General features: G+C 69.4%; 58 protein-coding genes and 2 tRNA genes (1 of these 60 running past the window's edge). 33 read left to right on the plus strand and 27 right to left on the minus strand.

Annotation, left to right across the window (positions count from 1 at the left end; translation table 11 throughout):
• Positions 1–431 carry the start of a nicotinate phosphoribosyltransferase gene (pncB, locus tag N177_RS06100; RefSeq protein ID WP_023431390.1) on the minus strand. The gene continues 874 nt to the left of window position 1, outside the view, so 431 of the gene's 1,305 nt are visible here — the first part of the coding sequence; its start codon is at positions 429–431; its stop codon lies off the left edge, out of view.
• Between the two features lie 104 nt (positions 432–535).
• Here pncB and N177_RS06105 point away from each other — a divergent pair, with 104 nt between their 5' ends.
• Complete coding sequence (locus tag N177_RS06105) at positions 536–901, plus strand: DUF2269 family protein (RefSeq protein WP_023431391.1); 366 nt, start codon at positions 536–538, stop codon at positions 899–901.
• Positions 902–972: 71 nt separating this feature from the next.
• Entirely contained in the window at positions 973–1,695 is a 723-nt protein-coding gene (locus N177_RS06110; protein WP_023431392.1) for a haloacid dehalogenase type II, read from the plus strand.
• A 15-nt stretch (positions 1,696–1,710) separates the two neighbouring features.
• Here N177_RS06110 and N177_RS06115 read toward each other — a convergent pair whose 3' ends face one another.
• Entirely contained in the window at positions 1,711–2,421 is a 711-nt protein-coding gene (locus tag N177_RS06115; RefSeq protein ID WP_023431393.1) for a GntR family transcriptional regulator, read from the minus strand.
• Positions 2,422–2,530: 109 nt separating this feature from the next.
• Here N177_RS06115 and N177_RS06120 point away from each other — a divergent pair, with 109 nt between their 5' ends.
• Genes N177_RS06120 through N177_RS06150 form a run of 7 tightly spaced genes read left to right on the plus strand, consistent with a single transcriptional unit; the run spans position 2,531 to position 11,012 of the window.
• Complete coding sequence (locus tag N177_RS06120) at positions 2,531–4,594, plus strand: hydantoinase/oxoprolinase family protein (protein WP_023431394.1); 2,064 nt, start codon at positions 2,531–2,533, stop codon at positions 4,592–4,594.
• Positions 4,591–6,306: a hydantoinase B/oxoprolinase family protein gene (locus N177_RS06125; protein ID WP_023431395.1), complete on the plus strand. Its 1,716-nt coding sequence runs from the start codon at positions 4,591–4,593 to the stop codon at positions 6,304–6,306. Before N177_RS06120 ends, N177_RS06125 begins: the two co-directional genes overlap by 4 nt.
• 35 nt (positions 6,307–6,341) lie before the next feature.
• Positions 6,342–7,337 carry a TRAP transporter substrate-binding protein DctP gene (gene dctP, locus N177_RS06130; protein ID WP_023431396.1) on the plus strand — a complete coding sequence of 332 codons (996 nt, stop codon included), beginning with the start codon at positions 6,342–6,344 and terminating at the stop codon, positions 7,335–7,337.
• Between the two features lie 59 nt (positions 7,338–7,396).
• Positions 7,397–7,921: a TRAP transporter small permease subunit gene (locus N177_RS06135; protein WP_023431397.1), complete on the plus strand. Its 525-nt coding sequence runs from the start codon at positions 7,397–7,399 to the stop codon at positions 7,919–7,921.
• A 10-nt stretch (positions 7,922–7,931) separates the two neighbouring features.
• The gene (locus N177_RS06140; protein WP_023431398.1) at positions 7,932–9,245 is read left to right on the plus strand and encodes a TRAP transporter large permease; all 1,314 of its coding nucleotides are present in this window, start codon (positions 7,932–7,934) and stop codon (positions 9,243–9,245) included.
• A 28-nt stretch (positions 9,246–9,273) separates the two neighbouring features.
• Positions 9,274–9,792, plus strand: coding sequence for a GAF domain-containing protein (locus tag N177_RS06145; RefSeq protein WP_023431399.1), 519 nt, complete (start codon positions 9,274–9,276; stop codon positions 9,790–9,792).
• Positions 9,789–11,012, plus strand: a complete 1,224-nt coding sequence (locus N177_RS06150) for a metal-dependent hydrolase family protein (protein ID WP_023431400.1) — start codon at positions 9,789–9,791, stop codon at positions 11,010–11,012. The genes N177_RS06145 and N177_RS06150 overlap by 4 nt, the downstream gene beginning before the upstream one ends.
• A gap of 4 nt (positions 11,013–11,016) precedes the next feature.
• Here the strand turns inward: N177_RS06150 and N177_RS20495 are convergent, their stop codons facing one another.
• Together N177_RS20495 and N177_RS06160 are read right to left on the minus strand one after the other, a co-directional pair.
• Complete coding sequence (locus N177_RS20495) at positions 11,017–11,391, minus strand: excalibur calcium-binding domain-containing protein (protein WP_023431401.1); 375 nt, start codon at positions 11,389–11,391, stop codon at positions 11,017–11,019.
• A gap of 247 nt (positions 11,392–11,638) precedes the next feature.
• On the minus strand, positions 11,639–11,968 hold the full coding sequence (locus tag N177_RS06160; RefSeq protein ID WP_023431402.1) for a sigma-70 family RNA polymerase sigma factor: 330 nt from the start codon (positions 11,966–11,968) through the stop codon (positions 11,639–11,641).
• Positions 11,969–12,093: 125 nt separating this feature from the next.
• On the opposite strand from N177_RS06160, the gene N177_RS22440 reads away from it, so the two are divergent.
• Positions 12,094–12,201: a small membrane protein YohP gene (locus tag N177_RS22440; protein WP_482796766.1), complete on the plus strand. Its 108-nt coding sequence runs from the start codon at positions 12,094–12,096 to the stop codon at positions 12,199–12,201.
• Between the two features lie 145 nt (positions 12,202–12,346).
• Here the strand turns inward: N177_RS22440 and N177_RS06165 are convergent.
• Positions 12,347–12,422, minus strand: a tRNA-Ala gene (locus N177_RS06165).
• A gap of 137 nt (positions 12,423–12,559) precedes the next feature.
• Between N177_RS06165 and N177_RS06170 the strand changes: the two genes are divergently transcribed.
• The 3 genes from N177_RS06170 to folD are packed head-to-tail and all read left to right on the plus strand — an operon-like array spanning position 12,560 to position 14,073.
• Positions 12,560–12,850: a YggT family protein gene (locus tag N177_RS06170; protein WP_023431403.1), complete on the plus strand. Its 291-nt coding sequence runs from the start codon at positions 12,560–12,562 to the stop codon at positions 12,848–12,850.
• 42 nt (positions 12,851–12,892) lie between these two features.
• The gene (locus tag N177_RS06175) at positions 12,893–13,189 is read left to right on the plus strand and encodes a DUF167 family protein (protein WP_023431404.1); all 297 of its coding nucleotides are present in this window, start codon (positions 12,893–12,895) and stop codon (positions 13,187–13,189) included.
• On the plus strand, positions 13,186–14,073 hold the full coding sequence (gene folD / locus N177_RS06180; RefSeq protein ID WP_023431405.1) for a bifunctional methylenetetrahydrofolate dehydrogenase/methenyltetrahydrofolate cyclohydrolase FolD: 888 nt from the start codon (positions 13,186–13,188) through the stop codon (positions 14,071–14,073). The genes N177_RS06175 and folD overlap by 4 nt, the downstream gene beginning before the upstream one ends.
• A gap of 31 nt (positions 14,074–14,104) precedes the next feature.
• On the opposite strand, the gene N177_RS06185 is transcribed toward folD, so the two are convergent.
• From N177_RS06185 to aroA, 11 genes are all read right to left on the minus strand, one after another.
• Positions 14,105–15,406 (minus strand): bifunctional folylpolyglutamate synthase/dihydrofolate synthase, encoded by a 1,302-nt coding sequence (locus N177_RS06185; RefSeq protein ID WP_023431406.1) that lies wholly within the window; start codon positions 15,404–15,406, stop codon positions 14,105–14,107.
• Positions 15,407–15,563: 157 nt separating this feature from the next.
• The gene (gene accD, locus N177_RS06190; RefSeq protein WP_023431407.1) at positions 15,564–16,496 is read right to left on the minus strand and encodes an acetyl-CoA carboxylase, carboxyltransferase subunit beta; all 933 of its coding nucleotides are present in this window, start codon (positions 16,494–16,496) and stop codon (positions 15,564–15,566) included.
• Between the two features lie 23 nt (positions 16,497–16,519).
• Positions 16,520–17,371 carry a tryptophan synthase subunit alpha gene (gene trpA / locus N177_RS06195; RefSeq protein ID WP_023431408.1) on the minus strand — a complete coding sequence of 284 codons (852 nt, stop codon included), beginning with the start codon at positions 17,369–17,371 and terminating at the stop codon, positions 16,520–16,522.
• The gene (gene trpB, locus N177_RS06200; protein WP_023431409.1) at positions 17,368–18,591 is read right to left on the minus strand and encodes a tryptophan synthase subunit beta; all 1,224 of its coding nucleotides are present in this window, start codon (positions 18,589–18,591) and stop codon (positions 17,368–17,370) included. Before trpB ends, trpA begins: the two co-directional genes overlap by 4 nt.
• A complete protein-coding gene (locus N177_RS06205; protein WP_023431410.1) occupies positions 18,588–19,265 on the minus strand; it encodes a phosphoribosylanthranilate isomerase in 678 nt (225 codons plus the stop codon). Before N177_RS06205 ends, trpB begins: the two co-directional genes overlap by 4 nt.
• A 165-nt stretch (positions 19,266–19,430) precedes the next feature.
• Complete coding sequence (locus N177_RS06210) at positions 19,431–19,778, minus strand: lipopolysaccharide assembly protein LapA domain-containing protein (RefSeq protein ID WP_023431411.1); 348 nt, start codon at positions 19,776–19,778, stop codon at positions 19,431–19,433.
• 33 nt (positions 19,779–19,811) lie between these two features.
• Complete coding sequence (gene ihfB, locus N177_RS06215; protein WP_023431412.1) at positions 19,812–20,102, minus strand: integration host factor subunit beta; 291 nt, start codon at positions 20,100–20,102, stop codon at positions 19,812–19,814.
• A 19-nt stretch (positions 20,103–20,121) separates the two neighbouring features.
• A complete protein-coding gene (gene sppA / locus N177_RS06220; protein ID WP_023431413.1) occupies positions 20,122–21,087 on the minus strand; it encodes a signal peptide peptidase SppA in 966 nt (321 codons plus the stop codon).
• A gap of 65 nt (positions 21,088–21,152) precedes the next feature.
• Entirely contained in the window at positions 21,153–22,877 is a 1,725-nt protein-coding gene (rpsA, locus tag N177_RS06225; RefSeq protein WP_023431414.1) for a 30S ribosomal protein S1, read from the minus strand.
• A gap of 250 nt (positions 22,878–23,127) precedes the next feature.
• Positions 23,128–23,748, minus strand: a complete 621-nt coding sequence (locus tag N177_RS06230) for a (d)CMP kinase (protein WP_023431416.1) — start codon at positions 23,746–23,748, stop codon at positions 23,128–23,130.
• Entirely contained in the window at positions 23,745–25,097 is a 1,353-nt protein-coding gene (aroA, locus tag N177_RS06235) for a 3-phosphoshikimate 1-carboxyvinyltransferase (protein WP_023431417.1), read from the minus strand. Before aroA ends, N177_RS06230 begins: the two co-directional genes overlap by 4 nt.
• Before the next feature lie 246 nt (positions 25,098–25,343).
• On the opposite strand from aroA, the gene N177_RS06240 reads away from it, so the two are divergent.
• Both N177_RS06240 and N177_RS06245 read left to right on the plus strand, forming a co-directional pair.
• Positions 25,344–25,760, plus strand: a complete 417-nt coding sequence (locus tag N177_RS06240) for a TIGR02300 family protein (protein ID WP_023431418.1) — start codon at positions 25,344–25,346, stop codon at positions 25,758–25,760.
• A gap of 125 nt (positions 25,761–25,885) precedes the next feature.
• A tRNA-Ala gene (locus N177_RS06245) sits at positions 25,886–25,961 on the plus strand.
• 208 nt (positions 25,962–26,169) lie between these two features.
• On the opposite strand, the gene N177_RS06250 is transcribed toward N177_RS06245, so the two are convergent.
• The 5 genes from N177_RS06250 to hrcA all read right to left on the minus strand — a co-directional run bounded on the left by N177_RS06250 (position 26,170) and on the right by hrcA (position 28,922).
• Positions 26,170–26,619, minus strand: a complete 450-nt coding sequence (locus N177_RS06250) for a PRC-barrel domain-containing protein (RefSeq protein WP_023431419.1) — start codon at positions 26,617–26,619, stop codon at positions 26,170–26,172.
• A gap of 41 nt (positions 26,620–26,660) precedes the next feature.
• Positions 26,661–26,804 carry a hypothetical protein gene (locus tag N177_RS21605; RefSeq protein ID WP_023431420.1) on the minus strand — a complete coding sequence of 48 codons (144 nt, stop codon included), beginning with the start codon at positions 26,802–26,804 and terminating at the stop codon, positions 26,661–26,663.
• Positions 26,805–26,844: 40 nt separating this feature from the next.
• Positions 26,845–26,994 carry a hypothetical protein gene (locus N177_RS21610; protein WP_023431421.1) on the minus strand — a complete coding sequence of 50 codons (150 nt, stop codon included), beginning with the start codon at positions 26,992–26,994 and terminating at the stop codon, positions 26,845–26,847.
• 98 nt (positions 26,995–27,092) lie between these two features.
• Positions 27,093–27,740: a nucleotide exchange factor GrpE gene (gene grpE / locus N177_RS06255; protein ID WP_023431422.1), complete on the minus strand. Its 648-nt coding sequence runs from the start codon at positions 27,738–27,740 to the stop codon at positions 27,093–27,095.
• 90 nt (positions 27,741–27,830) lie between these two features.
• Entirely contained in the window at positions 27,831–28,922 is a 1,092-nt protein-coding gene (hrcA, locus tag N177_RS06260; RefSeq protein WP_040485239.1) for a heat-inducible transcriptional repressor HrcA, read from the minus strand.
• Between the two features lie 154 nt (positions 28,923–29,076).
• On the opposite strand from hrcA, the gene rph reads away from it, so the two are divergent.
• From rph to hemW, 3 genes are read left to right on the plus strand one after another with little or no spacing between them, the layout of a single operon-like run.
• Positions 29,077–29,790 (plus strand): ribonuclease PH, encoded by a 714-nt coding sequence (gene rph / locus N177_RS06265; RefSeq protein ID WP_040485240.1) that lies wholly within the window; start codon positions 29,077–29,079, stop codon positions 29,788–29,790.
• A complete protein-coding gene (locus tag N177_RS06270; protein ID WP_023431425.1) occupies positions 29,790–30,434 on the plus strand; it encodes a non-canonical purine NTP pyrophosphatase in 645 nt (214 codons plus the stop codon). Before rph ends, N177_RS06270 begins: the two co-directional genes overlap by 1 nt.
• Complete coding sequence (gene hemW / locus N177_RS06275) at positions 30,424–31,578, plus strand: radical SAM family heme chaperone HemW (RefSeq protein WP_023431426.1); 1,155 nt, start codon at positions 30,424–30,426, stop codon at positions 31,576–31,578. Before N177_RS06270 ends, hemW begins: the two co-directional genes overlap by 11 nt.
• On the opposite strand, the gene N177_RS06280 is transcribed toward hemW, so the two are convergent.
• Complete coding sequence (locus tag N177_RS06280) at positions 31,579–32,733, minus strand: penicillin-binding protein activator (protein ID WP_051402264.1); 1,155 nt, start codon at positions 32,731–32,733, stop codon at positions 31,579–31,581.
• 162 nt (positions 32,734–32,895) lie between these two features.
• On the opposite strand from N177_RS06280, the gene rsmI reads away from it, so the two are divergent.
• The 3 genes from rsmI to gshB are packed head-to-tail and all read left to right on the plus strand — an operon-like array spanning position 32,896 to position 35,133.
• Entirely contained in the window at positions 32,896–33,813 is a 918-nt protein-coding gene (gene rsmI / locus N177_RS20500) for a 16S rRNA (cytidine(1402)-2'-O)-methyltransferase (protein WP_023431428.1), read from the plus strand.
• On the plus strand, positions 33,810–34,172 hold the full coding sequence (locus N177_RS06285) for a YraN family protein (RefSeq protein WP_023431429.1): 363 nt from the start codon (positions 33,810–33,812) through the stop codon (positions 34,170–34,172). Before rsmI ends, N177_RS06285 begins: the two co-directional genes overlap by 4 nt.
• 13 nt (positions 34,173–34,185) lie before the next feature.
• Positions 34,186–35,133, plus strand: a complete 948-nt coding sequence (gshB, locus tag N177_RS06290) for a glutathione synthase (RefSeq protein ID WP_023431430.1) — start codon at positions 34,186–34,188, stop codon at positions 35,131–35,133.
• Positions 35,134–35,223: 90 nt separating this feature from the next.
• Here gshB and N177_RS20505 read toward each other — a convergent pair whose 3' ends face one another.
• The gene (locus N177_RS20505; RefSeq protein ID WP_023431431.1) at positions 35,224–35,739 is read right to left on the minus strand and encodes a hypothetical protein; all 516 of its coding nucleotides are present in this window, start codon (positions 35,737–35,739) and stop codon (positions 35,224–35,226) included.
• Positions 35,740–35,925: 186 nt separating this feature from the next.
• Here N177_RS20505 and N177_RS06300 point away from each other — a divergent pair, with 186 nt between their 5' ends.
• The 4 genes from N177_RS06300 (at position 35,926) to N177_RS06315 (ending at position 41,382) form a co-directional block, all read left to right on the plus strand.
• Positions 35,926–37,458, plus strand: a complete 1,533-nt coding sequence (locus tag N177_RS06300; protein WP_023431432.1) for a YifB family Mg chelatase-like AAA ATPase — start codon at positions 35,926–35,928, stop codon at positions 37,456–37,458.
• A gap of 142 nt (positions 37,459–37,600) precedes the next feature.
• Complete coding sequence (locus tag N177_RS06305; protein ID WP_160170913.1) at positions 37,601–39,685, plus strand: ATP-binding protein; 2,085 nt, start codon at positions 37,601–37,603, stop codon at positions 39,683–39,685.
• Positions 39,686–39,830: 145 nt separating this feature from the next.
• Positions 39,831–40,727 carry a l-ornithine N(alpha)-acyltransferase gene (olsB, locus tag N177_RS06310; protein WP_244444239.1) on the plus strand — a complete coding sequence of 299 codons (897 nt, stop codon included), beginning with the start codon at positions 39,831–39,833 and terminating at the stop codon, positions 40,725–40,727.
• A 112-nt stretch (positions 40,728–40,839) separates the two neighbouring features.
• On the plus strand, positions 40,840–41,382 hold the full coding sequence (locus N177_RS06315; protein ID WP_040485297.1) for a GNAT family N-acetyltransferase: 543 nt from the start codon (positions 40,840–40,842) through the stop codon (positions 41,380–41,382).
• 6 nt (positions 41,383–41,388) lie between these two features.
• On the opposite strand, the gene N177_RS06320 is transcribed toward N177_RS06315, so the two are convergent.
• On the minus strand, positions 41,389–41,775 hold the full coding sequence (locus tag N177_RS06320) for a DUF2794 domain-containing protein (protein ID WP_023431436.1): 387 nt from the start codon (positions 41,773–41,775) through the stop codon (positions 41,389–41,391).
• 412 nt (positions 41,776–42,187) lie between these two features.
• On the opposite strand from N177_RS06320, the gene htpG reads away from it, so the two are divergent.
• On the plus strand, positions 42,188–44,080 hold the full coding sequence (gene htpG, locus N177_RS06325) for a molecular chaperone HtpG (protein WP_023431437.1): 1,893 nt from the start codon (positions 42,188–42,190) through the stop codon (positions 44,078–44,080).
• A 13-nt stretch (positions 44,081–44,093) separates the two neighbouring features.
• Here the strand turns inward: htpG and N177_RS06330 are convergent, their stop codons facing one another.
• The 3 genes from N177_RS06330 to acnA all read right to left on the minus strand — a co-directional run bounded on the left by N177_RS06330 (position 44,094) and on the right by acnA (position 48,670).
• Positions 44,094–44,912 (minus strand): hypothetical protein, encoded by an 819-nt coding sequence (locus tag N177_RS06330; protein ID WP_023431438.1) that lies wholly within the window; start codon positions 44,910–44,912, stop codon positions 44,094–44,096.
• 145 nt (positions 44,913–45,057) lie between these two features.
• Entirely contained in the window at positions 45,058–45,753 is a 696-nt protein-coding gene (locus tag N177_RS06335) for a DUF1223 domain-containing protein (protein ID WP_023431439.1), read from the minus strand.
• 232 nt (positions 45,754–45,985) lie between these two features.
• Positions 45,986–48,670 (minus strand): aconitate hydratase AcnA, encoded by a 2,685-nt coding sequence (gene acnA, locus N177_RS06340; protein WP_023431441.1) that lies wholly within the window; start codon positions 48,668–48,670, stop codon positions 45,986–45,988.
• Positions 48,671–49,156: 486 nt separating this feature from the next.
• Between acnA and ccmA the strand changes: the two genes are divergently transcribed.
• From ccmA to N177_RS06370, 7 genes are all read left to right on the plus strand, one after another.
• On the plus strand, positions 49,157–49,759 hold the full coding sequence (ccmA, locus tag N177_RS06345; protein WP_040485241.1) for a heme ABC exporter ATP-binding protein CcmA: 603 nt from the start codon (positions 49,157–49,159) through the stop codon (positions 49,757–49,759).
• Positions 49,756–50,427, plus strand: coding sequence for a heme exporter protein CcmB (gene ccmB, locus N177_RS06350; protein WP_023431443.1), 672 nt, complete (start codon positions 49,756–49,758; stop codon positions 50,425–50,427). Before ccmA ends, ccmB begins: the two co-directional genes overlap by 4 nt.
• Before the next feature lie 72 nt (positions 50,428–50,499).
• A complete protein-coding gene (locus tag N177_RS06355) occupies positions 50,500–51,279 on the plus strand; it encodes a heme ABC transporter permease (RefSeq protein ID WP_040485242.1) in 780 nt (259 codons plus the stop codon).
• Positions 51,276–51,422 carry a heme exporter protein CcmD gene (ccmD, locus tag N177_RS20945; RefSeq protein ID WP_023431445.1) on the plus strand — a complete coding sequence of 49 codons (147 nt, stop codon included), beginning with the start codon at positions 51,276–51,278 and terminating at the stop codon, positions 51,420–51,422. The genes N177_RS06355 and ccmD overlap by 4 nt, the downstream gene beginning before the upstream one ends.
• A 4-nt stretch (positions 51,423–51,426) precedes the next feature.
• Positions 51,427–52,032 (plus strand): DsbE family thiol:disulfide interchange protein, encoded by a 606-nt coding sequence (locus N177_RS06360; protein WP_023431446.1) that lies wholly within the window; start codon positions 51,427–51,429, stop codon positions 52,030–52,032.
• A 43-nt stretch (positions 52,033–52,075) separates the two neighbouring features.
• Complete coding sequence (locus tag N177_RS06365) at positions 52,076–53,221, plus strand: benzoate/H(+) symporter BenE family transporter (protein ID WP_040485298.1); 1,146 nt, start codon at positions 52,076–52,078, stop codon at positions 53,219–53,221.
• A 47-nt stretch (positions 53,222–53,268) separates the two neighbouring features.
• Positions 53,269–53,829, plus strand: coding sequence for an NUDIX hydrolase (locus N177_RS06370; RefSeq protein WP_023431448.1), 561 nt, complete (start codon positions 53,269–53,271; stop codon positions 53,827–53,829).
• Positions 53,830–54,118 lie beyond the last annotated feature (289 nt).

A 54,118-nucleotide genomic window follows, 5' to 3' on the forward strand; every position in this document is an offset into this window, starting at 1 on the left:
GCGGGGATCTCCCACATCGTCGTCTGCAGCCACGGTCCGTGGAAGTGCAGTTCGTACTGCCCCTCCACACGCCGCAGCTCGTATTCCGGCAGCTGGAAGCGGCCGAGCCATTCGAGGAACTCGGGCTGGAAGATCTGAGACCGGCCATAGAACGTGTTGCCGGCGAGCCAGATCATCTCCTTCTTCGTCAGCTTCAGCGTCCGGGCATGGTCGAGCTGCTCGCGAAGCTCGCCCTCGTCGATCACATCGGCGATGGCGACATGCCGCGACCTGTTGATCAGCGAGAACCTCACCTCGACGTCGGGATAGAGGCTCCAGATCATCTGGAGCATCAGGAGCTTGTAGAAGTCCGTGTCGAGAAGGCTTCGGACGATCGGGTCGAGCTTCCAGTTGTGGTCGTAGACACGCCTCGCAATATCGATCGTCGGCATGGCGCCCTTCGTTTCCCCGTGAGCACGTCGCTCCCGCCAGCGTTTCAATCGCTGCCGGCCGCGAGCGTCACCGAAATGACCACAAAACAGGCGGGAGCGGTACCGTGGAATCGGGCATCCCGCAAACGGCTTCTGCTGCGGCAGGGCAACTCGCCGCTGCCGCGCAGGAACGGGACCGGCGGCCGCGCGTCTCCATGAACGGGCGCGCGCCTTGGCCGTCGGCCGCCGCGCGCATACCCATCCCGGCGTCGGGGCGGTCAGCCGTCACGGCTCGGGGCGCCTCCCGTGGGGAGGATGATGGAAATCGGGATCGTCGGCGCGACCTCGCCCGCGAGGCCGCCCGGGCCGGGCAGCCCCTGCCGGCCGAGTACCACCGCCTGTTCCGCTGGTGGTTCATCCTCGGCTGGCCCGCCTTCGCCGCGATGCTGGTCGTGTTCCACCTGATGATCCAGAAGCCGCAGCTGTGGTGACGCCGGGGTGAAGACAGGCGCGCTCACCTCCTGTATACAGTGCGTAGACAGCATAGCGGGGAGACGCGACCATGCGCCTGAGCGACTTCAAGGCCCTCACCTTCGACTGTTACGGCACGCTGATCGACTGGGAGACCGGCATCTTCACCGGGCTGCAGCCGCTCCTCGCCAAGGTCGGCCGCGAGCTCTCCCGCGACGAGGTCCTGGAGGCGCACGCCTTCCATGAATCCTCGACCCAGGCGCAGACACCGGCGAAGCGCTATCCCGATCTCCTCGCCGTCGTCTACAAGCGTCTGGCCGAGGAGTGGGGGGTTCCGGTCAGCTGGGGCGAGGCCGAGGCCTACGGCGCCTCCGTCTCGGCATGGCCTGCCTTCCCCGACACGGCGGAGGCCCTGCGGTATCTGAAGCAGCACTTCAAGCTCGTGATCCTGTCGAATGTCGACAACAGGAGCTTCTGGGCGAGCCAGCAGAAGCTCGGCGTCGAGTTCGACGCGATCTACACCGCCGAGGACGCCGGCTCCTACAAGCCGAGCGACCGCAATTTCGAGTACATGCTGAAGAACCTCGCGCGGGTGGGGATCGCCAAGGGCGACATTCTGCACACCGCCGAGAGCCTGTTCCACGACCACGTGCCGGCCACCCGCCACGGCCTCGCCAGGTGCTGGATCTACCGCCGCCACGACAAGGAAGGCTTCGGCGCCACGATGAACCCGGGCGACATGCCAAAGGTCGACTTCCGCTTCACCTCGATGGCCGAGCTCGCCGAGGCCCACCGGAAGGAAGTCGGCGCCTGAGCCTTTCCGGCCGGATCACGCTCTCAGGGATATTCCCTGCGTCAGCCTGGTCGACATCAGCGTGTCGACCAGCCGGTTGCGGAAGAGATCCACGTGTCCGCCGGCGGCGCGCTCCGCCGCATCCGCGTCGCCCTGGCAGATCGCGTCGAACATCGCCCGGTGGTCGCGCATCGTCTTCTGAAGGTGGCTCTCGAGCCGCTCGTCGGCCTGAGAGGTCTCGCTGAAGCAGAGGCCCGCGAGCCGCAGCGTCTCCGCGAGCACATGCGCATAGCCGCTGCACAGCCGGGCGCTGTGGGCGGCGTGGCCGATCGCCAGGTGGAAGTCGTGGTTCGCCTCGTTCGTGCGGCCGCTGTCGAAGGCTGCAGCGCCCGCCTCGAACTCCAGAAGGTGCACCTCGATCGCCTGAATGTCGTCCTTCGTGCGCCGGATCGCGGCGAGCCGGGTGACCGCGCGCTGCAGGACGTCGAGGCCCTCGAAATAATCCCTGAGGTCGCCGAGATCGAGCATCGCCACGCGCGCGCCGCGGCCACGCTGCATCGACACGAGCCCCTCCGAGGAGAGCCGGATCAGCGCCTCGCGCACCGGCGTGCGCGAGACGCCGAACTGGCGTGACAGGCTGCCCTCGTCGAGTTCGCTGCCGGGCGCGAACTCGAGCCGCAATATGCCGCGGCGCAGCGCCTCGTAGATCCCTTCCGGAGCCGCCGCCTCCGCGCCGCCACCTGCCATCCCGGATCCTCCTCTGACGGCTCCCATCAGCACTCGCTCTTGATCTTATGTATACATGCTGCATACACTCACTGCCGCACACATGGAAGCTTAACCCGGCTGGAGGCTCATGGACACGACCGACTGGCTCATCGGCGTCGACGTCGGCGGCACGTTCACCGATCTCTATGCCTTCGAGCGGACGAGCGGCGCACTAGCCCTGCACAAGCGGCCGAGCACGCCGGACAATCCGGCCGAGGCCATTCTCTCCGGCCTGCGGGAGCTCGCGGAGAAGGCAGGCTTCGAGGCCGGCACGGTCGGCGTCCTCGCCCACGGCACCACGGTCGCGACGAACGCGCTCATCCAGCGGACGGGGGCGAAGGTCGCCGTCCTGACGACGAAGAACTTTCGCGATCTCCTGGAAATCGGTCGTCAGGTGCGCCCGCGCCTCTACGACCTCAAGGCCGACCACCCCCATCCTCTTGCGCAAAGACAAGACCGGCTGGAGATCGACGAACGCATCGGTGCCGCGGGCGAGGTCGTCACCCCGCTTGACGAAGGTTCCGTCGACGCGGCGTTGAAGGCGTTGCGCGACGGCGGCGCGAAGGCCTGCGCGGTCTGCTTCCTGTTCTCCTACCTCAATCCCGAGCACGAGCGGGCCGTCGGCCGCCGGCTCGCCGAGGAGATGCCGGAGCTCTCCGTCTCGCTGTCGTCGGACGTGCAGCCGGAGTTTCGCGAGTACGAGCGCTTCTCCACGACGCTCCTCAACGCGTATCTGCAGCCGCTCCTCAACCGCTACATGCGGCACCTGAAGTCCGAGCTCGAGACGCTCGCGCCGCGCGCCAGGATCGGCATCAACCAGTCGAGCGGCGGCCTGATGTCGCCCGAGCGGGCGCGCGAGTTTCCCGTTCGCACCGCCCTCTCGGGCCCGGCCGCAGGGGCTATGGGCGCCGTCCACTCCGCGCGCAAGTCGGGCCGGCCGAACGTCATCACCCTCGACATGGGCGGCACGAGCGCCGACGTCACCCTGATCCGCGACCACGAGGTGTCGACGGCGTTCGACCGCGAGGTGGCGGGCTTTCCGGTCCGCCTGCCGATGGTCGACATCCACACGGTGGGCGCCGGCGGCGGCTCGATCGCCTGGTTCGACCGCGACGGGCTCATGAAGGTCGGCCCCAAGAGCGCCGGCGCCGTCCCAGGCCCGGCCTGTTACGGCCACGGCGGCGCCGAGCCGACCGTCACCGACGCGAATGTCGTGCTGGGGCGCCTGTCCGGGCGCGGCCTCCTCGGCGGCGCGATGGCGCTCGACACGCAGGCCTCGCACGCCGTCATGAAGCCGGTCGCGGAGCGGCTCGGCTTCACAGCGGAGAAAACGGCTCAGGGTCTCCTCGACATCGTGACGGCGAACATGGTGCGGGCGATCCGCGCCATCTCCGTCGAGCGCGGCCATGACCCACGCGACTTCGTGCTCATGCCGTTCGGCGGCGCGGGGCCACTTCACGCCTATGGCTGCGCGAAGGCGCTCGGCATCCGCGAGATCCTGGTGCCCCACTCGCCGGGCATCCTCTGCGCCGAAGGGCTTCTGGTCGCCGACCTGTCGGAGAACCTCGTCCGCAGCCAGCGCTTTCCGGCCATTCCCGAGAACCACGAGGCGGCGCAGCGCCTCGTCGACGAGATGGTCGGAGAGGCGGGAGACTGGTGGCGACGCGAGGAGATCGCCGAAGAGCGCCGATCGCTGAAGCTCGTCGTCGAGATGCGCTACCAGAGCCAGAATTACGAGCTGCAGGTGGCCGTGCCCGTCGAAGGCCTGTCGGCGCGACTGCCGGCGATGGAGCGGCTGACGGAGCTCTTCTTCGAGGCGCACGACCGTGCCTACGGTTTCCACAATCCCGACGATCCCGTCGACGTCGTCGCCGTCCGGCTGACCGCCATCGGGCGATTGCCGACACCGGGTGCGCCGACGCCCGGGCCTCGCGCGACGACGACGCCGGAGCCCGTCGAGCGCCGGAACGTGTGGTTCGCGGACGAGGCGCCGCACTACACACCTGTCTACGAGCGCGATACGCTCTCCCCCGGCGCCGTGATCGAGGGACCGGCGGTGATCGACCAGTTCGACGCCACCACCCTCGTCTTTCCCGGCGACGTCGCGCGGGTCGACGACGCGCTCAACCTGATGATCGAGGTCGAGACATGACGACATCCACGACGATCGACCCGATCACGCTCGAGGTGATGGCGAGCGCCATGCGCTCCGTCGTCGACGAGACCTTCATCGCGCTGATGAAGAGCGCCTATTCGACGAACATCAAGGAGCGGCACGACCACTCGACGGCGATCTGCGACCGCGACGGGCGCCTGATCGTGCAGGCGGAGATGTCGCTGCCGATCCACATCGCCTCGATGACCGGCCTCATGACGTCAGTCCTGTCCAAGGTGAAGCTCGAGGAGATCGAGGAAGGCGACATCTTCGTCGCGAACGATCCCCACGTCGCCGGCGGCACGCACCTGCCCGACATCAATTTCGCAGCGCCCGTCTTCGTCGACGGCGAGATCCTCTGCTTCGTCTGCAACATCGCCCACCACGCCGATATCGGCGGCATGGTGCCGGGCTCGATGGCGGGCGGCATGTCGGAGATCTACCAGGAGGGCCTGCGCATCCCCGTCGTGCGGCTGTTCCGGCGGGGCGAACTGCAGCGCGACCTCTTCGACATCCTGCTGCTGAACGCGCGGATCCCGGAGGAGCGGCGGGGTGACTACTACGCGCAGATCGCCTCGGCGCAGCTCGGCGTGCGGCGCGTGAAGGAGATCGCCGGGCGCTACTCCGCCGCGACGATCCGCAGGGCCTTCGACGATCTCGTCACCCGCACGAGGGCGCGCATGCGCCTTGCGATCTCGGAGATCCCCGACGGTACCTACACGTTCGAGGACGTGATGGACGACGACGGCCTGGGGACGGAGAACATTCCGATCCGCCTGAAGGTCGAGGTGACCGGCGACCGCGCCGTCTTCGACTGGCGTGGCTCGGCGCCGCAGGTGCGCGGCAACATCAACGTGCCGGTCAACGCGACACAGGCCGCGGTCGCCTACTCGCTGAAGGCGCTTCTCGATCCCGACATCCCGAACAACCAGGGCGTGATCGACTGCTGCGAGCTCCTGACCGAGCCCGGCACGATCGTCGACTGCCGGGCGCCCGCCCCGGTCGCGGCGCGCGCCAACACCTCGCAGCGGCTGATCGACATCATCATCGGCGCGCTCGCGCCCGCCCTGCCGCACGCGGCGGTCGGCGCCTCGAACGGCGCGAACACGACCGCCGTCTTTTCGGGCACCGATCCGCGCAACGGCAAGCCCTATCTCTACCTCGAGACGCTCGGCGGCGGCTTCGGCGGCCGAAACGATCGCGACGGCAAGGACGGGGTGCAGGTGCACATCACGAACACCTCGAACCTGCCGATCGAGGCGATCGAGACGGAATACCCGCTGCGGGTCGTCGGCTACGAGATCATCGAGGATTCGGGCGGCGCAGGCACCTTCCGCGGCGGCGCGGGCCTGCGGCGCATCGTGCAGCCGGTCGGCCATCGCTGCACCTTCAACGGCGCCGGCGAGCGCTTCACGAACGCACCCTGGGGCGTGTTCGGCGGCGGCCGGGGCCGGCCGGGCCGCTTCGTCCTCAGGAGCGACGGCGAGGAGACGCGCCTGCCGGTGAAGCCTTCCGGCATCGAGATCGGGCCGGACGATCAGGTCGTCGTGGAGACGCCCGGCTCCGGAGGCTATGGTGATCCCCACGGGCGCGAAGCGGAGGCGGTCGCCGACGATCTCGCGTCGGGCAAGTACAGCGCGGACTTCGCGAGGAAGCACTACCCGCAGGCATCGACCGGCGCGACAGACCCCGCCGCGGCGGCGGAATAAGCAAGAACGTACCTACCAGAGCAAGGGAACCACCGATGAAGTCAAAGATCCTATCGACGCTCACGGCGCTCGGCGTCGTGCTGGCCGCAGGTGGCGCCAGCGCCCAGTCGGTGAACTGGGACCTCGTGAACGAGTACGAGCCGAACTCGGTGCACGCCCAGACGGCCGACAAGTTCATCGAGGAGCTGTCCGCCCGCTCGAACGGCGAGATCAACGTCACGGCGCATCACGGCGCCTCGCTCGGCTACAAGTCGCTCGACCAGTTCGACGCCGTCGGCGACGGCGCGGTTCAGGTCGCGAGCTCCTATGTCGGCGCCTGGGCCGGCATCAGCCCGATCTTCCTTCTGCCCTCGCTGCCCTTCCTGGCCCCGACCGTCGAGGACACCCGGGCGCTCTACGAGGCGGCGACGCCCTATTACGAGGCCGTGCTCGAGGACAACAACCAGGTCTTCCTCTTCGCGACGCCGTGGCCGCCCTCCGGCATCTGGGCGAACAAGCCCGTCGACAGCAAGGACGCGCTCTCGGGCCTCAGGATCCGCACCTACGACGCCAACGGCACGGTGACGATGCGCGAGGCGGGCGCCAACCCGATCCAGCTCTCCTGGGCCGATGTCGTGCCCCAGCTCGCGACGAACGGCATCGACGCCGTCCTCACCTCCGCCGACGGCGGCGCCGCCGCGCAGCTCTGGGAGCACCAGTCGCACTTCACCGAGGTGAACTACGCGATGCCGCTCCAGATCGTCCACATCAACAGGGACGTCTACGAGGGGCTGACCGACGAGCAGAAGGAGGCCGTGGAGGCCGCGGCCGATGCGGCCGAGGAGTTCGGTTGGGGCCTGCTGGCGGAGCGCGTGCAGGAGAACTACGCTGAGATGGAAGGCCACGGCATGACGGTCGTGACCGACGTGTCGAGCGACTTCATCGACTTCCTCTCGCAGTCCGGCACGAAGGCGATCGACGACTGGAAGTCGAAGTTCGGCGACGAGGCCGAAACGCTCCTCTCCGACTATGAGAGCCGCCGCAACCAGTGATCCGTGGATGACGGCGGCCGGCCCGACGGCCGGTCGCCGCCAGCCCTTCCGGAGGTGCGATGCGCGCGTTTCAAACGGCGGTCTACGCCATTTCGCGGATCTCGGCGGTGTGCGCCTGCCTCATCCTCATCGGGATGGTCGGCCACATTCTCTCCGAGATCGTGTTGAGGACGCTGTTCTCGACATCGACCTACGTGCTTGACGAGTTCGTCGGGTACGGCGTCGCCGCGACGACCTTCCTCGCGCTCGGATATTCGCTCGAAAACGGAAGCCTCATCCGGGTGAACCTGGTTCTCGGACGGCTTTCGGGCCGTCCCCGGCGAATTCTCGAAGCGCTGAGTGCGGTCGGCGCACTGTTCATCATCAGCATGCTGATCTGGTTCTTCTGGCTCAGCGTCTCGCGCAACTGGACGCGCGGCCGGGTGTCGAGCTCGATCGCCGAGGTGCCGATGTGGATTCCCGAGGGGCTCGTGCTCGTGGGGCTCGCCGTGTTCTGGCTGCAGCTCCTCGCCTATCTCCTGCGCCAGGTCGCCGACACGCCCCCGCCCGTCGCCCCCCACTCAGACGAAGTCCCCCCGGAATAGCGGAGAGAACATGGAAGCCGTCGTCTCCGCCCTCGTCGTCCTTCTCCTCATCCTGTTCTATCTCGGCCTCGGCGTGTGGGTGTTCGCCGGGCTCTTCCTCGTCTCGGTGACGGGCCTTGCGCTGCTCCTCGACATGCCGCTCCAGCGCATCGGCACGATCGCGGCCTCGATCTCCTACCGCTACGCCTCGACATGGGAGCTCGCGGCCATCCCGATGTTCATCTGGATGGGCGAGATCATCTTCCGCACCGACATATCGGACCGGCTGTTCCGCGGGCTCGCCCCGTTCGTCGACCGGATCCCGGGGAGGCTCCTGCACACGAACGTCCTCGGCTGCACGCTCTTCGCGGCGGTTTCCGGCTCGAGCGCGGCGACCGCCGCGACGATCGGCAAGATCACGACGAGCGAGCTCGACCGCCGTGGCTACGACAGGAAGCTCGCGCTCGGTTCGCTCGCCGGCGCCGGCAGCCTCGGGCTCCTCATCCCGCCGTCGATCGTCATGATCGTCTACGGGATCCTGGCCGAGGTCTCGATCAGCCGGCTCTTCGCCGCGGGCATCCTGCCGGGCCTCCTGATCGCCGGGCTCTATTCCGGCTACATCATGATCCGCGCCATCCTGCGCCCCGAACTCGCCCCCTTGAGCGGCGACGAGAGCTCGGGCTGGGGAGACCGCTTCCGCGCGCTCGGCAACCTCCTGCCGATCATCATCCTGATGGTGCTCGTGCTCGGGTCGATCTATTCGGGCATCGCGACGCCCTCGGAAGCAGCCGCCGTGGGCGTCTTCGCGGCGCTCGTCATCGCGCTCGCGATGGGCCAGCTGACGCCGAAGCTCTTCATGGAGACGCTCGCCGGCGCGGTGCGGACGAGCTGCATGGTCTGCATCATCCTCATCTCCGCCGCCTTCCTCGCGACGGCGATGGGCTACCTCCACGTGCCGCGCAACGTCGCGAGCGCGATCGCGGCGATGGATCTCTCGCCGATCGGCCTGATCCTCGTCCTGTCACTGTTCTACATCCTGCTGGGGCTCTTCCTCGACGGCATCTCGATCGTCGTGATGAGCCTGCCGATCACGCTGCCGCTCGCCATGCAGGCCGGCTTCGATCCGATCTGGTTCGGCATCTACCTCGTCATCATGACGGAGATGGGCCAGATCACCCCGCCCGTGGGCTTCAACCTGTTCGTGCTGCAGGGCCTCACGGGCGACCCGATCGGCCGGGTCGCGGTCGCCTCGCTGCCCTTCTTCTTCCTGATGTGCATCGGCGTCCTCATCCTCACGGTCTTTCCCCAGATAGCCCTGGTCCTGCCGACGCTCCTCTACGGCTGACCCGAACTCCCCCAGGAGAACTCAAGACGTGCCTCGACATACCTACGACCCCGGCGGCATCGCGGCCGTCATGGCCGAGGCGTCGGCCGAGCCCGGCCAGCCCGACACGCTCTTCCGGGCCGTCGACGACCTCACGCGCGAGACGGTGGGCCACATCCTCTTCACCGTGCTCGCGAACCTCCCCAAGAGCGGGGAGGTGGAGCGCATGCACTCGAGCCGCCCCCGCGAGTACCCGCTCCTCGGGCGCAAGCGGATGGGGCCAACCCCCTGGGGCGACCGGGTGCTGAAGGACGGCAGGACCTGGTTCGGCCGAAACGCCGACGACATTCGCTGGGCCTTCCCGGACCACGAGCTCATCCTCTCGCTCGGCTGCGAAAGCTGTCTCAACGCGCCGGTGCGCTACGACGGCCGCGTGCTCGGCGTCATCAGCGTGCTGGGCCCCGAAGGGGCTTACGAGGAGGAGGATCTCGGTCTCCTCGCCCTCCTCACCCCCTACCTCGTTCCGCCTCTTCTCTCCGCCCAGACCACCCCCCGGAGCATCTCATGACGGCCATCCTGTTCGAGAACGCGAACCTCCTCGACGTCGAGGCGGGCGAGATCCTGCCCGACCGGCAGGTTCTGGTGCGCGAGGGACGCATTGCGGAGATCTCCGAGGGCCGGATCGCGGGCGGCGAGAGGACGATCGACCTCAGGGGCAAGACGCTGATGCCGGGCCTGATCGACGCCCATGTCCACGTCACCGCCATCAGCGCGAACTTCGCCGAGCTCGCCCGCACCTCGCCCTTCTACGTCTCGGCCAAGGCGGGCGAGATCATGAACGGGATGCTCAGGCGCGGCTTCACGAGCGTGCGCGACGTCGGCGGCGCCGACCACGGCCTCGCCCGCGCGGTGGAGGAAGGGCTCCTGAAGGCGCCGCGGCTCTTCTACTGCGGCAAGGCGCTGTCGCCCACGGGCGGCCACGGCGACGTGCGGGGACCGGGCGTCGAGGGCTACGAGACGCCCTACGCGCAGCCGGGCCTCGGCTGGATCGTCGACGGGGTGCCGGAGGTGCGGCGTGCGGCGCGCGGCGAGATCCGCCGCGGCGCCCACCACATCAAGATCATGGGCGGCGGCGGCATCTCCTCGCCGACCGACCGCATCTCGTCCGACCAGTTCTCGGAGGAGGAGATCGCCGCGGTCGTGGAGGAGGCGAACATGGCGAATCTCTACGTCGCCGTGCACGCCTATGCCGCCCGCTCGATCGAGCGCTGCGTCCGGCTCGGCGTCCGCTCGATCGAGCACGGCAACCTCGCCACCGACGAGACGATACGGCTGATGAAGAAGCACGACGCCTATCTCGTGCCGACGCTCGCGATCTTCCGCGCGCTGGTCGAGGAGGGGGTGAAGGCCGGCCTGCCGGAAGAGCTCGTCGGCAAGACCTACGAGGTGCTGGACGCCGGCATCAACGCGGTGGAGATGGCCTACAAGGCGGGGGTGCCGATGGCCTACGGCACCGATTTGCTCGGCGTCATGCACCGGCGGCAGCTGACCGAATTCTCGCTGCGCAAGGACGTGATTCCGCCGGTCGACCTCGTCCGCGCCGCGACGATCAACGGCGCGAGGCTCCTGCGCCGGGAGACCGAGCTCGGCCTCGTGTCGGCCGGCTACCTCGCGGACCTGATCGTCGTCGACGGCAACCCGCTCGACGACATCGGCGTCATGGAGGACCCGGAGCGCTCGCCGAAGCTCGTCATGAAGGCCGGCGAGGTTCTGGTCGACAACCTCTGAGGGGTCAGAGGCTCTCCTCGACCGGCGAGGAGAGCCCATACTCGCAGGCGACGCCGTTGCCGTTGCGGTCGTGCCTGTCCCAGTAGCCCGGCTCGCCGCGGAGCGCCGGGGCGAGCCGCACCATGCGCGCGCGTTCGCAGCTCGGCGCCGCGACGATGTGGCGGACAGTCACTCCGGGTGGCCAGGGGCTGGAGGCGAAGCCCACGCCCACCGCGACCAGCAATGCCGCGGCGCAGCCGCTCGCGATCAGGAGACGGCGGCGGCGGCGCTGCCTGGCCCGTCCCTGCAGAACCCGCGCGACGCGGGCGGCCTGTCGCCGGATCCGCTCGGTGTCGGCCTGCGCGCCGGCCGCAATCCCCTCGTGCTCGATGGATGACATGACACACTCTCCTTCCGAGGAAGAGTGTAGGCTCTGTCGTGCTGAGCTCTGATTGCAGCCTTTCCTCGAATGCGAGAAGGCGCATCAATCGAATGTTAGGGAACGGCGGGCAGCGCTCGAAGATGTGTGCCTGCGGCGGCGGAGCCGGCAAACCCGGCCCCGCCAGCCGGTCCGTCAGAAGCCGTCGTCTCCGAGATCGTCGAAGAAGCCGCCCTCGTCCGCCGCCTCTTCCTCGGCGAGGCCTTCATCAGCCGGGGCTGCCTCGGCCTCTCCAGCGAACATGCTCCTGCTCGGGATCGGCATGGGCCGGCGCACCCATCATGGCCCGCTCGTCGCGGGTCGCGCGCGACGCCGCCGCCCGGCGGCCGTCGACGAAGACGTTGTGCAGGATCGAGAAGAGCCACGTCCTGAGATTGCGGCGCTCGTCGTAACTCGACCGCCTCTCGTAGGCGCGCACCAGCGCGTCGTGGACGAGGTCCTCGGCGTCCTCGTCGTTCCGCGTCAGGGCGCGCGCGTAGCGCCGCAGGCTCGGCAGCTCGCCCAGGACATCCGGTCGTGGAGGCGTGTCGCGTCTCATGCCCCATATACGGAACAGACGCGGGATCTATTCCACCCGCCGCTTCATTCGAGAGCCGCGGGCGGGAACGCCCGACCTGTCTCCCCGTTGTCGAACCGCCGGGCGAAACGGCAGCCATCCATCATATGGGCAGGGAGAGAGCGGACATGTTGAAGTTCATCGGTGGAACGGTCGGAGTGATCTTCCTGATCGGGCTCCTGGTCGTCATCGGCCTGTTGGCGCTGATCTTCTGAGCGGCGGGCGCCTTGGGCGGCCGTCACGCCGCCGGCGCCTGCCCCACTGATCCCTCCCCGCCGGGAGGCGACCACCTCTCATGTCGGGTCGTGTGCGGCCTGCCGCAACGATGGCGATGAGCGAACGGCTATCGCGGGAGAGGAATGGTGGAGCCGAGGGGGATCGAACCCCTGACCTTCGCATTGCGAACGCGACGCTCTCCCAGCTGAGCTACGGCCCCATCCCTGAGTGAGACGCGATGTAGGATGGCGGGGGGCTCCCTGTCAAGCGGCAGCGCGAGGCGGATCGGCTTGCGGGCGGCGCGCAGGAAGGTTAGGAGGTCGTCACGTACCGCCCCTCTGCCGTCGGAACCCTGAAATGCGCGCCCTTCTCGACGTCATTCTCCTCGCCCTGCAGCTCTACGTCTACATCCTCATCGCGGCGGCGATCTTCTCGTGGCTGATCGCCTTCAACATCGTCAACATGCGCAACCAGTTCGTCGGCACGATCGGCGAGGCGCTGTGGCGGCTGACGGAGCCGGCGTTGCGCCCCGTCCGGCGGATGCTGCCCAATCTCGGTGGCATCGACATCTCGCCGATCATCCTGCTCCTGATCATCTTCTTCATCCAGCGCGTGATCCTTCTCTACGTCTATCCCGCCGTCTACTAGAGCCCCCACTTGAGCGGCTGGTGGCGGGAGACGAAAGACGGCGTGACCATCACGGTGCGGCTGACGCCCAGGGGCGGCGCCGACCGGATCGACGGGCTGCGTCCGGTCGAGGGGGGAACGGCGCTCGCGGCGCGGGTGCGCGCGGCGCCGGAAAAGGGGCTGGCGAACCAGGCGCTCGAAGAGCTGATCGCCGGGCTGCTGGGGGTCTCGAAGACGGACGTGACGGTGGCCGCCGGCCGGACGTCGCGGCTGAAGACGGTTCAGGTGGCCCGCCCGCCGGGCGTGCTGAAAGACAGGCTAGACGCCATAACGAGAGAAGAAGAGGGAGACGAGGCATGACGGCAAGCGTGATCGACGGCAAGGCCACGGCGGCGACAATCCGCCAGGAGGTGGCCCGCGCGGTCGAGAGGCTGAAGGCGGAGGCGGGGCTGACGCCGGGCCTCGCCGTGGTGCTGGTGGGAGAGGATCCCGCGAGCTCGATCTATGTCCGCAACAAGAACAAACAGACCGTCGAGGCCGGCATGGCCTCCTTCGAGCACAAGCTCGACGAAGGGACGAGCGAGGCCGACCTCCTCGCCCTGATCGACCGGCTGAACGCAGACCCCGCCGTGAACGGCATCCTCGTCCAGCTGCCGCTGCCGAAGCAGATCGATTCCGCGAAGGTGCTGGCGGCGATCGATCCGGCGAAGGACGTCGACGGCTTCCACGTCGTCAACGCGGGGCGGCTGGCGACGGGGCAGGACGCGCTCGTGCCGTGCACGCCGCTCGGCTGCGTGATCCTCGCCAAGCAGACACTCGGCGACCTGTCCGGCCTCGAGGCCGTCGTCGTCGGCCGCTCGAACATCGTCGGCAAGCCGGTGGCGCAGCTTCTCCTGCAGGAGAACTGCACCGTCACGATCGCCCATTCCCGGACGAAGGACCTGGCCGCGACCTGCCGGCGCGCCGACATCCTGATCGCCGCCGTCGGCCGGCCCGAGATGATCAAGGGCGACTGGGTGAAGCCCGGCGCGACCGTCATCGACGTCGGCATCAACCGGATCGAGGGCGAGGGCGGCAAGGGCAAGATCGTCGGCGACGTCGCCTATGACGAGGCGGCCGCCGTGGCCGGCCACATCACGCCCGTTCCGGGCGGCGTCGGGCCGATGACGATCGCCTGCCTGTTGCGCAACACGGTGACGGCCGCCGCCCGCCAGAACGGCCTTAGCTCGCCCTTCGCGGGCTGATCGCAGGACGGGCGGCCGCCGGCCGCCCTTTCTACTCCAGCACCGCTTCCTGCAGCCGCAGGACGTGGCCCGCGAGGTAGAGCGAGCCGCAGATCAGGATTCGGCAGGGCCCGTCCGACCGCGGCAGGTTCCGGAGCGCCTCCTCGACGCCCGGCTCGATCCGCGTCGTGAGACCGGCGCTCGCGGAGTGCGCGGCGAGCTCTCTCGGCGGGAATGAGGCCTCGGCGTCGGGGATCGGCACCATGATCGCCTCGCGCGCGAGGCCGGCGAAGGGCGCGAAAAAACCCGTCGGCTCCTTTGAGGTCAGCATGCCGACGACGAGCACGAGCGGCCGCGGCGATTTCTCCTCGAGCTCGGCCATCGCCGCGGCGAGCGCCTCGCCGGCGGCCGGGTTGTGGCCGCCGTCGAGCCAGATCTCAGCGCCCGGCGGCGCCGCCTCGGCGATCGGGCCGGCGGTGATCGATTGCAGGCGCGCGGGCCACTCGACATCTCCCAGGCCCTGCGCGATCGCCGCCTCGTCGACCTTCCACGGCACGTGGCGCAGCGTGGCGATGGCCGCGCCGGCGTTCTCGATCTGGTGGCGGCCGGACAGGCGCGGCAGGGGCAGGTCCATGAGACCGTGATCGTCCTGGTAGACGAGGCGCCGCCGCTCCTCCGTCGCCGTCCAGTCCTGTCCGGAAATCGAGACCGGCGCGAGCCGCTCCGCGGCCGTGCGGTCGAGAAGCTCCCGGACCTCCGGCAGCTGGGCGGAGATGATGCAGGGCCGGCCGCGCTTGATGATGCCGGCCTTCTCGCCCGCGATCTTCAGGATCGTGTCGCCGAGATAGCTCGCGTGATCGAGAGAGATCGGCGTGATGATCGTGGCGAGCGGGCGCCTGACGACGTTCGTCGCGTCGAGCCGGCCGCCGAGACCCGTCTCCAGCAGGAGGTAGTCCGCTTCGTGGCGGGAGAAGATCAGGAAGGCGGCCGCCGTCGTGATCTCGAAGATCGTGATCGGCTCGCCCGCGTTCACGCGCTCGCACTCCTCGAGCGCGGCCGCGAACTCGTCCTCGCCGACGAGCCCCTTCGGGCCGAGCCGCACGCGCTCGTGGAAGCGCACGAGGTGGGGCGAGGTGTAGACCTGCACGCGCGCGCCGGCCGCCTCGAGCATCGCCCTCAGATAGGCGAGCGTCGAGCCCTTGCCGTTCGTGCCGGCGGCGTGGATGACCGGAGCGAGCTTGTCCTGCGGGTTGCCGAGACGCTCCAGGATCTTCCACATCCGGTCGAGCGACAGGTCGATGATCCGGGGGTGGAGCTTCGAGAGGCGGTCGAGGATGATGTCCGAGTGGGCCATGTTCTTGCGTGTTCTGCTGTCGGCGGGGGTGCGCAGGTCGGTCGAGGGGCACCCGCCGCGTGTGCGCGGCGGGCCGGCCATGCCGGGCGGTGCCGCGTCGGCGTCGGCGCTTCACACCGGTGCGCAGCCCCTCGTAGGGAGGCTGCGCAGGCGGCCATTACTGCGCCGCCTGTGAAACCGCCTCGCTCTCCATGTCGGGGGCCGGCTCGGCCTCGGCCGGCGGCGCCTCGGCGAAGGCCGGCGCGCCCATCAGCATGCGGCAGATGCGGCTGATCGTGCGGCGCAGCTCGTGCCGGTGCACCACCATGTCGATCATGCCGTGCTGCAGGAGGTATTCGCTGCGCTGGAAGCCCTCCGGCAGCTTCTCCCGGATCGTCTGCTCGATGACCCGCGGGCCGGCGAAGCCGATCAGGGCGCCGGGCTCCGCGATATGGACATCGCCCAGCATCGCGTAGGACGCCGTCACACCGCCCGTCGTGGGATGGGTGAGCACCACGATGTAGGGCAGGCCCGCCTCGCGGTGGCGCTGCACGGCGACGGTCGCACGCGGCATCTGCATGAGCGAGAGGATCCCCTCCTGCATGCGGGCACCGCCGGAGGCCGCGAACATCACGAAGGGCGTGTGGTCCCTCAGCGCGGTCTCGAGCCCGGCGACGACCGCCTCGCCGGCCGCCATGCCGAGCGAGCCGCCCATGAACTCGAAGTTCTGCACGGCAGCCGTCACGGGAAGCTCGCAGAGGCTGCCCTTGGCGACGCGAACCGCATCGCGGGCGTTCGTCTTCGCGCGCGCGTCCTTCAGGCGATCGGTGTAGCGGCGCTCGTCGCGGAACTTCAGCGGATCGGCGGGCACCTCGGGCGTCTCGACCGTCTCGTAGACGCCGTCGTCGAAGAAGCTCTTCAGGCGCGCCTCGACGGGCATGCGCATGTGGTAGCCGGAATTCGGCACCACATAGCCGTTCGCCTCGAGGTCGCGATGGAAGACCATCTCCCCCGTCTCGGGGCACTTCACCCAGAGATTGTCGGGCGTTTCGCGCTTCTGCCCCCAGATACCCTGGATCTTCGGACGGACGACGCTTTGAATCCAGCTCAAGCTTCAGCTCCTCTAGAGACCGTTCACGCGGGCTGACGGGCCGCGTCCCTGACACCGGCGGCAAGCGCTCCGACGAGGTCTCCGACGGCCGACACGGTGCCGTCGGTCGCGCGGCCCTCCCCGTCGAGCGAGGTCCGGACCGCCTCGACGAGCGCCGTGCCGACGACGACCCCGTCGGCGGCCTCGGCCACCGTCTTCGCCTGCTCGGGTGTCCTCACCCCGAACCCGACCGCCACCGGCAGGTCCGTCTTCGCCTTGATGCGGGCGACGGAGGCTGCGACGCGGTCGGTGTCGAGCGCCTTCGAGCCGGTCACACCGGCGACGGAGACGTAGTAGACGAATCCGGCCGAATTCCGGAGCACGTGGGGAAGGCGCTCGTCGTCCGTCGTGGGCGTCGCGAGACGGATGAAGGCGATACCGGCATCGAGCGCCGGCAGGCAGAGCTCGTCGTCCGCCTCCGGCGGCAGGTCGACGACGATCAGCCCGTCGACGCCGACGGCGGCCGCATCCGACAGGAAGCGCTCGTTCCCGTAGGAATAGATGGGGTTGTAGTATCCCATGAGGACGATCGGCGTCTCGCGGTCCTCCTCGCGGAAGCGCTCGACGATCTCGAGCGTCCTCACCATCGTCTGGTGCGCCTTCAAGGCCCTCAGGCCCGCCGCTTGGATCGCCGGCCCGTCGGCCATCGGATCGGTGAACGGCATGCCGATCTCGATCACGTCGGCCCCCGCCTTCGGGAGCGCCTTCACGATCTGAAGCGAGGTCTCGGCGTCGGGATCCCCCGCCATCACGAAGGTCACGAGCGCCGCCCGGCCCTCGTCCTTCACCGCCTGGAAGCGCCTGGCGATACGCGCGCCCGGTTCCGGAGCCGTCACAGGTCCCACCCCATCATCTTGCCGACGGTGAAGACGTCCTTGTCGCCGCGGCCGCACATGTTCATCACGATGATCTCGTCTTCCGGCATCTCCGGCGCGAGCTTCATCACCTGCGCGAGAGCATGAGCGGGCTCGAGCGCCGGGATGATGCCCTCGAGCCTCGTGCAGAGCTGGAAGGCCTCCATCGCCTCGTCGTCGGTGATCGGGACGTAGGTCACGCGGCCCGTCTCGCGCAGATAGGAGTGCTCGGGCCCGACGCCCGGATAGTCGAGGCCGGCCGAGATGGAGTGGCCCTCGAGGATCTGGCCGTCGTCGTCCTGCAGCAGGTAGGTGCGGTTGCCGTGCAGCACCCCCGGACGACCCGCCGTCAGCGACGCGCAGTGCTCGTGCATGTCGCCCTCTATGCCGTGGCCGCCTGCCTCCACACCCCAGATGCGGACGTCCTTGTCGTCGAGGAAGGGGTGGAACAGGCCGATCGCGTTCGAGCCGCCGCCGACCGCGGCCACGAGCGCGTCGGGAAGCCGCCCCTCGGCCGCCTGGACCTGCTCGCGCACCTCGTTGCCGATCACCGACTGGAAGTCGCGCACCATCTCGGGGTAGGGGTGCGGGCCCGCGGCCGTGCCGATCAGGTAGTAGGTCGACTCGACGTTCGTCACCCAGTCCCGCAGCGCCTCGTTCATCGCGTCCTTCAGCGTGCCGGCGCCGGCCGTGACGGGCACGACCTCGGCGCCCAGGAGCTTCATGCGGAAGACGTTCGGCTTCTGACGCTCGACGTCGGTCGCACCCATGTAGACGACGCAGGGCAGGCCGAAGCGCGCGCAGACGGTCGCGGTGGCGACGCCGTGCTGGCCGGCGCCCGTCTCGGCGATGATGCGGGTCTTGCCCATGCGGCGGGCGAGCAGGATCTGGCCGAGCGTGTTGTTGATCTTGTGCGAGCCGGTGTGGTTCAGCTCGTCACGCTTGAAGTAGACCTTGGCGCCGCCGAGATGCTCCGTCAGCCGCTCGGCGAGGTAGAGCGGACTCGGGCGACCGGCATAGTGCTTCGACAGGCTGTCGAGCTCCCGCTCGAACTCCGGATCCTTCTGCGCCGCCCGGTAGGCTTCCTCCAGCGACAGGATCAGCGGCATGAGCGTCTCGGCGACGAAGCGGCCCCCGAAGATGCCGAAATGCCCCCTCTCGTCTGGTCCGGCGCGGAACGTGTTCGGCTGGGCGATCGTCATTCTTCAAACTCCTTCGCCGGTGCGCCTGCGGCCTCGGCCGCGCGCACGGCTGCCACGAATTCCCTGATGCGGACGGGATCCTTCCGGCCGGGCGCGCTCTCCACGCCGGAGGACACGTCCACGCCATCGGGGCCGGCGATGGCGATGGCCTCGCCGACATTGCCGGCATCGAGCCCCCCCGACAGCATGAGCGGCGGGTGCGCGCCCAGGCGGTCGAGCAGGCTCCAGTCGAAGCTCCGGCCGAGGCCGCCCGGCCGCTCCGCGTCCTTCGGCGGCTTCGCGTCGACCAGAATCCGGTCGATCACCCCATGATAGCCGCGAATGGCATCGACGTCGCCGGCATCGCCGATCCCGAACGCCTTGATGAGCGGCAGCTTGTGGCGACGCCGCAGCTCGACGCAGCGCTCCGGCGTCTCCTGGCCGTGGAGCTGGAGGAAATCCGGCGCCAGCCCCTCGACCACCGCGTCGACGAGATCGTCGGGAGCGTCCACGAGCAGCGCCACGATGCCGATGCGCTCCCGCGCAGTCGCGGCGAGGCCGGCGGCGGACGCGACGCCGATGTTGCGCGGGCTTCGCGAGAAGAAAACGAACCCGGCGAGATCCGCTCCCGCATCGCAGGCCGCCCGCAGTCCGGCCGCCTCCGTCATCCCGCAGATCTTGATGTCGACATGCATCGAAAATGCTCGTTCGCGGCCGGGGGTTCAGCCGGTCGTTGCGCAGGCTCCGCGTCCCGGCCGTGCCGCCTCGGCCGCGCCTCCCGCATGGGTAACGGATGAGGTAAGTGCCACGGTTCCGGGCCGGCTGTCCATGCCGCGGACGCCGGGGCCGCCTGGCGGCCGTCAGCGGCCGGCCGTCGGTGCCGGCAGGCCCGGGCCCGCCGGCGATGTCGCCGTCTGGGCCTCGATCTCGCTCGCCCGGGCCTTCCATCGCCGCGCCTCGGCACGGCGGGTGCGCGCCTCGCTGCGCCATCGTCCCTGGCTGACCCACGCGGCTATACCGCCGACCAGCACACCGAGAAGCAGTGTCCCGAAGAGCAGGAGATAGAGCGGCAGGTCGAGCGCGAGGGAGGGATCCTCGGGAGAGAAGGGATCGAGCGACACGAGGACGGGGTGACGGTTCGAGACGGCGAACACGATCAGGATCACCGCCAGCGGCACCAGAACGACAAGCTGGAGGATTCGGCCCATCCGCGTCTCAACCTTTCCTGTTGGTCCGCGGCATCAGTTCGGCGCGCCGCCGTTCAGGCGCTCGCGCATCTCCTTGCCGCTCTTGAAAAATGGCACGAACTTCTCGGAGACGGAAACCTTGTCACCGGTGCGCGGGTTCCGGCCGGTTCGGGCCGGACGGTTCTTCACCGAGAACGCCCCGAAGCCGCGGAGCTCCACCCGGTCGCCCCGGGCGAGCGCCGAGCATATCTCATCCAGGATCGTGTTCACGATCAACTCGACGTCGCGCTGGTAGAGATGCGGATTGGCTTGTGCAATCTTCTGCACCAGCTCCGACTTGATCATGACGCCCCCGAAATCATCCTTATTCTTCAATAAGTTGAGGGTGCCAAAGGGCGATCACCCCGTCAAGGCCGAGATCGGAGCCAAAGCCGCGGGCGATCTGCCGCGCAAGGCCTTCGAGCCCGAGCAGCCGGGCCACCCCCGCAAGGCCGGCCAGGCCGAGGCTTCCGAAGCCGCGGTCGACCTCCCAGTCGCGGACCCGCATGGTGCGCAAGATCCCGTGCTCCCTCTCGAGCCAGCCCCGGGCCACGCTCTCGTCTCCCACCTCGTCGACGAGCCCGAGCTCGGCCGCCTGACCGCCGGTGAAGATGCGCCCGTCGCCGATCGCCCGCGCGGCCGCGTCGTCGAGGCCCCGCCGCTCCATCACCAGTGTCAGGAACCACTCGTAGGAATCCATGATCGCGGCGCGCAGCGCCTCGCGTGCCTCGTCGGAGGTCGGTTCGAACGGGTTGGGCTCGGCCTTCAGCGGGCCGCTCTTCACCGTCTGCATGTCGACCCCGATCGAATCGAGAAGACCGGTGACGTTCGGCCACTGCGCCAGCACGCCGATCGAGCCCGTCAGGCTCGTGCGATGCGCGACGACATGGTCGCCGGCAAGCGCGGCGATGTAGCCTCCGGAGGCTGCCGTCGTGCCCATCAGCGTGACGACGGGCTTCTTGTGGGCGATCTCGCGCACGGCGTTGAAGAGCTCTTCGGATGCCGTCGTCGATCCGCCGGGGCTGTTGACGTAGAGGATCACCGCGCGCACCGAGTCGGCGTCCGCCATGCGGCGGAGCATCTTCTCACGGTCGCGATCGTTGACGATCAGCCCTTCGACGGAGACGCGGGCGATGTGCGGAGTGCCGGCAGGAACGGCGCCCGGCCCGGCGAAGGTGATGCCGAGGCCGACCAGAACCAGAGCGGCCAGCACGAAGGCGGTGACGCGCCACACCGAGAGGCTGCGGCGAAGGCGCCGCCGGTCGACGAGATATTCCGCGTCAAGCGGCATGCGGAACGCCTCCGATGAGAGAAAACGACGCCGGCGACCATAGCAGCCGCCGGCGAAGTGTCACGTCACTCCTTGTCGGAGCCGTCGTTCTGCTGCTGCTTCAGGGCCGCGCCGAGAATATCGCCGAGCGAGGCGCCGGAGTCGGTCGAGCCGAACTGCGCGACGGCCTCCTTCTCCTCGGCGATCTCGAGGGCCTTGATCGAGACGGACACCTTGCGCGCCTTGCGGTCGAACTGCGTGACGCGGGCATCGACCTTCTCGCCGGGGGCGAAGCGCTCGGGACGCTGCTCGGAGCGGTCGCGGGCGAGGTCGGCACGGCGGATGAAGGAGGTCAGGTCGGTGCCGACGAGCTTGACCTCAAGGCCACCCTCGCGGACATCCGTGACCTCGCAGGTGACGATCGCGCCCTTGCGGACGTCGCCGGCCTCCTCGGCCAGGAACGGGTCACCGCCCAGCTGCTTGATGCCGAGCGAGATGCGCTCCTTCTCGACGTCGACGTCGAGAACCTGCGCCTTGACCATGTCGCCGCGGTTGAACTCGTCGATGACCTGCTCGCCGGGCCGGTTCCAGTCGAGGTCGGAGAGGTGGACCATGCCGTCCACATCGCCCTCGAGGCCGATGAACAGGCCGAACTCGGTCTTGTTCTTGACCTCGCCCTCGACGACGGTGCCGACCGGGAAGCGCTCGGCGAACTCGTCCCACGGATTGGCGAGCGTCTGCTTCAGGCCGAGCGAGATGCGGCGCTTGACGGGGTCGACCTCGAGAATCATCACCTCGACCTCCTGGGAGGTGGAGACGATCTTTCCGGGGTGGACGTTCTTCTTCGTCCAGCTCATCTCGGAGACGTGGATCAGGCCCTCGACGCCCGGCTCGAGCTCGACGAACGCGCCGTAGTCGGTGATGTTCGTGACGCGGCCGGTGAAGCGGGTGCCGACCGGGTACTTGACCTCGACGCCCTCCCACGGATCAGCCTCGAGCTGCTTCATGCCGAGCGAGATGCGCTGCGTCTCGTGGTTGATCTTGATGATGCGGACCTTGACGGTCTGGCCAACCTGCAGGACCTCGGTGGGATGGTTGATGCGGCGCCACGCGATGTCGGTGACGTGCAGCAGGCCATCGATGCCGCCGAGATCGACGAACGCGCCGTAATCGGTGATGTTCTTGACCACGCCCTCGATCGTCTGGCCTTCCTCGAGGCTCTGCACGAGCTCCGAACGCTGCTCGGCGCGCGTCTCCTCGAGCACCGTGCGGCGCGAGACGACGATGTTGCCGCGGCGGCGGTCCATCTTGAGGATCTGGAAGGGCTGCGGCGTGTGCATCAGAGGCGTCACGTCGCGCACCGGGCGGATGTCGACCTGGGAGCGCGGCAGGAAGGCCACGGCGCCGTCGAGGTCGACGGTGAAGCCACCCTTGACCTGGTTGAAGATCTGGCCCTCGACCTTCTCGTTGGCCTCGAACGCCTTCTCGAGCTTCTCCCAGCTCTCCTCGCGGCGGGCCTTGTCGCGGCTGATGACGGCGTCGCCCAGCGCGTTCTCCACGCGCTCGAGATAGACCTCGACGATGTCGCCGACATTGATGCCGCCCTCGCGGCCATGACCACCGAACTCGCGCAGAGGCACGCGGCCCTCGGTCTTCAGGCCGACATCGATGACGGCCATGTCCTTCTCGATGCCGATGACGGTGCCCTTGACGACACTGCCTTCCTCGAGCGTGGAGGTGGTGAAGCTCTCTTCGAGCAGCGCGGCAAAGTCTTCGCGCGACGGATTGGTCTGGGTATCGGTTACGGCCACGTTGGCTCCTGGCAATCGTTCGGTCTTGCTGCGCCCCTCCCGCAACGGCATTCAATGCGCGGGGACGGGCTGGTTTCACATGCGCCCGGCTGGCGGAGACGCGCGTCCGAACCCGCGCATCACGACACGACCGTGCGTTCGCTGTCTGCCGTTCCGGGAGCTGCGCGCCCCGCGACCCGCCTGAGGCGGGCACACCAGAAGCTGGTGTCGGGATAGCGCAAAGAGGGCACGCCTCGCAGCGCACCCCGCATCACCTGTGGGCGCTGATCAAGTCCACAGCGGCCCGAAACGCGGTTTCTATATCCAACTCCGTCGTGTCGAGCAAGTGCGCGTCCTGCGCGGGGACGAGCGGTGCGACCGCGCGCTGGGCATCCCGCGCGTCCCGGCGCCTTATGTCGTCGAGCACCTCTTCGTAGCTGACGTCGGCCGAGGAGGCATGCAGCTCCTGCCAGCGCCGGGTCGCCCGGACCTCCGGGCTGGCGGTCACGAAGATCTTCACGTCCGCGTCGGGGCAGACGACAGAGCCTATGTCCCGGCCGTCGATGACGGCGCCGGGCGGGCGCTGCGCGAATTCGCGCTGCACGTCGAGGAGGGCGGCCCGCACCCTCTCGTCGGCGGCGACGCGAGACGCCGCCTCTCCCATCGCGCTCGACCGCAGGAGCGAGGGGTCGAGCGTCGCGGGATCGAGATCGCGCGCCGCCGCCTCGCGCGTCGCAGGATCGTCGAGGTCGCCCCCATCGGCGATGATCCTGTAGGCGACGGCGCGATAGAGAAGCCCCGTGTCGAGGTGGCGCAGCCCGAAATGCTGGGCCAGTCGCCGTCCGAGCGTGCCCTTTCCGGACGCAGCAGGCCCATCAAGCGCGACGATCATGCCGCCGAACCCTGTCCGATCCCGCCGCCGAGCCCCCGTATCATCTCGACGAAGCCGGGGAAGCTCGTGGCGATCATCCGCCCGTCATCGACCGTCACCGGCCGCTCAGCCGCGAGACCCATCACGAGGAAGCTCATGGCGATACGGTGATCCATCTCGGTGGCGACCAGTCCGCCGCCGGCAACCCGGCCACGCCCCGTAACGATGAGGTCGTCGCCCTCGATCCTGTGCTCGACGCCGTTCGCCGCGAGCCCCGCCGAGACGGCGGCCAGCCGGTCGGATTCCTTCACGCGCAACTCGCTCAAGCCCCGCATCACGGTCTCTCCTTCGGCGAAGGCCGCGGCGACGGCGAGGACCGGGTACTCGTCGATCATGGACGGGGCCCTTGCGGCAGGAACCTCGATTCCGCGCAACCGTCCATGCCGGACGACGAGGTCCGTCACCGTCTCACCGCCGGCCTCCCTGGTGTTCTCCTCGCCTATCTCGGCGCCCATCTCCCGAAGGGTGTGAACGAGCCCGAAGCGCGTCGGGTTCGTCATCACGTTGCGAATGACGATCTGCGACCCCGGCACGAGAAGCGCGGCAACGAGCGGGAAGGCCGCCGAAGAGGGATCGGCGGGCACGTCGACCGGCCGTCCACGCAGCTCCGGGCGGCCCGTCAGCACGATGCGCCGGCCCTGCCCGTGCTCGGCCACGTCGACCTCGGCACCGAAATGCCGCGCCATCCGCTCCGTATGATCGCGGGTCGGGCTCGGCTCGATGACGGTCGTCGTGCCCGGCGAGTTGAGCCCCGCGAGCAGGACGGCCGACTTCACCTGGGCGGACGGCACGGGGAGCTCGTATTCGATCGGGATCGGATCCTGCGTGCCGCGAAGCACGAGCGGCAGCTTCCCGTCATTGCTGGAGACGAGCTCGGCGCCCATCCTCAGGAGCGGATCGATCACCCGCCGCATGGGCCGGCGGCGAAGGGAGGCGTCCCCGTCGAAGGTTGCGGTGATGCCGTGACCGGCGACCACCCCCATCGCCAGGCGGACGCCCGTGCCGGCGTTGCCGAAATCGAGCGGCGCTTCGGGCTCGAGCAGGGCGCCGAGGCCGACCCCGTCGACCCGCCAGCGTCCCTCGCCGTCGCGCACGACCCGGGCGCCGAGCGCGCGCATGGCCTCGGCGGTGGCGAGCACGTCCTCCCCCTCGAGGAGACCCTGGATCTCGGTCTGCCCGCCGGCCAGCGCACCGAAGATCAGCGCGCGGTGCGAGATCGACTTGTCGCCGGGGACCACCGCCTCACCGGAAAGTGCCGAGGACGGATCGGCGGTCAGGGCATGTTGAACGGGAGCGTCGGAGCGCCGCATCAGGGAACCTCGCGATAACGGAGTGACTTTCCGCTGGTGACGCGCGGGCTCTTGACGCGTGGCCCCGATCGCGCGTTCCACCGAGGGTGGTCTAGCACGGGTCCGCCGTCTCTTGTAGAGCAGCCCCGTCGCCTCCCGGCTTTTCACTTTGACACGTGTAGGGGGAGCGTCTATGGGAAGCGCCGCTTTTTTTACAGGCGCAGCCCGACATTCCGAAGGCCGAGCCCCCCGATAAGGCTACGAGCGATGGCAAAACCCGAACTTGGAACCAAGAGAACCTGTGCCGAGTGCGGCACGAAGTTCTACGATCTCGGGCGAATGCCCCCGATCTGCCCGAAATGCGGCGCCGAATACAGCGTGGCGGCCGCCGTCACGCCGACGCGCGCGAAGCCGCAGAAGGCCGCTCCGAAGCCCGCTCCCGTCGAGGACGAGGAGGAGTTCGAAGAGGAGGAAGAGGACACGGTCGCGCTCGAGGACGTGGACGCCGAGGAGGAGGACACGGGACGGGCGAGCAGCGACGTCGAGGAGGACGAGGATCTGCCCGATCTCTCCGACGACAGTGACGACAGCGAGAGCGACTCGGACGAGTTCCTCGAGGACGAGGACGAGGACGGCGACGTGTCCGACTTCGTCGAGGGCGACCTCGACGAAGACGAGGACTAGCCGTCGTCGAGAAAGGCTGGTTGCAATCGGGTCGAGAATATCCTAGATCGTCCCGCGCGCCGCTGCTCCACGGGGCCGCGGCGCTCCCAAATCCTGAACGCCGCGCGCAAGACGCGGTGCTTCACGGGGCCATAGCTCAGTTGGGAGAGCGCTTGAATGGCATTCAAGAGGTCGGGGGTTCGACTCCCCCTGGCTCCACCAAAACTTCCAGGATTCGATCGACGCTGAAGCCGCCGCGAGGCGGCTTTTTCGTTTTCTGTAGGGCTCAGCGCATCGACGCGGCCATGGAGCCCCTTCGGCATCGACAGCGACGACCCGTGCCCGCCGGTCCACCACGGGCGGGCACGAAAAAGGCCGCCCGAGGGCGGCCCAGCATCGACGACGATCACGGAAATGGTCGCTTCCGCCCTCAGTCGAGAGCGGTCCCGTCGGCCACGAGCCGACCATCCTCGTAGGTCAGACCTTCCACGTTGGCCGTCTCCATCGAGCCGTCCGACCGGCGCACGATCAGGGCCTCCGGCACGCCGCCGCTGCCGTCGATCACGTCCTCGACCTCGCCGAGGGTCGCGCCGCTCTCGTCTACGATCCCGAGACCCACCCACCGAGGCGGCATCGCCTGACCGGCAGTGCCCTGATCCTCGACGGCCTCGTCCAGCGTCTCGAGCTCTATGCCGCCGATCGACGCGCCGCCCGTCCGGGGCTGCTGGTCGGGCGGGGCGCTCGGCACCTCGGCGCCCGTGGTCGGTGGCGTGCCCTCGAGGAGCATCTCGCTCGGGCGGTCGGTCGGCGCCCCTTGGGCGAAGGCTGCCGCGGAGATCACGAGGGTCGCGAGGGCGACGGTCGGCCCGAGTATCTTCATGATGGCGTCTCCATCCGTGTTCCGGCGGCCGCGCAAGGCCGTCAGGTGAGCACGAAAGCGTAGATGACCCACACCGCCAGGAGCGCGACGACGGCGAGCACGATCCCGACGAGGCGACCATTGTTTCCTCGCGCGCCTTGACGGGCTTCGATTCCGCTACGGTCGGTGGGATCTGGCTCGGTCATGAAACGCCTTTCGGGTCAGAGGTTCGGAACTGATCCGGGATCAGTGCTTGTGGCGCGCACGGCTCCAATGCCGCACCCGCGCCGGCATCGCGATCCGGCGGCTGCGCTCGGAGTCGAGGTAACGCAGCGCGAAATGCGCGGCGAACGAGGCCAGCAGGAAGTTGATCACGAGAAGGGGCAGGAAGGTCATCTTCGGCTCCGAAGTCGGGCGGCCCGGTTGCCGCGCATCATGCGGGGTGGTAACGGCGCGCCGCCCCGTGGGTTCCGTGCTGTTGGGGATATCGCCCGTCAGGCCCGTCGATCGATCGTCGGCCCACCGTTCTGCTCTGCCGTTTCCTCGGAGCGCCCGGCGGATGCCCCGCCCTTCGGACCGCCCTTGGAAACGCCGACCATGGCCGGACGCAGCACGCGGTCCGAGATCACGTAGCCGGACTGCAGGACCTGCACCACCGTGCCGTGGGGAACCGACGCGTCCTCGACCTCGAACATCGCCTGGTGCACGTTGGGGTCGAACTTCTCGCCCTGCGGCTCGAGCTTCTTCACGCCGTGGCGCTCGAGCGTCTTCAGGAGCTCGCGCTCCGTCATCTCGACGCCTTCGAGCAGGCTCGCCACGGTCTGGCGCTCCTCCTCGGGAACCGCCTCTATGGCCCGGCGCATATTGTCGGCGACGCCCAGCATGTCTCGGGCGAAACCGGTCACGGCGTAGGCCCTGGCGTCCTTCACCTCGCGCTCGGTGCGCTTGCGCAGATTGTCCATCTCCGCGGCGATGCGCAGCATCCGGTCCTTGAGCTCGGCGTTCTCGACCAGGAGCTTCTCCTCGGCCGAGGGCTCGGTCAGCTCGCTCTCCGCCGCCTGCCCCGAGTCCTGCTCGATTACGCGCTCGGCTTCCGGAGACACGGACTCGTTCTCGTTGGCGGGATCTTTCTGTTCGTTCATCGTTGTCTCACCAGTCGAAAGGGAGGGTCTCAGGCCCCGATATCAGCGCCTGCCGGGCGAAAATCAACCGCCGCGAAGGAGCCGCCTGTCTCAGTCGAGCAGCCGGCCCACGACCTGGGCGGTGTAGTCGACCATGGGAACGACCCGCGCATAGTTCAGGCGCGTCGGCCCGATCACGCCGAGGACGCCGACGATACGCTGCTCCGAATCCCGGTACGGCGCGACGACGACGGACGAGCCGGACAGCGAGAAGAGCTGGGTCTCGGATCCGATGAAAATACGCACGCCCTCCGCCTCGTCGGCGAGGGTGAGCAGCTCCACGATGTCCTTCTTCTTCTCCAGATCGTCTATCAGGACGCGGATCCGCTCGAGATCCTCGAGCGCCTTCAGGTCTTCCAGAAGGTTCGCGCTGCCCCGCACGATGAGCGTCGGCGGCCGTTCGCCGGCGACGCCCGCCCAAGTCGCGAGCCCGCCTTCGACGAGACGCCGGCCGACCATGTCGAGCTCCGCCTCGACGCGCGCGGCAGAGCGCTCGATCTCGGCGCGGACCTCGTCGATCCCACGCCCCTGCATACGTGCATTGAGGTAGTTCGCCACCTCCACGAGCGTCGAGGAAGGAATGTCCTCGTCGAGCGTCAGCACCCTGTTCTCGACATTGCCGTCGACGCTGACGAGGATCACGAGCAGGCGTCGCGGCTCGAGCCGAACGAACTCGATGTGCTTCAGCCTCAGGTCGGACTTGCCGGCGAGAACGAGACCGGCGCCGCGCGACAGGCCGGACAGGAGGTCGCCCGCCTCCGTGAGCACCGATTCGATCGAGCGGCCGGGATGCCCGGTCCTGATGCGGCTCTCTATGCTCGCGCGGTCGTCCTGCGTCAGGTCGCCGAACTCCAGGAGCGCGTCGACGAAGAACCGCAGGCCGATCTCCGTCGGCAGGCGCCCCGCGCTCGTGTGCGGCGAGTAGATCAGGCCGAGCGCCTCCAGGTCGCTCATGACGTTGCGGACGGAGGCCGGCGAGAGATTGCTCGAGAGCACGCGGGAGAGGTTGCGCGAGCCGACCGGCTCGCCGGTCTCGAGGTAGGATTCGACGATGCGGCGGAAAATCTCGCGCGAGCGCTGGTCGAGATCGGCGAGCGCCCTCATCGGAAATCCACTGGTGATGTCGCGGTGCACCCTTGTCATCTCACTCGTCTGTCGACCTTTTATGTGCTTTTCCCGATCGCTTCCGTCAAGCGGCAGGCCTCCCCCCTGCCTCCGACACTGGCGCCGGAACGGCCTCTTGCGATAGAACCCCGAGGCTCGAATCATCCGCGACAGAACCCGCCAGGACCAGCCCATGCGACCCTCCAAGCGCGCCCCCGACGAACTGCGCCCCGTGAGCCTCGAACGCGGCATCTCCCGCCACGCGGAAGGCTCGTGCCTCGTGCGGTTCGGCGCGACCGAGGTCCTGTGCATGGCGAGCCTCGAGGACCGCGTGCCGAACTGGCTGCGCGGCCAGGGGCGCGGCTGGGTGACGGCCGAATACGGCATGCTGCCGCGCGCCACCCACGAGCGCATGCGGCGCGAGGCGTCGAGCGGCAAGCAGGGTGGGCGTACGCTGGAGATCCAGCGGCTGATCGGCCGGGGCTTGCGCGCGGTCGTCGACCTCGAGGCGCTGGGCGAACGCCAGATCACGGTCGACTGCGACGTGCTGAGCGCCGATGGAGGCACCCGCACCGCCGCGATCACCGGGGCCTGGGTGGCGCTGCGCGACTGCCTGTCCTGGATGGAGCGGCGCTCGATGATCGGCCCGAACGTCATGAAGGACCACGTCGCCGCCGTCTCCTGCGGCATCCATGACGGCACCGCGGTGCTCGACCTCGACTACGCCGAGGACAGCCAGGCGGGCACCGACGCGAATTTCGTCATCACCGGCTCCGGCGCGCTCTGCGAGGTGCAGGCGACGGCGGAGGGGGCGACGTTCTCCGAGGAGGAGCTTCTCGAGCTCCTGAAGCTCGCCCGGCACGGCGTGAGGAAGCTCGTCGACCTCCAGAAGATGGCGATCGGCTGATGCGGCGCAGGTTCGAGGGGCGCCGGCTCGTCATCGCGAGCCACAACGAGGGCAAGGTCCGGGAGATCGGCGAGCTCCTCGCCCCGTTCGGCGTCGAGACGGTGTCGGCGGGGGAGCTCGGCCTGCCGGAGCCGGAGGAGACCGGATCGACCTTCGAGGCGAACGCGGAGCTGAAGGCCCTCGCCGCCGCGACCGGCTCCGGGCTCCCGGCGCTCGCCGACGATTCGGGGCTCGAGGTCGACGCGCTCGGCGGCGCGCCCGGCATCCACACCGCCCGCTGGGCTGGCCCCGAGCGCGACTTCGCGATGGCGATGCGCAACGTGGAGGAGAAGCTGCAGGCAAAGGGCGCGACCTCGCCCGACGGGCGCACCGGTCGCTTCGTCGCGGCCCTTGCGCTCGCCTGGCCGGACGGCCACGTGGAGACGGTTCGCGGCGAGGTGGAAGGCACGCTCGTCTGGCCGCCGCGCGGCGAGAGGGGCTTCGGCTACGACCCCGTCTTCCTGCCGGAGGGCATGGAGCGGACCTTCGGCGAGATGCCGTCGGAGGAAAAGCACGGCTGGACGCCCGACAAACCGAAATCGCAGGCGCTGTCGCATCGCGCGCGCGCCTTCGCAGAGCTCGTCGAGGGCTGCTTTGTCAGATGAGACCGGCGCCGGCTTCGGCGTCTACGTGCACTGGCCGTTCTGCGCGGCGAAGTGCCCCTATTGCGACTTCAACTCCCACGTCCGCCGCGAGATCGACGAGCAGGCCTACGCGGACGCGCTCGCCCGCGAGCTCGCCCACATGGCCGAGCTCGCGCCCGGCCGCACCGTAGGATCCGTCTTCTTCGGCGGCGGCACGCCCTCGCTGATGAAGCCCTCGACCGTCGCGCACGTGCTCGACGCGATCGCCCGCAACTGGAATGTCGCGCCGGACGTCGAGGTCTCGCTCGAGGCGAACCCGTCGAGCGTCGAGGCGGAGAGGTTCGCGGGCTACCGGGCTGCCGGCGTCAATCGCGTCTCGCTCGGCGTCCAGTCGCTCGACGACCGGCAGCTGCAGTTCCTCGGTCGCCTGCACAACGCGGAGGAAGCGCGCCGGGCGATCGAGGTCGCACGGTCGAATTTCGACCGCATGTCCTTCGACATGATCTATGCGCGGCCCGGCCAGACGGTCGAGGACTGGTCGCGCGAGCTTCAGGCGGCGATCGATCTGGCCGTCGACCACCTGTCGCTCTACCAGCTGACGATCGAGCCGGAGACGGCGTTCGCCGCGCTCCACGCGCGGGGGCGGATCCGCCTGCCGGACGAGGAGCTCGGCCGCGCGCTCTACGACGCGACGCTCGAGGTGACGGAGCGCCGCGGCCTGCCGGCCTACGAGATCTCGAACCATGCCCGGCCGGGCTCGGAGTGCCGGCACAACCTGATCTACTGGCGCTGCGGCGAATATGCCGCGGCAGGCCCCGGCGCGCACGGGCGGCTCGACATCGACGGGCGGCGCACGGCGCTCGCGACCGAGAAGCGGCCGGAGGAGTGGCTCGCCTCGGTGACGGCGCATGGGCACGGTCTCGTCGAGCGCGAGACGCTCTACCCCCAGGAGGTGGCCGACGAGCTTCTGGTGATGGGCCTCAGGCTGCGCGAGGGCTTCGATCTCGCCCGCTACATGAAGCTCATGGGCAAGCCGCTCGCGGAAGGCCGCGTCAACGACCTCGTCGGATACGGGCTGATCGAGCGCCTGTCGCCGGAGCGGCTGCGAGCGACGCCGGCCGGCTTCGCCGTGCTGAACGCCGTGGTGGCCGATCTCGCGGCGTAGCTAGCTCCCGAACGCCGACGGCGCCGGGTCCCTGACCGCCGCCGCGCCGTCGCGGATCTCCATCACGGCGAGCCCGCGATCCACGAGGCCGGTCTTGCGGAAGCGGAAGACACCGTCGATGCCCGCGAAGCCGTCGGCGTTCGTCAGGATCTGCTCGTCGAACCCCCGTTCGCCCCCGAGCCCTGCAAGCGCCGCCACGAGGCTCACGGCGTCATAGCCGACCGTGGCGTAGCGCGGCGGCGGTGCGTTGAAGCGCGCCTGGTACTTGCGCCCGAACGCCTCGAAGCCGGTCGGCGTCGGCGCCGCATACCACGCGCCCGCGGCCTCCGGCATCGCCCACACCTCGGCCTCGTTCCATTGGCCGGAGCCGAGGATCTGCACCTCGCCCTGCTTCACCCCCGCCTCGGCGAGCTTCGGCAGCGTCCCCGCCTCGAGGACGAACAGCGCGTCGACCTTCGGCTTTTCTCCGCCGGCCACCTCGGCGATCGCGGCGATGGCCGCCTCGAGCTGCGCCTGATCGCCGTAACGCTCTATCGCGACCGCCTCCCGTCCCGCAAGCCCGACCCGGCTGCGGAACGTGCTCTCGGCGACGTCGCCATGCTCTCCCCGGGGAAGGAGGGCGGCGAATCTTCGCGCACCTCCGCCGATCGCATGGCGCAGCACGCGGTCGATCTCGCCCTCGGGCATGAAGCTCAGGAGGTAGACGCCGGAGGTCGCGACGGTGCTGTCGGTGGAAAAGGAGATGATCGGCACGTTCGCCACGCGGGCGACGGGCGCAACTCCGCGCACCTCGACCGCCGTCAGCGGCCCCAGGACGAGGCGGACGTTGCTGCCGAGCGCTGCCTGGGCGGCGGCGCGCGCCCCTTCGGTCGTGCCGCCCGTGTCGATCGGCAGGATCTGGATCTGCGGATCGGAGATTTCGGACATGGCGAGGTCGGCGGCATTGCGCAGGGCGCGCGCCGCGCGTGCGTTGCCGCCCGACGCGGAGAACGGCAGGAGGAGCGCGACCTTGATCGGCCCCGCACCGATCGGTTGCGTCAGCTCGGCCTTGCTCACCGCCTCCCGCCCGAGGTCGAGGCCGTCGCCGCAGGCGGCGAGCGCCAGCAGGCAGAGACAGGCGACGAAGTTGCGCCCGGCCCGGCCGAGGCGCAGCATCAGAGGCCCCGCCAGTCGCTCCACTTGAGGCATGCCTCCCCCGCGACACATGGCCGGCGCTTTACGCGCCGGCGGCTGCCCATCAAGATGGCGCGCATCCTAGTCGGTCGATTTCGCGATTCCAACCGGCAGCAAGATCCTCTTCATCCCGGAAAGGGCGCCATGACGCCGGAGCACGACCCGAACGCGCCGGCCGCCGTCGCGGCCCTCCTGCGTCGCGAGGCGAGGCCCGCTCCCGGCCTCTACATCGTCGCGACGCCGATCGGGAACCTCGCCGACATCACCCTGCGGGCGCTGGCGGTGCTCGCCGCGGCGGACGTGATCGCATGCGAGGACACCCGCGTGACGCGCAAGCTCGCAGAGCATTTCGGCTTCGCGGGCAGGCTCCTCTCGGCGCACGAGCACAACGAGGCCGCGCGCGCGCCGCAGATCATGGCCGCCATCGAGGACGGCAAGGTCGTCGCCCTCGTCAGCGATGCCGGCACGCCGCTCCTGTCGGATCCGGGCTATCGCCTGGTGGGCGCCGTTCTCGAGGCGGGACACGAGGTCCATGCGGTGCCGGGGCCCTCGGCCCTGCTGACGGCACTTGTCGCCGCAGGCCTGCCGACGGACCGCTTCTGGTTCGAGGGCTTCCTGCCCACGAAGGCGGGACAGCGGCGCAGGCGCCTCGAGGCGCTCGCCCGCCTCGAGGCCACCGCCGTCGTCTACGAGTCGCCCCGTCGGATCGCCGCCACGCTGCGGGAGCTGGCCGAGCACGTCGATCCGGACCGACGTGCCGTCGTCTCGCGAGAGCTGACGAAGCGGTTCGAGGAGACGCGGCGCGGGACGGTGGCGGAGCTCGCGGCCGCCTATGCCGGGGAGCCGGCGCCGAAGGGCGAGATCGTGCTGATGCTGGCTCCCGCGGGCGAGGAAGCGGCCCGCGAGGCCGCGGATCCCGCCACGATCGACGAACGTCTCGAAGCGATGGTCGGCGAGCTGGGCGTGAAGGAGGCGGCGAGCCGCCTCGCCGCCGAAACGGGCCTCAAGCGCCGCGATCTCTACCAGCGCGCGCTGAAGCTCGAGGCCGAGCGGCAGGGATGAGCTCGGAGGCGCGCCGCCGGGCGGAGCGGGCGGGCCAGCTCTGCGAAACGGCGACCGTCGCCTATCTCCTGCTCAAGGGGTTCCGGCCGCTCGGCCGCCGGGTGAAGACGCCGGTGGGTGAGATCGATATCGTCGCGAGACGCGGCGCCACCGTCGCCTTCGTCGAGGTGAAGCTGCGCCGGAACGCCCCGGATTTCGTCCTCAGCGCGACGAACAGGCGCCGTATCGCCGCCGCGGCCAAGTGGTGGCTTGCGGCGAACCCCTCCCATGCCCAATACACGTTGCGCTTCGACGTCGTGATCTGGCACGGCCCCGGCTGGCCTCGCCACATTCCGGCGGCTTTCGACGCCGAACCGTAGAAGAAGGATCGCCATGAGCCTCTCAGTCGCCGTTCAGATGGACCCGATCGAGAAGATCTCGATCAAGGGGGATTCGACCTTCGCCCTCATGCTCGAGGCGCAGAAGCGGGGCCACGCGCTCCACTACTACACACCCGACACGCTCGCGATGCGCGACGGAAAGGTGCACGCGACGGTCGCGCCGCTTCAGGTGCGCGACACCGAGGGCGACCACTTCACGCTGGGCGAGTCCACCCGGCGGGAGCTGAGGGACTTCGACGTCATCCTGCTGCGGCAGGATCCGCCCTTCGACATGCACTACATCACGACGACCCACATGCTGCAGACGCTCGAGAGAGAGCGCACGATGGTCGTCAACGATCCGGTCGCGGTGAGGAACGCGCCGGAGAAGCTCTTCGTCGTCGAGTTCGCCGACCTCATGCCGCAGACGCTGATCACCCGCGACAAGGGCGAGATCGAGGCGTTCCGCAGGGAGTTCGGCGACATCGTCATGAAGCCGCTCTACGGCCATGGCGGCGGCGCCGTGTTCCGCGTGACGCATGACGACCTGAACTTCGGCTCGCTCTACGACATGTTCGCGACCACCTGGCGGGAGCCGTGGGTGGTGCAGCGCTTCCTGCCGAACGTGAAGGACGGCGACAAGCGCATCATCCTCGTCGACGGCGAGTTCGCCGGGGCGATCAACCGCATCCCGGCCGCCGGGGACCTGCGCTCGAACATGGTGCGCGGCGGCGCCGCGGCCTTCACCGAGCTGACCGCGCGCGAGCGCGAGATCTGCGAGCGCGTGGGCCCGAGATGCGCCGAGCTCGGCCTCCTCTTCGTCGGCCTCGACGTGATCGACAACCTCTTGACCGAGATCAACGTGACATCGCCGACCGGCATCCGCGCCGTCGCGAGACTCGGCGGACCCGACATCGCCGCCATGATCTGGGACCGCATCGAGGAGAGACGCGGCGCCTGACGCCCGAGCCGGGGCGAGGCCGAGGCCGCCTTGCACGCGGGAACTAAGCGGGTCCGGGCGACGCAGCCGCCCGGCCCGTGCCTCTCGGGATCACTGCTGGCCCTGCAGCGACCTCGCCTCCTCGATCGCGGCCATGCATTCGGCCTCGTCGCCCCGGTCGCTCGCCTCGCGCGCCCGGTCGAGTGCCGCGGTGACCGTCTCCCCACCGCTCTCGCCCGCCGTGCCGCCCTGGCCCGCCTGCTCGGCCGCCGTCTGCTCGCCTTCCTGCTGCGCCTGCGCATCCTGGCCCGACATGGCGACGGCGGCGTCGCCCCCGCCCTGTGCGTCGGCGAGCGGCATCGTCGAGCCGTCCTTCTCGACCTCGCCGGCAGCGGTGCCCTGCGTCGCCGCCCCGGCGCCGGTCGAGCCGGTCGTCTCGGCGGATGCGTCACCGGTCTGAAGCGGCGCGAGGCTGCCGTCCTTGGCGATGCCGGCATCGGCCATCTGTCCGGCACTGGCCGAGCCCGGCATGGAGCGCTCGAAACTCGCGATCTCCTCCGCGCAGTCGGCGTGGGCCGCACCCATGCCGAGCAAGAGGACGCCGGCGGCGAGAAGTGGTGTCTTCATGGTGTTTCCTCCAGAGTTTCTTTGATCCTCGGGATGAACTTCCGCCCGGGAGTCATGTTCCGCTGGGGAAGCAGGCGGTACGGCGGAAGACACAGCCCGGTGACGGCGAAATGTTCCCGATGCGTTCTTGTCATCGCCGACGACCCCGCATAGACTTCCCCTGCGGGATCAGCTGGAGGACTGGCCATGGTGGCTCGGGTGACGACGGTCGCCTTCGTCGGCATCGAGGCGAGGCGTGTCGACGTTCAGGCGCAGGTGGCGCCGGGCATGACCGCCTTCCAGATCGTCGGGCTGCCGGACAAGGCGGTCGCCGAGAGCCGCGAGCGCGTCCGCTCGGCTCTGATCGCCATCGGTCTCGCCCTGCCGCCGAAGCGCATCACCATCAACCTCGCGCCGGCCGACCTTCCGAAGGAGGGGAGCCATTTCGACCTCGCCATCGCGCTCGCGCTGATGGCGGCGATCGGAGCGGTGCCGGCCGAGGCGCTGCGGCGCTGGTGCGTCCTCGGCGAGCTTGCGCTCGACGGGCGCATCACCCCCGTCGCGGGCGTGCTGCCGGCGGCGATCGGCGCGAACGCCATGGGGCTCGGCCTCATCTGTCCGGAGGCCTGCGGGCCGGAGGCCGCATGGGCGAGCCCCGACATGGACGTGCTCGCGCCCGCCGACCTCATCGCCGCCACGAACCATTTCAAGGGAAGCCAGCTCCTGCGGCGGCCCTCGCCAGCCGTGCGGGAAGAGACCGGCACCACGCTCGACCTGGCGGAGATCCGCGGCCAGGAGAGCGCGAAGCGGGCGCTCGGGATCGCGGCGGCGGGAGGGCACAACCTGCTTTTCGTCGGTCCGCCGGGGGCGGGCAAGTCGATGCTCGCCCAGCGTCTGCCCTCGATCCTGCCGCCGCTGTCGCCGGCGGAGCTGCTCGAGGTCTCGATGATCCACTCCGTCGCCGGAGCCCTGCCCGGCGGCCGCCTCTCCGCGCGAAGGCCCTTCCGCGCGCCACACCACTCCGCCTCGATGGCCGCTCTGGTCGGCGGAGGCATCAAGGCTCGCCCAGGCGAGGCCTCGCTCGCCCATCGCGGCGTGCTCTTCCTCGACGAGCTGCCGGAATTCGCGCCGCAGGTGCTCGACAGCCTGCGCCAGCCGCTCGAATCCGGCGAGACAGTGATCGCCCGCGCCATGCACCGGATCACCTATCCCTCGCGGTTTCAGCTCGTGGCCGCGATGAACCCCTGCCGCTGCGGCCAGGCTTCCGAGCTCGGCGGCCATTGCCGCCGCGGGCCGCGCTGCGCCGCCGACTACCAGGCCCGCGTGTCGGGGCCCCTGCTCGACCGCATCGACTTGAGGCTCGACGTGCCGGCCGTGACCGCGACTGACCTGATGGGTCCGTCCCGCGCAGAGCCGAGCGAGGCCGTCGCCGCCCGGGTCGCCGCCGCGCGCGACGTGCAGCGGGACCGGTACCTCGCCCTCGGCCTGCCGGAATGGACGACCAACGGCACCTGTTCGGCGAAGGTCCTCGACGAGGTGGCGCGGCCCGACCAGGCCGGGCTCGCGCTCCTCCGCGACGCGGCCGAGGCGCTCGGGCTGTCGGCGCGCGGCTATCACCGGGTGCTTCGCGTCGCCCGCACGCTCGCCGATCTCGCCGGCGCCGGCGAGGTGAAGCGCATCCACGTCGCGGAGGCGATCGCCTACCGGGGCGCGGACACGGGAATCGTCGCGGCGGCGTGACGGGGCGGCTCGCATATTGGCTTAAGGCAACGTAAGGACCATCTCCCTAAGGTGGCCGCACCGTTCAACCCGGTCACCGTCGATGCCCGAAGCCGCCACGTCCGCCGACTGCGAGAAATCCGCCGCCCGGCGACCGTTTCCAGTGTCAGGCGCCCTGGTGGTCGCCGCCGCGACGGGCGCCCTCCTCACCTGCCTCCTGCTCGCCACGTCCTGGGCGGCGGCGACGGCAGTGGCCGGTGGAGCGCTTCTGGGCGCCCTCGCCACGCAGCAGCGCAGGCTGCGCCGCAGCGAGGCCCGGTGTGCGCAGCTGCATGCGCGGGAGGCCGTCCTCGTCGGCCGCAACTCGGCCCTCGCCGGCGCGCTGGCCCTGCAGCGGGCCGCCTCTACCGACACGGCGGCCTATAGCTGCGACGCCACCGGACGCCTCGTCGAGGCGAATGCCACCTTTTTCGAGACCTTCGGACTCGGCGCCGACGCGATCGGCCACAGATTCTTCCCTGAACGCGTGCCCGCAAGCGATCAAGCCTCCTCCCAGGAGGATGGAGACCAGTGCCTGCGCACCGCCACGGGGCCCCGCTGGTTCGCCGTGGAGGAGCGCGTGCGCCTCGACGCGGCCGGGCGCGAGGCGGGACGCCGCATCGTTCTCAGAGACGCCGACGAACGTCATCGGCGCGAAACCGAGCTGGCGCGACGGCTGTCGCAGGCACGGTCCGCCGAGGAGGCCCAGTCCCGGCTCGTGGCAGCCGTCACGCATGAGGTCCGCACGCCGGTCGGCGGCATCCTCGGCCTCACGAACCTCCTGCTCGAGACCGAGCTCACGCCCTCGCAGCAGAGCTACGTGCAGTCGGTGCGCAGCTCCGCCGGCGCCCTTCTCGGCCTGATCGACGACCTGCTCGACCACGCCTCGCTGAAGGCCGGTCGCCTCGCCGTCGTCGAGCGCCGCTACGATCTCCCCTCGCTCGTCCAGGAGGTGTGCGAGCTTCTCGGACCTCGAGCCGAGGAGAAGGGCCTCTCGCTCGGCGTCTTCCTGCCGCGCAATATGCCGGCCGCGCTCCTCGGCGATCCCGCGCGCGTCCGGCAGGTCCTGATCAATCTCGTCGGAAACGCGATCAAGTTCACCGACCACGGCGGGGTGCTCGTCTGCGTGCGTCCGCTCAAGGACAAGTTCGAGCTCTGCGTTCGCGACACCGGGCGCGGCATCGCGCCGGCCGACCAGGATCGCATCTTCGGGGAGTTCGAGAGGGCCGGCGAGGCCGGATCGCTCGCCGGCAGCGGCCTCGGCCTCGCCATCAGCCGCAAGCTCGTGGAGATGATGGGGGGATCGCTGGCGCTGATCAGCCGGCGCGGCCACGGCAGCGCGTTCACCATGACCCTGCCGCTGCGCGCGGCGGACGGCGTGCCGGACCGGCAGCCACCCTCGCTCGCCGGCCGGAGGTTCATCGTCGCCTGCGGATCCTCGGTCCTCCGGAAGTCCATCGCGCTGTCGCTACGGGACGAGGGCGCGGCCGTCGCCGCGTTCGCCCGGCCGCGCCGCGTCGGGCAGGCGATCGCCGCCGGCACGGGGGCGGACGGCATCCTTCTCGACCTCGCGATGTTTCGCAGGCTCCGGCCCGAATTGGGAGACGCGCACGCCGTCGTCGCGCTCTCGCCGGCTCAGCGCGAGGCGCTGCCCGAGATCCTGCAGCGGCCGGCGACCTCTTACCTCATCACGCCGATCCGCCGCGGCTCGCTCCTGGCCCAGCTGTCGCCACGCTCCGTGTCGCCTGCCGTGGAGCCGGACGGCAAGGACGGCCGTCGCGCGCTCCTTGCGGACGACGACGCGGTGGCGGCCCTCGTTGTCGGCTCCATGCTGAGGAAGCGCGGCATGATCGTCGAGCGCGTCGGGAGCGGGCAGGAGGCTGTTGCCCGCGCGGGGCGCTCGCCCTCGCTCGACCTCGTCCTCCTCGACATCAATATGCCGGGGCTCGGCGGGATCGCCGCTGCGGCGGCCATCCGGAACCGTGAAGCCCGTCTCTGCCGCAGGCGCACGCCGATCGTCGCACTGAGCGCCGGCGCGACCGAGACGCAACTCGCCAGCGCGGTCGCCGCGGGTATCGACGCCTTCCTCGAGAAGCCCGTCTCCCCTCAGGACCTGTCGCGCTGCCTGGAGGCGTTGGAACCCGAGTGGACGATGGACGGCGGCGGATCCGATCCCAGGCTCGAAACATTGTCACAAATGGTTCGATAAACTATGGTCAGAAGCTGGTCGGGCGATGCGGCAGTCGCTTGCGAACAGGGGCATCCCGCCGCCTCCGCGAGGAGTGACGGACGGGGCGGGCACACGGCTGGACCAGGCAATGAAACTCGGCGAGAAATTCCACCCGGCTCGACTGATGCGACGTTTCGTGCCCTCGACGCTCACGCCTCTCCAAGCCGATTCGACCTATGGTCCGCCGCCGGAGACGCTCGGCCGCATCGGCTCCCTCGAGGTCCGGCTCGCTCGCAGCCAGCGCGAGGTGAAGCTGGCGCAGGCCCTGCGATTCAACGTCTTCTACAAGGAGATGTCGGCCCAGGCGAACGCGGCCCTGATGCTCCGGCGCCGCGACGTCGACGGCTTCGATGCGATCTGCGACCACCTTCTCGTCATCGACCATGATGCCGAGCCGCAGGGGGCGCCCGCCTATCGCGGACGCAAGGGCCCGGCCGTGGTCGGCACGTACCGGCTTCTCCGACAGGAGGTGGCCGAGCGCAACGGCGGCTTCTACACGTCGGGCGAGTTCGAGATCGAGGGGCTGATCGAGCGCAAGCGCCCGCTGCGCTTCATGGAGCTCGGCCGGTCCTGTGTTCTGAAGTCCTACCGCAACAAGCGGACCGTGGAGCTTCTCTGGTCGGGCATCTGGTCTTACGTGCAGCACTACGAGGTCGACGTGATGCTCGGCTGCGCGAGCCTGGAGGGCTGCGACGTCGACCGGCTCGCCCTGCCCCTCTCCTTCCTCCAGCACAACGCTGCGGCGCCGGACGAATGGCGGGTGCGGGCCGTGCCTTCACGACGCGTCCCGATGGACAGGATGCCGGCCGGCGAGGTCGACATGCGGCAGGCGCTGAACCAGCTTCCTCCGCTCGTGAAGGGCTATCTGCGGCTTGGAGCCTATGTCGGCGACGGGGCGGTGGTGGACTATCAGTTCGGCACCACCGACGTTCTGGTCGTGCTGCCCGTGGCGTCGATCAACCCGCGCTATTTCGGCCACTTCGGCGCTCCGAAAGAGCGCGCGCCGCGCCCGACCCACTGAGCGGACGCGCTGCGACGCCTCCGCAGGGCTGCCCTGCGGAGGGGGACGCTTGCCAATCCGCGAGACCGGGGCTTCCATCTCCGCCTCGACCTTCGGCCATCCGGTGTCAGCAGTGTCAGATCACGATTTCGTCGTCCGCCCCGCCGCGCGTGCCGACCTTCCGGCCATCACCGCGATCTACGCGCAAGCCGTCCTGCACGGGACCGGCAGCTTCGAGATCACCCCGCCCGACGAAGCGGAGATGGGGCGCCGCGTGTCGAGCCTGCTCGACGGCGGCTTTCCCTATTTCGTCGGGGAGCGCGGCGGCCGGGTCGTGGGCTACGCCTACGCGGGGCCTCATCACACCCGCCGCGCCTACCGATGGTCGCTCGACACGTCGGTCTACATCCTGCCGGAGGCGCAGGGCGCGGGGCTCGGCAATGCCCTCCTCGCGGCGCTGATCGAAACGGCGGAGACACAGGGTTTCCGCCAGATGATCGCCGTGATCGGCGACGCGGCCAATGCCGGCTCGATCGCCCTGCACAGGCGCCACGGCTTCCGCCATGTCGGCACCTACGAAAGCGTAGGTCGCAAGCACGCACGCTGGCTCTCGACCGTCCTCATGCAGAGGGCGCTGGGGCCCGGCGACGACGCGCCGCCTCCCGAAGAGGACTGATCCCGCTCAGGCCTCGACGAGCTTCAGCTTCTTGTCGATCGCCCGGAGCACGTTGCGGAGCTCGTGGCCTCGCTTGAGGATGAGGCCCGTCGCCGCCACGACGGAGTAGAGGCCCTGGCGACGGGCATTCTTCGGAATTTTCTCGATGCGGTAGAGCGGCGCCTCGCTCGTGCGACGAAACACGGAGAACACGGCGCGCTCCCGCGTGGCATCGATCGCGTAGTCGCGCCATTCGCCGGCGGCGACCATGCGGCCGTAGACGGAGAGGATCTGGGAAAGCTCGTGGCGGTTGAAATGGACGTCGGAGGGAGTCTTCTTCGGGGCGGCCGTTTCGGCCGGCGCAGCCTGCTGGCCTCGGCGGCCGACGAACGCTATCGGCTCACTTTCGCTCATGAGGCGCCTCCTCTTGTAGACAACATGACAGTCAGGCGACAGCCATTCTCGACCTCTGGACAGGGTCGTGCAAGCCGCGATCGCGGGCACGTCTCTAAGCGCTTGAGCGCGGCCAAAAAATCACAGTTTCGCCTATATCCGGCCCAGCGCACGCCAAGTTGCGGATCGATATTCCAACCGTTGCCTCTTGGCCTGGTTCGGTGAGGCTTCGGACACCCCAGCCCCCCAGCCCCCCGGGGTCGAGCCGGACCAGGTCACCCTCTTTCCATCCTCGATGGTTTGGCACAGGCCGGCGTTCCCAGCGGAGCGCCGGCTTTCTTCGTTCGGCCGGGCCTTGAAAGCCGCCCCCGGACGGGCCTATCTCCGCGGCGGATCCACGAGAAGATGCCCTGGAAGAAGGACCCGTCCCGTCATGGCCGAAACCGACAGCGCCGCGCAGGCGGCCACCTCTCACGCGTTCGAAGCCGAGGTCGACCGCCTGCTCGACCTCGTGGTCCACGCGGTCTACTCCGACCGCGAGCTGTTCCTCCGCGAGCTCGTATCGAACGCGGCGGACGCCTGCGAGAAGCTGCGCTTCGAGGCGCGCCGCAACGACGCGCTCCTGAAGGACGATCCCGACCTCAGGATCACGATCCTGCCGGACGCCGGCAACGGCACGCTAGAGATCTCCGACAACGGCATCGGCATGAGCCGGGAAGACCTCCAGCAGAATCTCGGCACGATCGCCCGCTCCGGCACGCGCGCCTTCGTCGAGGCGCTGCACGCCGGCGAAGAGGCGAAGAACCTGATCGGTCGGTTCGGCATCGGCTTCTACTCCGCCTTCATGGTAGCCGACCGGGTCGAGGTTCTGAGCCGCCGCGCGGGCGAGGAGCAGGGCCACCGCTGGAGCTCGACGGGCTCGGGCGCCTTCGAGATCGCGTCCGCCGACGACGCCCCCTCGCGCGGCACCAGGGTGATCCTGCACCTCAAGGAGAACGCGAGAGAGTTTGCCGAGGAGCACCGGCTCGAGCACGTCATCCGCTCGCATTCGGGCCACGTCCCGATACCGATCAGGCTCGGGAAGGACGGTGCCTTCCGGGAGATCACCGACGGCAGCGCACTGTGGCTCAAGCCGAAGTCGGAGATCTCGGCCGACGACTACGCCGACTTCTACCGCCATGTCGGCGGCCAGTTCGACGAGCCCTCCATCACGATCCACTATTCCGCGGAGGGGCGGCAGGCCTACCACGTCCTGCTCTTCGTGCCGTCGGAGCGGCCGTTCGACCTGTTCGATCCCGAGCGGAAAGGGCGCGTCCGGCTCTATGTCCGCCGGGTCTTCATCACAGACGAGGCGGACCTCCTGCCGAGCTACCTGCGCTTCGTGCGCGGTCTCGTCGATTCAGACGACCTGCCGCTCAATATCTCGCGCGAGATGCTGCAGGAGAGCCCGATGCTCTCCCAGATCAAGAAGGGCATCACGAACCGCGTCGTCTCCGAGCTCAAGAAGCGCGCGGAGAAGGAGCCGGAGGGCTACCTGAAGATCTGGCAGACCTTCGGCAACGTCCTGAAGGAGGGCCTCTACGAGGATTTCGAGCGTCGTGGCGACCTCCTCGAGCTCGCCCGCTTCCGCACGACGAAGTCCGGCGAGGATTGGCGCTCGCTGAAGGAGATCGTCGCCGACTTCAGGGAGAACCAGAGCGCGATCTACTACGTCACGGCCGACAGCCACGCGCAGGCGGCGGCGAGCCCGCAGCTCGAAGGCTTCCGCGCCCGCGACATCGAGGTGATCCTGCTCTCCGACCCGGTCGACCATTTCTGGGCGCGCATGGCCCCCGAGTTCGACGGAAAGCCGTTCCGCTCGATCACGCAAGGGGCGGCGGACATCTCGAATATCCCCCGCGCGGCCGCGGCCGAGGACGGAGACGAGGCGCCGACGTCGGACGTCGCGACCCTCGCGGCCCTCGTGAAGCAGACGCTCGGCGACGTCGTCGGCGAGGTCAGACCCTCCGACAGGCTGGCCGAGAGCCCCGTCTGTCTCGTCGCCAAGGAAGGCGCCCTCGACCGCAGGCTCGAGCGGATGATCCGCCGCCAGGAGAACAACCAGATCCCCGGCACGGCGCCGGACCTCGAGCTCAACCCGCGCCACAGGCTGATCCGCCACCTCTCGGCGGAGGCCGCGAAGGGTGGCGCGAGCGAGCGGCTGGCGGATGCCGCCTGGCTCCTGTGGGACGAGGCCGCGATCCTCGAGGGCGAGGCGCCGAGCGACCCGGCCGCCTTCGCGGCCCGGTTGACACGGCTTCTCCTGCCCTCCGAGCCGCAGGGCTGAGGCCGCCCGCGCGTCACGTCTCGAAGGATGTCCAGCTGTCCGAGGGAATGCCGTAGACGGCTTCCATCCGCCGCTGTGCCCCCGCGACACCCTCGCCGATGAACGAGCCGAACCGGGCGAAGGGCCGTCCGTCATAGACGGCGACGGCCCAGAGACGGCTCTCGTCCCGGCGACCGACGAGGAGAACCCGGACGGCGGGCGTCTCCTCCGCGCCGGGCGTGCCGGCTTCCCGCCGCGGCAGGACGCTCACGCGCCCGCCGGACTGCCTCACGGAGAGGCTCGCCCGCGTCTCCGCGAAGCGCTTCGGCGGCGCGACGGCCGCCGCGGCCGCGGCGAGGATCTCGAACTGCCGCGAGGTCGCCGGCGAGTGCGCCTGCATGAGCGTGGCCAGGGCCTCGCCGCGATAGCGGGATTCCTCGTCGCGAGTGCGTGCCTTGCCGGCGACCGGATCATAGTCCCAGCGCAGGGATCCGGCGGCCGAGACGAGAAGCGCTTCGCCACCGGTCTCCTCGAACGGGGCCTCCTCCAGCATCAGGAGCGCCAGCCGGAAGACGCTCGGCGTCTCGAGGCCGAGCTCGAGGAGCAGCCGCACCTCGTCGATGTCGAGCCTCCAGAGCGGCAGATGCAGCGCCGTCCGGGCCCGGACGGTGTCGCTTTCATCTTCGGCCGAGGGCTCGTCCGGCTCCACGGCGTCGATCTCGCTCGCCGAGCGGGTGCCATCGATCCCGAAACGCCGGGAGAGAGGCGGCCTCCAGTCGACCGGCGGGGCCGGCCGCGCGCGCGCCGCCTGCCTTGCCGCCTCCCGCACGCCCTTGCGCCGCCCCCAGATCATGCCGCTCCCCCGTCCCCCCTCGAGATCGGGAGACCGTAAGGAGCAGAAGCCCTTCGCGCAACGAAAAGACCGGAATTCCAGCACGTTGAGGAGAGAGATGGCGGAAGCGCGCCGTGCGTGCGCCAATGGCCGCCGGCGGCGCGCCTCAGAGCCGCGCCGCCCCGAGGACCCGGCCGAGCTTCTCCTCCGTGCCGAGCTGCACAAGGACGGCGCAGCGCAGCCCCTCCGGGGGCAGGGTGAAACTGTAGGTCTTCGCCGTGCCGCGCCACTCGCCGAGGCGCACGATCTTCTTCACGACGTTTCGGTAGGTGATCGTCTGACCGGCATTCTCGCCCCGGCCGATCTTCACCGTCGCCTCCGGGTCGAAGACGATGAGCAGCACGATCGCCTTCGCGGCTGCGGACCCGCTGCCGACGGTCACGCGGGCCTTCGTCTCCCCGGCGCTCGCCTCGACCGACACCGGCGATTCGTCGGAGGTCTTGCCCAGCGCATCCAGCAGGGCCTGACGGTCGGACCCGACCCGGTGATCGGCGCCGTTGACGACGACCTGCGGCGTGTAGACCTCGCGGTCCCCCCTCGCCTTGGCATAGGCCCTCTGGCGGGCGGAGAAGGCCGGCGAGGCGAGCGTGTCCTTCCAGCCGATATAGTCCCAGTAGTCGATCGGCAGGCTGAGGGCGAGCACGTCGTCGCGCTCGGCGAACTCGGCGAGCAACTCGTCCGCGGGCGGGCAGGACGAGCAGCCCTGGCTCGTGAAGAGCTCCATCACCGAAAACCTCTCACCGGCCGCGGCCTGCCCTTGAAGCAGGACGATGAGGATGAGTGCGCCGGCGATGCGAAACATGTCTTCTTGCGCCCTTCTTGTCGATGGAGCCTTCGGTACCGCCGCGCCCGCTCACACGCCAGTCAATTCAGGGTGACGCCACGAGCGCCGTCGGCGCGGCTTCGCGCGAAAGACCATGTCCTGCAAGAGCATAGGTCGTCAACGCGCGACCCGAGCCTCGCGCCGCCGAGCCGCAAAAATTGAGCCGGGGCCCGTGGGCCCCGGCTCGCGTCCCGTCGAGGATCTCGCGGGGTCAGGCGGCGAGGCGGCGCAGCACGTAGTGCAGGATGCCGCCGTTCCTGAAGTAGTCGAGCTCGTCCTCGGTATCGATCCGGCACAGCAGGTCGACCGTCTCCTTCGAGCCGTCCGGCCGCTCGATCTCCGCCTGCATCGTCGCGCGGGGGCGGATGTCGTCGAAGCCGAGGATCGTCACCTTCTCCTCGCCGGTGATGCCGAGCGACTGCCAGGACTGTCCGTTCGTGAACTGCAGCGGCAGGACGCCCATGCCGATCAGGTTCGAGCGGTGGATGCGCTCGAAGCTCTCCACGATCACCGCGCGCACGCCGAGCAGGTTCGTGCCCTTCGCCGCCCAGTCGCGCGACGAGCCGGAGCCGTACTCCTTGCCCGCGAAGATCACGAGCGGAACGCCCTCCTGCCTGTAGCGCATCGCCGCGTCGTAGATCGGCATCTGCTCGCCGGAGGGGTGATGCACCGTCACGCCGCCCTCGACGCCCGGCACCATCTGGTTCTTGATGCGGATATTGGCGAACGTGCCCCGCATCATGACCTCGTGATTGCCGCGCCGCGTGCCGTACTGGTTGAAGTCGACCGGCTGCACGTTGTGGTCGAGGAGGTAGCGGCCCGCCGGGCTCTGCGCCTTGATCGAGCCGGCCGGCGAGATGTGGTCGGTCGTGATCGAGTCGAGGAAGAGGCCGATGACGCGGGCGCCGACGACGTCCTCGGGGCTCTTCGGCTGCGCGTCCATGCCGACGAAATAGGGCGGGTTCTGCACGTAGGTCGAGTTGCCGTCCCAGGCATAGGTCATGCCGCCCTCGACCTGGGTCTCGCGCCAGTGCTCGTCGCCCTTGAAGACGTCGGCATATTTCGACGCGAAGAGCTCGCGGGTGATGTTCGCCCGCACGAACTCCTGAACCTCCGTGGAGGAGGGCCAGACGTCCTTGAGGTAGACCGGGTTGCCGTCCCTGTCCTCCCCGAGCGGCTCGGTCGTCAGGTCGACGTTGAGCGAGCCGGCGAGCGCGTAGGCGACGACGAGCGGCGGCGAGGCGAGGTAGTTCGCCCTGACGTCTGGATTGACGCGCCCCTCGAAGTTGCGGTTGCCGGACAAGACCGAGCAGGCGACGAGATCGCCCTCGTTCACCGCCTTCGACACCGCTTCCGGCAGCGGCCCGGAATTGCCGATGCAGGTCGTGCAGCCGAAGCCGACGAGGTTGAAGCCGAGCGCGTCGAGATCCTTCTGGAGATCCGCCTTCTCGAGATAGCCCGCGACGACCTGGCTGCCGGGCGCGAGCGAGGTCTTCACCCACGGCTTGACCTTGAGGCCCTTCTCGTTCGCCTTCCGGGCGAGCAGGCCGGCCGCGATCATCACGTTCGGGTTCGAGGTGTTGGTGCACGAGGTGATCGCGGCGATGACGACGTCGCCATGGCCGATTTCGTAGTCGGTGCCCTCGACCTTCACGCGCTTGCCCGCCTGGTCGGCGCGCTTGAACTCGGTGTCCATCGCCTTCGCGAATTCCTGCTTCGCCTGGGCGAGCAGCACACGGTCCTGCGGACGCTTCGGCCCGGCGACCGACGGCTCGACCTCGCCGAGGTCGAGCTCGAGCGTGTCGGTGTAGGTCGGATGCGCGTCGCCGGTCGAGCGGAACATGCCCTGCGCCTTCGCGTAGGCCTCGACGAGCGCGACGCGCTCGTCGCTGCGCCCGGTCTCGCGGAGATAGCGCAGCGTCTCGGCGTCGATCGGGAAGAAGCCGCAGGTCGCGCCGTATTCCGGCGCCATGTTGCCGATCGTCGCCCGGTCCTCGAGCGGCAGGTGGTCGAGCCCGTCGCCGTAGAACTCGACGAACTTGCCGACGACGCCCCTCTTGCGCAGCATCTGCGTGACGGTGAGGACGAGGTCGGTGGCGGTGACGCCCTCCTTCAGGCTGCCTTCGAGGCGGAAGCCGATCACCTCGGGGATGAGCATCGAGATCGGCTGGCCGAGCATGGCCGCTTCCGCCTCGATGCCGCCGACGCCCCAGCCGAGCACGGCCGCGCCGTTCACCATCGTGGTGTGGCTGTCGGTGCCGACGAGCGTGTCGGGGTAGGCGACCTCCGTCCCGTCCTCCTCCTTCGCGGAGAAGATCGTCTGGGACAGGTACTCGAGGTTCACCTGGTGGCAGATGCCGGTGCCGGGCGGCACGACGCGGAAATTGTCGAACGAGCTCTGCGCCCACTTCAGGAAGCGGTAGCGCTCGCCGTTCCTCTTGTACTCGAGCTCGACGTTGCGCTTGAAGGCCTGCGGGTTGCCGAACTCGTCGACGATCACCGAGTGGTCGATGACGAGGTCGACGGGCACGAGCGGGTTGATCCGCTTCGGATCGCCTCCGAGATGCTTCATCGCGTCGCGCATCGCCGCGAGATCGACGACGGCGGGAATGCCGGTGAAGTCCTGCATCAGCACGCGGGCCGGGCGGAACGCGATCTCGCGGGTCGACTTCTGCTCGGCCAGCCAGCCCGGCATGGCCTCGATGTCCGCCTTGGAGACGGTGCGGCCGTCCTCGAAGCGCAGGAGATTCTCGGTGAGGACCTTCAACGTGTAGGGAAGCCTGGACACATCCTTCAGGCCGTTCTCCTCGGCGGCCTTCAGGCTGTAGTAGGCGTAGGACTTGTCGCCGACCTGGAGCGTCTGGCGGGACTTGAAGCTATCGGGCGAGCTTGTCACGGGCGTGGACCCCCTTCCTTTGGATACAATTCTGGTTTGCATGGAGCGGGAGCGCGCTAGGAGCGCTGAGCCGGCGACCTTGTCCTTAGGGCAGGGGCCGGCCTCGGGGGGTGCCCCGATTGGCCGTCCTTATAGGGCATTTGTCGGGCATGTGCCAGATGCGGACGGCGCCACCGCAGGGGCGGCCGGGGCGGCGCGCACGGCCGCACGGATGGCGGGCACGGGGTGAGTGAGCCGACCTGTGGCTCAGCGCCCACTGTCGCCGGAGGAAGACGTCGCCGCGAACCGAGATTCTGATCCGCGTCAAAGTCTGCGCCTGCCGAACGTGGTGGCGTCTGGCCCGTCTTCGGGCGCCGGAACCAATCGGCAACGTTCGCTGGTGTCCTCGATCTCGGCGGTCTGGCCCCCGTCACGCGGTCCACCGCCCTTGCACGAGCGGCGGCGATCGGTTTTCTGGCGGCGAGCGAACAGGAGGCGCAAAGGACGATGAGATTGGTGGCGCAAGGCCTCGCCTGCCGGCGCGGCGGGCGCGACGTCTTCGCCGGCGTCGGGTTCGAGGTGAGGAGCGGCGAGATCCTGGAGCTCAGGGGACCGAACGGCGTGGGCAAGTCCTCGCTCCTGCGCCTCGTCGCCGGCCTCGTCGACCGGACGGCTGGCGACATCGCGCTCCAGGGCGGCGACGAGGAGCTCACGCTTCCCGAGCAGGCGCACTATGTCGGCCACCTCGACGCGATCAAGCCGCCGCTGACCGTCCTGGAGAACCTACGCTTCTGGGGTGAGATGCTGGGCGAGGGAAGCGTCGAGCCGCGCGCCGCGCTCGAGGCGGTCGGCCTTTCGGCGCTGGCGCAGTTCCCGGCCTACACCCTGTCGGCCGGCCAGCGCCGGCGCCTGTCGCTTGCGCGCCTCCTTTGCGCGAAGCGCCCGGTCTGGCTTCTCGACGAGCCGACGACGGCGCTCGACAGGGCGTCCCGGGAAACGCTCTACGGCCTCGTGCGCGCCCATGCCGCGGATGGAGGCCTCACCCTCGTCGCGACGCACGACGATCTGCCGCTTCAGGCCAGGCGCCTCGAGATGAGGCGGGCGGCATGACGGGCCAGATCATCAGCCTCTTCCGCCGTGAGGTGGCGCTGGCGACGCGGGCGGGCGGCGGCGCGACGATGGGCGTCGTCTTCTTCCTGATCCTCGTCGCGCTGATGCCCCTGTCGCTCGGTCCCGACCTCGCGCTTCTGTCGCGCATCGGCCCGGCCCTGCTCTGGCTCGGCGTGCTTCTGGCGACACTCCTAGGCCTCGACCGCCTCTTCAAGGCCGACTGGGAGGACGGGTCGCTCGACCTCCTGACGATGAGCGAGGTGCCGCTCGCCCTGACGGTCCTGACCAAGACGCTCGCGCACTGGGTGACGACGGGCCTGCCGCTCGTCCTCGCGGCGCCCCTTCTCGGCATCATGCTGAATGTCGAGCCGAAGGGCCTCGCCGTCGTCGCCTTCACGCTCCTCGTCGGCACGCCGGCGCTCGCCTCGATCGGGGCGATCGGCGCGGCGCTGACCGTCGCGCTCCGCAGGGGCGGCCTGCTCGTGCCGGTTCTCGTCCTGCCGTTGTCCGTGCCCGTCCTGATCTTCGGGATCTCCGCGACGCAGTCGGCGCTGATCGGGCCCGTGCCGATGACGACGCCGCTGGCCGTGCTCGCGGCCCTGTCGCTCGCGAGCCTCGTCTTGGCGCCGTGGGCATCCGCCGCCGCCCTGCGCCTCGCGCTCGAGTGATAGAGAAAGGCGAATATGTCGCGTGACATGCTGTTGCGGCATGTCAAACTGTGGCCCCATAGAAGAGGCTACATGAGACGCGTGCCAGACCGATCGCCCCGGAACATGCTCCAGTTCGCCAACCCGACCCGCTTCATGACCTTCTCGGCCAGGCTGCAGCCCTGGCTGTGGGGCTCCGCCGCGCTCGTTCTCGCGGTCGGGCTCTATTTCGCGCTCGTCGCCTCGCCCGTCGACTACCAGCAGGGGCAGACCGTACGTATCATGTACGTGCACGTGCCCGCCGCCTGGCTCGCGATGTTCTGCTACACGACGATCGCGATCTCGTCGCTCGGCACGCTCGTCTGGCGTCACCCTCTCGCCGACGTCTCGGCGCGGGCCGCGGCCCCGATCGGAGCCGCCTTCACCTTCCTCGCGCTCCTGACGGGGTCGCTGTGGGGCAAGCCGATGTGGGGCACGTGGTGGGTCTGGGACGCGCGGCTGACCTCCGTCCTCGTCCTCTTCCTGCTCTATCTCGGCCTGATGGCGCTGTGGCGGGCCTTCGACGATCCGGCGCGGGCGGCGCGGCCGGGCGCGATCCTCGCGCTCGTGGGCTTCATCAACGTGCCGATCATCAAGTTCTCCGTCGACTGGTGGAACACGCTCCACCAGCCGGCCAGCGTGTTCCGGCTCGACGGACCGACGATCGACATGTCGATGCTCGTGCCGCTCCTGATCATGGCGCTGGGCTTCACCCTTCTCTTCCTCGCGCTGCACGTCGCCGCCATGCGCAACGAGATCATGCGCCGCAGGGTGCGGGCCCTGCGCGTGCGTACGGCGAGCCAGCTCAGCCTTGCGGAGGCCACTGCATCATGAGCCACATGGGATTCGTCGTCGCCGCCTATTCGGCGACAGCCCTCATCGTCGTCGGGCTGATCGCCTGGGTTCGCCTCGACGGCGCCGCGCAGCGCCAGGCGCTGGAGGAACTCGGCGATCGCCCCCGCGGCGGCCGAGACTGACGCCATGACCGACACGACCGAACGCAGCCAGACAGGCGGACGCCGCTGGATCCTCCGCGTCGCGCTGATCGCCCCGCTCGCCGTCTTCCTCGGGCTGGCGGGCCTCTTCTACGTGAGGCTCTACTCCGGAGACCCATCCGTCATCCCCTCCGCCCTGATCGGCAACGAGGTGCCGCAGTTCGAGCTCGCCGCCCTTCCCGGCCTCAGCGGCCCCGGGGGGCCCGTGCCGGGCTTCTCGTCGGCAGATCTCAGGCAGGGAGAGGTGAGCATCGTCAATGTCTGGGCCTCGTGGTGCGTGCCGTGCCGCGACGAGCACCCGATCGTCGCGCAGCTCGCGGAGGACGGCCGCTTCCGCGTCTATGGCCTGAACTACAAGGACAGGCCCGAGAACGCGCGCCGCTTCCTCGGCCAGCTCGGCAACCCCTTCGACGCCGTGGGAGTCGACGGCAATGGTCGCGTCGGGATCGACTGGGGGGTCTACGGCGTCCCCGAGACCTTCGTCGTCGACGGCCGGGGGCGGATCACCTACAAGCATGTCGGCCCGCTGACCCCGCAGTCGCTGGAGCAGCGCCTGATGCCCGAGATCGAGAAGGCGCTTTCCGCAAGCTGAACCGCCTGATAAGCCGCGACACGACCCTGCGAGGAGGATGGTGGTGCGGCTTTCGGTGATCGCGTCGGCGCTCGTCGCCTCTCTGGTCGGCTTCGGCGGAACGCTGGCGCTCATCGTCGCGGCGGCACAGAGCCTCGGCGCGAGCGACGGCGAGACCTCCTCCTGGGTCGCCGCGATCTGCCTCGCGATCGCCGGAACGAGCGGCATCCTCAGCCTGCGCCACCGCATCCCGATCATCACGGCCTGGTCGACGCCGGGCGCCGCGCTGATCGGCACGGCCGCCGGGGCGGCGACGATGGCGGAGGCCGTGGGGGCCTTCATGATGGCGTCGGGCCTCGTCCTCCTGACGGCGCTCGTGGGGCCGGTCGGCCGGACGATCGAGCGCATCCCCGCCTTGATCGCCGCGGCCATGCTGGCCGACGTCCTCTTCGGATTCGTGGCGTCGGCCTTCCAGTCGGCCACCGCGCTGCCGGGCCTCGTCCTCCCGCTCTTCGCCCTCTACCTCGCCGTGCGGATCGTGCGGGCGGACCTGGCCGTGCTCGCCGTCCTCGCCGGCGGCCTGGCGCTCGCGTGCGGCCTCGGCCTCGCCGACCTCACCGCGGCCGACTTCCACCTCTCCCGCCTCACCCTCGTCGCGCCGAGCTTCGACGCGGGCGTTCTCTTCGGCCTCGGCCTTCCGCTCTACCTCGTGACCATGGCCTCGCAGAACCTGCCGGGCTTCGCGGTGCTGAAGGCCTCGGGCTACCGCGTCCCGGCGCGGTCGATCCTCGGCGTCACGGGCGCGGCCTCTCTCCTCGTGGCGCCGCTCGGCGCGCACACGGTCAACCTCGCGGCCATCACGGCCGCCATCTGCACCGGCCCCGACACCCATCCAGATCCCGCGAAGCGCTGGCATGTCGGCCTCGCCTATGCCGGCTGCTACATCGTGCTGGCGGCGTTCGGCGCCTCTCTGGCCGCGCTCCTCGCCGCGATGCCGACGGAGCTCGTCGCCACGGTGGCGGGGCTTGCCCTCGTGACCCCGCTGACGGGTGCCCTCGCCACCGCCCTCGGCGCGGCGGAGGACCGGTTTCCCGCCGTCGTGGCGTTTGCGGCCACCGCATCGGGCATCGCGTTCTTCGGCATCGGAGCGGCGTTCTGGGGGCTCGCGGCAGGGCTCGTGTGCCTCGCGCTGGAGCGGCTCAGGCGCTAGCGTCCCGGGATTGCCAAGCGCGAGAAGCGTCGGGCATCCTCCTGACCATGAGCGCGGATCTCCCGGACTTCGAACACCTGGTCCCCGAAGGCGACAGCGTCACCCGCGCGGTGTGCCGGCGCTGCGGCTTCATCAACTACCAGAACCCGAAGATCGTCGTGGGATCCGTGGTCAGGGCCGATGGCGGGATCCTGATGTGCCGACGGGCGATCGAGCCGCGCTCGGGCTACTGGACGTTGCCCGCGGGCTATCTCGAGCAGCATGAGACGCCCGAGGACGGGGCGAGGCGGGAGGCGCAGGAGGAGGCATGTGCGGAGATCGCGATCGACGCGCTCCTCGCGGTCTACTCGATCCCGCGGCTGTCCCAGGTGCAGCTCATCTACCGCGCGAGGCTTGCGAGCGACTATGCACCGGGCCCCGAGAGCCGGGAGGTCGAGGTGTTCGCCTGGGAAGCCATCCCGTGGCCCGACCTCGCCTTCCCGAGCGTCCACTGGGCGCTCCGCCACGAACGCGAGGCGGCCGCCAACGGTGGCGCGCCCTTCGCGAACCCCGATGGGACATCCGGCGGCATCATGCCGGACGGAGGCCCGTGGGGCGGCGAAGAGTGACCCGGACCGCCCTCTTCTGACGCGTCGTTTGGGACGCACAGACATAATGTCGTCACTGTGGCGTTTGCGCGACAGTGATGGTGTCGGCATTTGCCGGCGCGTTCTGCCTCGAAAACGGCGCTTTTTCCAGCATTTCCGGTCGCGGCCGCTCCTCCGCCACACAAGCTGTCACCTCTGGGCAACGTTTCGCCGAGTTTGTCCCATACCGTGCCGGAACATTTGCGCGAGTGCGCATTTCGGCCCAAAATCTGGGCAGCCTAAAGGGTGGCCATGGTTAACGTTCTGCTAA

The organism is Lutibaculum baratangense AMV1 (genome assembly GCF_000496075.1).
Lineage (GTDB): Bacteria > Pseudomonadota > Alphaproteobacteria > Rhizobiales > Tepidamorphaceae > Lutibaculum > Lutibaculum baratangense.

What these genes read in the sequence shown, in the direction of transcription:
- ccmB (WP_023431443.1), top strand. Translation starts at nt 49,756, where the DNA reads ATGACGGGCCAGATCATCAGCCTCTTCCGCCGTGAGGTGGCGCTGGCG.
- N177_RS06240 (WP_023431418.1), top strand. Translation starts at nt 25,344, where the DNA reads ATGGCAAAACCCGAACTTGGAACCAAGAGAACCTGTGCCGAGTGCGGC.
- hrcA (WP_040485239.1), bottom strand. Translation starts at nt 28,922, where the DNA reads ATGACAAGGGTGCACCGCGACATCACCAGTGGATTTCCGATGAGGGCG.
- htpG (WP_023431437.1), top strand. Translation starts at nt 42,188, where the DNA reads ATGGCCGAAACCGACAGCGCCGCGCAGGCGGCCACCTCTCACGCGTTC.
- rph (WP_040485240.1), top strand. Translation starts at nt 29,077, where the DNA reads ATGCGACCCTCCAAGCGCGCCCCCGACGAACTGCGCCCCGTGAGCCTC.
- N177_RS06150 (WP_023431400.1), top strand. Translation starts at nt 9,789, where the DNA reads ATGACGGCCATCCTGTTCGAGAACGCGAACCTCCTCGACGTCGAGGCG.
- N177_RS06320 (WP_023431436.1), bottom strand. Translation starts at nt 41,775, where the DNA reads ATGAGCGAAAGTGAGCCGATAGCGTTCGTCGGCCGCCGAGGCCAGCAG.
- N177_RS06270 (WP_023431425.1), top strand. Translation starts at nt 29,790, where the DNA reads ATGCGGCGCAGGTTCGAGGGGCGCCGGCTCGTCATCGCGAGCCACAAC.
- N177_RS06110 (WP_023431392.1), top strand. Translation starts at nt 973, where the DNA reads ATGCGCCTGAGCGACTTCAAGGCCCTCACCTTCGACTGTTACGGCACG.
- N177_RS06285 (WP_023431429.1), top strand. Translation starts at nt 33,810, where the DNA reads ATGAGCTCGGAGGCGCGCCGCCGGGCGGAGCGGGCGGGCCAGCTCTGC.
- N177_RS06210 (WP_023431411.1), bottom strand. Translation starts at nt 19,778, where the DNA reads ATGGGCCGAATCCTCCAGCTTGTCGTTCTGGTGCCGCTGGCGGTGATC.
- N177_RS06140 (WP_023431398.1), top strand. Translation starts at nt 7,932, where the DNA reads ATGGAAGCCGTCGTCTCCGCCCTCGTCGTCCTTCTCCTCATCCTGTTC.
- N177_RS06355 (WP_040485242.1), top strand. Translation starts at nt 50,500, where the DNA reads ATGAGACGCGTGCCAGACCGATCGCCCCGGAACATGCTCCAGTTCGCC.
- N177_RS06160 (WP_023431402.1), bottom strand. Translation starts at nt 11,968, where the DNA reads ATGAGACGCGACACGCCTCCACGACCGGATGTCCTGGGCGAGCTGCCG.
- ccmD (WP_023431445.1), top strand. Translation starts at nt 51,276, where the DNA reads ATGAGCCACATGGGATTCGTCGTCGCCGCCTATTCGGCGACAGCCCTC.
- trpB (WP_023431409.1), bottom strand. Translation starts at nt 18,591, where the DNA reads ATGACGATCGCCCAGCCGAACACGTTCCGCGCCGGACCAGACGAGAGG.
- N177_RS21610 (WP_023431421.1), bottom strand. Translation starts at nt 26,994, where the DNA reads ATGACCTTCCTGCCCCTTCTCGTGATCAACTTCCTGCTGGCCTCGTTC.
- N177_RS06185 (WP_023431406.1), bottom strand. Translation starts at nt 15,406, where the DNA reads ATGGCCCACTCGGACATCATCCTCGACCGCCTCTCGAAGCTCCACCCC.
- N177_RS22440 (WP_482796766.1), top strand. Translation starts at nt 12,094, where the DNA reads ATGGGCAGGGAGAGAGCGGACATGTTGAAGTTCATCGGTGGAACGGTC.
- N177_RS06120 (WP_023431394.1), top strand. Translation starts at nt 2,531, where the DNA reads ATGGACACGACCGACTGGCTCATCGGCGTCGACGTCGGCGGCACGTTC.
- N177_RS21605 (WP_023431420.1), bottom strand. Translation starts at nt 26,804, where the DNA reads ATGACCGAGCCAGATCCCACCGACCGTAGCGGAATCGAAGCCCGTCAA.
- ihfB (WP_023431412.1), bottom strand. Translation starts at nt 20,102, where the DNA reads ATGATCAAGTCGGAGCTGGTGCAGAAGATTGCACAAGCCAATCCGCAT.
- N177_RS06300 (WP_023431432.1), top strand. Translation starts at nt 35,926, where the DNA reads ATGGTGGCTCGGGTGACGACGGTCGCCTTCGTCGGCATCGAGGCGAGG.
- N177_RS06280 (WP_051402264.1), bottom strand. Translation starts at nt 32,733, where the DNA reads ATGCTGCGCCTCGGCCGGGCCGGGCGCAACTTCGTCGCCTGTCTCTGC.
- N177_RS06230 (WP_023431416.1), bottom strand. Translation starts at nt 23,748, where the DNA reads ATGATCGTCGCGCTTGATGGGCCTGCTGCGTCCGGAAAGGGCACGCTC.
- sppA (WP_023431413.1), bottom strand. Translation starts at nt 21,087, where the DNA reads ATGCCGCTTGACGCGGAATATCTCGTCGACCGGCGGCGCCTTCGCCGC.
- N177_RS20505 (WP_023431431.1), bottom strand. Translation starts at nt 35,739, where the DNA reads ATGAAGACACCACTTCTCGCCGCCGGCGTCCTCTTGCTCGGCATGGGT.
- folD (WP_023431405.1), top strand. Translation starts at nt 13,186, where the DNA reads ATGACGGCAAGCGTGATCGACGGCAAGGCCACGGCGGCGACAATCCGC.
- rsmI (WP_023431428.1), top strand. Translation starts at nt 32,896, where the DNA reads ATGACGCCGGAGCACGACCCGAACGCGCCGGCCGCCGTCGCGGCCCTC.
- ccmA (WP_040485241.1), top strand. Translation starts at nt 49,157, where the DNA reads ATGAGATTGGTGGCGCAAGGCCTCGCCTGCCGGCGCGGCGGGCGCGAC.
- N177_RS06370 (WP_023431448.1), top strand. Translation starts at nt 53,269, where the DNA reads ATGAGCGCGGATCTCCCGGACTTCGAACACCTGGTCCCCGAAGGCGAC.
- N177_RS06205 (WP_023431410.1), bottom strand. Translation starts at nt 19,265, where the DNA reads ATGCATGTCGACATCAAGATCTGCGGGATGACGGAGGCGGCCGGACTG.
- N177_RS06335 (WP_023431439.1), bottom strand. Translation starts at nt 45,753, where the DNA reads ATGTTTCGCATCGCCGGCGCACTCATCCTCATCGTCCTGCTTCAAGGG.
- N177_RS06115 (WP_023431393.1), bottom strand. Translation starts at nt 2,421, where the DNA reads ATGGCAGGTGGCGGCGCGGAGGCGGCGGCTCCGGAAGGGATCTACGAG.
- N177_RS20495 (WP_023431401.1), bottom strand. Translation starts at nt 11,391, where the DNA reads ATGTCATCCATCGAGCACGAGGGGATTGCGGCCGGCGCGCAGGCCGAC.
- N177_RS06250 (WP_023431419.1), bottom strand. Translation starts at nt 26,619, where the DNA reads ATGAAGATACTCGGGCCGACCGTCGCCCTCGCGACCCTCGTGATCTCC.
- N177_RS06135 (WP_023431397.1), top strand. Translation starts at nt 7,397, where the DNA reads ATGCGCGCGTTTCAAACGGCGGTCTACGCCATTTCGCGGATCTCGGCG.
- grpE (WP_023431422.1), bottom strand. Translation starts at nt 27,740, where the DNA reads ATGAACGAACAGAAAGATCCCGCCAACGAGAACGAGTCCGTGTCTCCG.
- olsB (WP_244444239.1), top strand. Translation starts at nt 39,831, where the DNA reads ATGCGACGTTTCGTGCCCTCGACGCTCACGCCTCTCCAAGCCGATTCG.
- N177_RS06125 (WP_023431395.1), top strand. Translation starts at nt 4,591, where the DNA reads ATGACGACATCCACGACGATCGACCCGATCACGCTCGAGGTGATGGCG.
- N177_RS06170 (WP_023431403.1), top strand. Translation starts at nt 12,560, where the DNA reads ATGCGCGCCCTTCTCGACGTCATTCTCCTCGCCCTGCAGCTCTACGTC.
- aroA (WP_023431417.1), bottom strand. Translation starts at nt 25,097, where the DNA reads ATGCGGCGCTCCGACGCTCCCGTTCAACATGCCCTGACCGCCGATCCG.
- N177_RS06360 (WP_023431446.1), top strand. Translation starts at nt 51,427, where the DNA reads ATGACCGACACGACCGAACGCAGCCAGACAGGCGGACGCCGCTGGATC.
- N177_RS06330 (WP_023431438.1), bottom strand. Translation starts at nt 44,912, where the DNA reads ATGATCTGGGGGCGGCGCAAGGGCGTGCGGGAGGCGGCAAGGCAGGCG.
- dctP (WP_023431396.1), top strand. Translation starts at nt 6,342, where the DNA reads ATGAAGTCAAAGATCCTATCGACGCTCACGGCGCTCGGCGTCGTGCTG.
- gshB (WP_023431430.1), top strand. Translation starts at nt 34,186, where the DNA reads ATGAGCCTCTCAGTCGCCGTTCAGATGGACCCGATCGAGAAGATCTCG.